We start from the raw sequence: 57,671 nt of genomic DNA, 5'->3' as shown, positions 1-57,671 counted from the left end.
CGTTTGGCGGGTTCAATTTCATGGAGTTCTATGAAGGCAACCGCGTCATCGTCAACCCCTTACGCGTGAAGGACTGGGTATGGTCTGAGCTCGAGGCCTCGTTGGTGCTGTATTTCACAGGCGTTTCGCGCGCTTCGGCCGATATCATCGATCAGCAATCGCGCAACGTAACGGAGGGCAAGCAGTCGTCCATCGAGGCGATGCACAGCCTTAAGCAAGAAGCCGTGCAGATGAAAGAGTGCGTGCTCAAGGGCGACTTGCGTCGTTTGGCGCAAACGCTTCAAGCGGGTTGGGAGGCGAAGAAAAACATGGCATCGTCGATTAGCAATCCGCTTATCGACGATGTCGAGAAGCTCGCTTTCGCCAACGGCGCGCACGCTGCTAAAGTTTCCGGTGCCGGCGGTGGTGGCTTCATGATGTTTATGTGCAGCCCGGAGAAACGCATCGGTTTGACGAGAGCTTTGGCTTCACAGGGTGGAAGGCTGCTCGATTTTCATTTTACCCAGCAAGGAGCCACGTCATGGCGGATCGCTTGAAGATCACCCTCGAGGCCGAGTTCAGCAAGTCCATCGATGTGCTGACGGCCATGTCCAATGACAGCCAATTGCACGCACAGATTGGCAAGGCGCTCACGATGTGCGTGAACGCGCTACGCAGCAGCAACAAGCTGCTGTTTGCCGGAAACGGAGGCAGTGCCGCTGACGCGCAGCATTGGGCTGGCGAGCTTGTCAGTCGCTTCAATTTCGATCGACCCGGCCTGCCGGGCATTGCGCTGAGCACGGACACCAGCATTCTTACGGCGATCGGCAACGATTACGGCTACGACTACGTGTTCGCGCGCCAGGTCGAAGCGCTGGGGCGGCAGGGGGATGTGCTGTTGGCGATTTCCACGTCGGGAAATTCCAAGAATATCGTCCGTGCCATCCAGGCAGCGCGTGCTGCGGGCATTGCCGTGATCGGGTTTACTGGAAAGAGTGGCGGGGCGATGGGCGAGTCGTGCGACATCTGTTTCCGCATTCCCTCCACCGAAACGCCAAAAATACAAGAAGGCCATGAATTCCTCGGTCACTTGTTGTGTGGCCTCATCGAGCAAGAGATATTCGGCGATGCCAAAGTGTGAGGAGGCCATCGTTCTGGCGGGTGGCTTGGGTACGCGCCTGCGCGATGTTGTGGTCGATCTTCCCAAGCCGTTGGCGCCGGTTGCCGGACGTCCGTTTTTGGCCTATCTGCTGGATCAGCTAGCTCGAGAAGGTATGCGGCGCGTAATTCTTGCTACGGGCCATATGGCCGAAAAGATCGAGCAAGCGATTGGCGACAATTGGCAAGGCATGGACATTGTCTACTCTCGGGAAACCGAGCCGCTCGGCACAGGCGGCGCGATTCGTCTAGCCGCGCAACGACTTCAAGGCGATTGTGCCTATTTGACCAATGGCGACACGTTCGTCCGAGCAAATCTTGGCGAGCTTGAGGAACGCACCCGTGCCTGCGGCCTTTCCATGGGTATGGTCTTGGCGTCCGTGCCCGACGTTGCGCGTTACGGCGCCGTGGAAACCAACGCAGGGCACGTTGTTGCGTTTCGTGAGAAAGGAAGCAGCGGAGCCGGATACATCAACGCAGGCACCTACTTTCTTGCACGCGAAGCGATCGCAGGCCTTCCCAAAGAGAAAAGCTATTCTTTCGAAACGGAAGTGCTTCGCCCCGAAGCAATGGCTGGAAGAGTGGCTGCTTTCGGTGAATCGTCTCACTTCATCGATATAGGTGTGCCGGACGATTATCAGCGCGCGCAGCAAATGTTTCTGGGGTTGACATGACCGCTAGCGGCTGTCCGCGGTTGTTCGAGCTTGAGGCCAAACCCGCGCTACCACGTCACGATCGGAAAAAGGCCTTATTTCTCGATCGCGATGGCGTGATCAACGTCAATCACGGCTATGTTCATACACCAGGGCAAACCGACTGGGTGGACGGCATTTTCCAGTTGTGTCGCATCGCGCAGAACGCCGACTACCAACTTGTCGTGGTCACCAACCAGGCGGGCATTGCGCGCGGTTACTACACAGAAGCTGCCTATCTCACCTACACGCGATGGATGCACGGCCAATTTGCGGAGCGAGGTATCCGGCTGCTTGCGACCTATTACTGTCCCCATCACCCCGAAGGTCTAGGAGAATGGCGGCTAAATTGCGAATGCAGGAAACCGCAGCCCGGCATGATTTTGGCTGCAGCCGATCGCTATGACATCGACTTATCCGCCTCAGTGATGGTGGGGGACAATGTCAGTGATCTGCAAGCTTCGCAAGCTGCCGGCGTGGGAGCCTATGTGATGATAGATGAGGCGATGGCAGATAAGTCTCGTGTCTTCCCTGGAGCGCAGCCCAGGTAGTTGAATCAGTAGCCTGATCGAACGTCGGAATCGACGAACAGGTATGCCAACGTTCAACGCTTAGACGTCAAAACACACAGATTTCGCCTGACGTAACAGTCGATATATCTGGCGCACGCAATATCCGCTACCATGCGTTTAGTCGTTGCGAGCCGCCTAACGGTGCGCAAAAGTGAGAATTCACTCCGCTGTAACACTGACAACGATAATGGAGAAATTCCGGCGCGCGCGTTCACTGCGGCCAGGATGGCTCGAAATGCAATGCACAGCCGACGTCATGCATACGAAGGGGTTCTAATAGTGTCCTGCCCGGTTTGCTCCAGTAATTCCTTGACTGCGTACCGCGTCGTTTCTGATGTTCAGTATTTCGAATGCAGAAAGTGCGGAAGTTTGTCGGCCGATCCGCAATTCCTGGCGGATGTCGAGGCGGGAAAGCTGGGCAACTACACGGATGGGTACTGGGAAGAAGAGCTGAAAGCCGCGCGCGAGCGATCATTCGGCGCTTCACTGAACCGCGTTGCGGAAACGTTTTTGTACAGCCGTATTCCGATCACTCGTTACGTCGATATCGGTTCGGGGCCTGGCTATCTGCTCGACGCTCTGTCGGTTGTCATGCCGTCCTCCAAGTCCATGTTTCACGCTGTCGAACTCTTTCCGCCGGCGGAGCAATTCCGAACGACACATCCCAACTACATTGTTGGCTCGCTTGATAGCGTGCCCTTCGAGTTCGAGGCGGGTTCGTGCATTGAGGTCATCGAACACCTCACGCCGTCCATCTTGCGAAAGCTTCTGCAGCAATTGGCTTCGCGTTCGGTTCCTGGCGCCATTTACTATTTCAATAGCTCGCAGCCCGAGCATGTAAAGCAATACGACCCCGGTTATCTCGATCCGTATGCTCGCGGTCATATCGTCTCGTATTCGCTTAAGGGGCTAGCTCCGATCTTCAGCGAGTTCGGCTTTACCATTCATCCTCTTCATGGGCGGACATGGGCGTTTCTCGCCGAATTTAGTCGTACCAAAGAATGCACGGCCGACGAACTGCTAACTCGTATTTGGACGGCGGTACCGCAAAATATCGAGCGATTGAAGGACCCGCAATTTGGGCCATTGATGTATACGCTGGGCGTCGAAAGTGCGAGATGTTATCTCGAGCATGCCATTGCATCGCAACGGACGAATTGGGCATTGAGCTTAGTGAATAAGCTTGCCGGCTAAGCACGACCATAGCGCGTCTGACGTGCGCAATCTCCGGGAATGCGGCTTGCGCCTTTTGTCCTTTTGAAATATCACACGGGCGCGTTGCTTCCTTCACAACGTTGAAGCAACCCGACGTGCTTCCCCAGTAGCGATCCGAGCCGAAGCATCGACGGATACATGCCGTCGGTGTCCGTCATGCGACGGACGCAGATGCATGGCGAACACCTTGCTTTGATGGTGATCGGCATAGCTTTGACAGCGATGCGCAAGCTCCCGGGCGTTCGTCTGTCTCCCGCCGTATAAGAAATGGCCCCCCATCGGCGAAAAGACGACCCTGGGATATCCAAGAGCGACCTCTTTTTCGTTGAAAACAGCGGGCTTTGCGGGGCCTTTAAAAAAACTGTAACCTTACGATAGGCTGACGCGTGCAGCTTGATTTTGCGACACGGAATGTGGGGCCGTTGACTGCGCAGAACAGAAAGGCGGCGGAATTCGACACGTCGCCCGGGGTTATCAAATGTTAAAAGGCGATGCCAAGTGTAATAGCGATCCGATCTTCGTGGTCGGTTCGCCGCGATCGGGTACGAGCATCCTGACCTGGTGCCTCGGGCAGCATGCCAACATCCTTCCCCAAGAGGAATCGGGCTGGCTTGGCGAGTTTGCGGTCAATGTTGGAGTTCAATATCGAACCGGAAACCTGCATGGTCATCGATCGCAACTTTCTGCGCTTGGCATGGACCGCGAGGTTTTCTTTAGGACATTCGGCGACAGCATCAATGCGATGATTCTTGGCTGTCGTGCTCGGCAGGAGCGGATATCCAGGGATTGCAGCAAATACGACCCATCTCAGATCAATCCCGCATTTGCTTTGTCGCAGTCAGCCGACGATCCGAAGGTGCGTTGGGTCGATGGCACGCCGGAGTATTCCTATTACATCGCAGGCTTGAGAAAGTTATTTCCCAACGCGAAATTCGTGCACATCGTTCGAGACGTCCGTGCTGTCGTGAACTCCATGCTCAATTTCAACATGGGCAGTGGCGGGAAGCTGGTGGATACGGAACAGCAAGCCTACGAGTATTGGCTTGGAACGGTGCAAGCTTGCATCCGCGCTGAGCGTGCATACGGTACGCAAGTCGTGCATAGGCTGCGTTACGACGATCTGGTGCGCAATCCGGAGCAAGCGATGCGGCGCGTGCTGGATTTTTTGGGCGAGCCCTACATGGAGGCTTGTTTGCAGCCGCTTACAAGTCGAATCAACAGCTCATGCGTCGCGACCGACTTCGATGCGCATGATCCTCAAACCGATATTGGTGTTATCAACGAGGCGCTTCGGCTAAGCGAGCAATTGCAGCAAACGGATACGCAATTTACGCGTTCTGCGAGCGCGCAAGCCGAGGTCGAGGGACAATTCGGCGAGCGTGTCGCTTTCGTAGCCGGGCTCGACGCCGACTATGCGTCAGGGCAGCGCAAAGTCACCACATTGACGAATCGATTGAACTGGTGCGGTGCCGCCATAGCGTTCAATTTTTTGATGGCCGCTGCAGTACTTGCGACGCCGTGGCTAGAGGGGCAGCGGGCAATATCCGGCTACGGCATCCTATGGTTTTGCACGTCGTGCATTGGTGTGTGGATTTATATTGGGATTCGGCGCGCGGGTTTACAGGATTACGCGATCAGATTGCTGCGCAAATTCGGATTATTCGCTCATTCCGAACAAGGCGGCATGAAGGAGCAAGCGGGCCACGTACTGACGCATCGCCTCGATACGAGAAAAATGTAGATATCTGCGTACGATAGCGAAGAGAGCTTGCCTCTTCAGGCGGAACGCCTTCCTGCCGGGCGCCTCGTTCGTACGCTGCGATATGGCGTTAACGAACCCATAAATAAAAGATCCGGGCCTACCGACTATGCGCTCATGGCTTACCATGGCGTGTGTCCTGGGCAGCTTCGGAATGCGACAGACCGGGTGCTGTGGATGGTCAGGCAACATGGCACAATGCGGGATCACCGTTATCCGACCCAATCGATGAGCACGGAGCTTTCCCACCTTGATGCGCTCGAGTCCGAGAGCATCCATATATTTCGTGAAGTCGCGGCCTGTTTTCAGCGGCCTGTCATGCTTTATTCCATTGGCAAGGATTCGTCGGTACTGCTGCACTTGTTGCGCAAAGCATTTTATCCGGCACGCCCTCCGATTCCGCTATTGCATGTAGACACCACCTGGAAATTCCGCGAAATGATCGCGTTTCGCGACCAGGTGGCTGCAGCGGGCGATGTGCAATTGCTCGTCCATATCAATGAAGAGGGCGTTCGACAAGGTATTTCGCCGCTCGTGCATGGCGCGACTGTGCATACGGACATCATGAAAACCGCAGCGCTAAAACAAGCCTTGGATAAATTTGGTTTCGACGCCGCGATTGGCGGTGCGCGCCGGGACGAAGAAAAGTCGCGCGCAAAAGAGCGTGTGTTTTCGTTTCGCAATGCGCAGCATCGATGGGATCCGAAACGTCAGCGTCCTGAATTTTGGAATCTCTACAACACGAACATCCACAAGGGCGAAAGCGTTCGCGTATTTCCTTTGTCCAACTGGACGGAAATGGATGTGTGGCATTACATACGGCGCGAAAATATTCCGGTTGTGCCCCTGTATTTCGCGAAAGAGCGACCAGTCGTGGCGCGCGATGGCGCATTGATCATGGTCGACGACGAACGCTTTGTGTTGCGCGACGGCGAAAAGGTCGAGACGCGCATGGTGCGCTTCCGTACGTTGGGCTGCTATCCGCTCACTGGCGCCGTTGCATCGACGGCTTCAACGCTCGATGAAATTATCGACGAAATGGTTCACTCCCGCAGTTCCGAGCGCCAAGGAAGAGTCATCGATCATGATCCTTCTGCATCGATGGAACGCAAAAAGCAGGAAGGGTATTTCTGATGGTTGCCGACAATACTTCGGCCAGCGGCCTGCTGCGATTCATCACATGTGGAAGCGTTGACGACGGCAAGAGCACGCTGCTTGGCCGATTGCTATACGACGCAGGCATGTTGCCGGACGACCAGATGGAAGCGTTGCGGAAGGACAGTCGTCGTCGCTATCCGGATAGCGATGCGCTCGACTTTTCGCTGCTGATGGATGGTCTAGACGCCGAACGGCAGCAGGGCATTACCATCGATGTCGCGTACCGCTATTTTCATACGAGCCGGCGCCATTTCAGGGTGGCCGATTGTCCCGGACATGAGCAGTACACGCGCAACATGGCGACCGGTGCATCGAACGCCGATTTGGCGGTGATGCTGGTCGATGCGCGTAAAGGGCTTTTGCAACAGACGAGACGACATACCTATATCTGCGCCTTGCTCGGTATCCGCAAGATCATCCTGGCCGTCAATAAAATGGATCTTGTCGATTATCGTCGCGATGTCTATGCCTCCATTGAGGCGGATTACTTGGCGCTTGCCGAGCAATTGGGAGTTGAGGAAGTTCAAGCGTTGCCGATTGCTGCGTTAACCGGCGACAACATCGGTACGCGCTCTGCGCGCATGCCGTGGTACGAGGGCGCGTCGCTGCTTGAGCTGTTGGAGGCTGCCACGGTAGAACCGCAGCAACCCACCGATTTTCGTATGCCGGTTCAGTGGGTCAATCGTCCCGACCAGCACTTTCGCGGTTACGCCGGCACGATATGCGGTGGACGAATCAGGGTTGGCGACACGGTGATGATTCAACCCGGGACGCACAATGCGCAAGTGGCGCGAATCGTGACTGCCAATGGCGACCTTGCGGAGGCGCAGGCGGGCCAGGCGATTACGCTGACACTGGACCGCGAGGTAGACATCAGTCGCGGCGATCTTATTGCCGACGCGGCGCATCCGGCGCCGGAGGCCGATCAATTTGCTGCGCATGTGTTGTGGCTGGGCGATGAGCCCTTGCTTCCGAATCGGGGTTACTGGTTGAAGGTGGGGGCTCGCACGGTCAATGCGCGCGTCACATCGATCAAGCACAAGATTGACGTCAATACGCAAGCCAAGCTGGCTGCACATCGACTTGAGCTCAACGAGGTCGGTTATTGCAATATCGACCTGGACCATCCGATCGCATTCGAGTCTTACGCGACGAATCATGCGCTGGGCGGCTTCATTCTGGTCGACCGACAAACGCATGCGACAGTCGCCTGCGGCATGCTCGACTTTGCGTTGCGTCGCTCGACCAACGTGCACTGGCAACACTTGGATGTGGACAAAAAGACGCGTGCATGGAGCAAGGGACAGCAGCCGCGGTGCGTGTGGTTCACCGGTTTGTCGGGCGCCGGCAAGTCGACCGTCGCCAATCAGGTTGAGCGACGCTTGAGCGCCATGGGTCACCATACTTACCTGCTGGACGGCGACAATCTTCGTCACGGCTTGAATCGCGATCTGGGATTTACGCCTGAGGCGCGTGTGGAAAACGTGCGGCGTGTCGCCGAGGTCGCTCACCTCATGGTTGATGCGGGCCTTATTGTTTTGGTGTGCGTCATTTCGCCATTCCGCGGTGAGCGCGAGTTTGCTCGTGGCTTGTTCGGCGATGGCGAATTTGTCGAGGTCTTTGTCGATACGCCCTTGGAAGAATGCGAACGTCGCGATCCGAAGGGTCTGTATCGAAAAGCGCGGGCTGGTGAGATCACCAACTTCACCGGCATCGACTCGCCTTATGAAGCGCCCAATACGCCTGAAGTACACTTGCGCACCAAGGACGCGAAACTTGACGCCATGGTGGAGCAGCTGGTGACCTATTTATCGCCATCTGCCGAACATCGCCATTAATCGAACGTGTGTTGATCGGTGCGCACACGGAAATAATCCGCTTTCCTTTCCATTTGGAGTGACTATGGAGCCGTCTTCGTTGCCTTTTCTGGTATTCGGGGCGCCTCAAATAGAAGAGGCTGAGATCGACGAAGTCGTTGCTTGCCTCCGCTCCGGATGGCTGGGCACCGGGCCGCGGGTCGCGCAATTCGAGCGGGATTTCGCGGCCTTTCGTGCGGTGTCTCCGATGCAAGTCGCAGCCGTCAACTCCTGCACGGCGGCGCTGCACGTCAGCATGCTTGCTGCCGGCATCGAGGCGGGTGCGGAGGTGATCACCACGCCATTGACGTTTTGCGCCACCGTCAACGCCATCTTGCACGCGGGGTTGCAACCGGTATTGGCCGATGTCGATCCGCAAACACAAAATATCGATCCGGCTGCCATCGAGGCTGCTATCACGCCACGTACGCGCGCCATTCTGCCCGTGCACTTTGCCGGGCGTCCGTGCGATATGGGTGCAATCATGGCGATTGCGAGCAAGCACAATCTGGTGGTTATCGAAGATTGCGCACACTCCGTAGAGGCCACGTACCGCGGTCAGCCGGTCGGCACGTTCGGTGATTTCGGTTGCTACAGCTTTTACGTCACCAAAAATGTCGTGACCGGCGAAGGCGGCATGATTGTCGGCCGCAGCGAAGACCAAGTGGCGCGCGCGCGCATTCTGGCCTTGCACGGCATGAGCAAGGATGCCTGGCATCGATTTGGCGATAGCGGCTACAAGCACTACCAAGTGGTGGAATGCGGTTTCAAGTACAACATGATGGATATTCAGGCCGCGCTTGGCCTGCATCAGTTGGCGCGGGTGGAACGCAATTGGCGCCGGCGCGATACGATCTGGAAACAGTATGACGAAGCCTTTGCCGCGTTGCCGATCACGCTGCCTATGCCTTCGTCGGCCGAAATCCGTCATGGCCGACACCTGTACACCGTGATGATCGAGCCAGAACGCTGCGGTATCACGCGGGATGGTTTCTTGGAAACGATGACGGCCGCCGGCATTGGCACGGGAGTTCATTACATGTCCATTCCCGAGCATCCCTATTATCAGCAACGCTTCGGCTGGAGTCCTGAGCAATGGCCGAATGCTATGAAACTTGGACGTGCGACGGTGAGTCTCCCGTTGTCGCCAGGCATGTCCGATCAGGACGTCGCGCGGCTCATCGATACGGTGAGAGCAACGCTTTCTTTTGCGTAAAGCATGGGTGACGACAAAGTAGACATTGCCTCACATCAGCGATTGGCGCGCTTCGGGCATAAAGCCTTCCGAGCGGCGCAAAATGATGATTGCGCGGTTGGCGCCGATGTCGGACGTTTCTCCGCCTGCACGCCAGCCTCGCGATGCCGAAACACAATCGACTCCGTTATTGACGATTGGCTGTCGTCCGAGCCGTTCGTGCTTTCAATACGGTCTGCGCGATGATCGTGAATGGGCGAAAAAGGAGATATTGAGGATTTTGCGGTTTGATTGAGGCTTTCGGCTTGAACGGGTCGTTGAAGTCAATCACCTTTATTGTGGAAATATAGAAGTTAGGGCGTGTTTTGAATGAGTTACGATGGTAGGTCAGGTGTGTTGGAAACGGTAATGCGAGGGATGGCATGGTGTTACCGTTTCTAGACGGAATAATCGGAGAGATGGTATAGATGGACGCTTTAGTCAAATATTGCGGATGGAATCATGCTGGCCGGTAAGCGAGTAGCTGTGGTAATGCCTGCATACAATGCGGCAAAGACGCTGTCTCAAACGGTGGCAGAAATTCCGCGTGAAATCGTCGACGACATTATCCTGACCGACGATGCAAGCCGGGACGATACGGTCGAGGTCGCAAAATCTCTCGGGCTGCACACGTTGCGGCACGAAGCCAATCGCGGGTACGGCGGTAATCAGAAGACGTGCTACGCGGCAGCGCTGGAACGCGGCGCCGACATCGTGATCATGCTCCACCCCGACTACCAGTATTCTCCGCGTCTGGTGGCCGCCATGGCCTCCATGATCGCTTCTGGACATTATGAAGTGGTGCTGGCGTCCCGAATTCTCGGCAAGGGAGCACTGGCCGGCGGAATGCCGATGTACAAATACATCGCCAACCGAATGCTTACGTTTGTCGAAAATGTTTTGCTGGGGCAGAAATTGAGCGAATACCACACCGGGTATCGCGCATGGAGCAAAACGGTTCTGGAAAGGCTACCGTTGCTATCGTGCTCGGACGATTTTGTATTCGACAATCAGATGATCGCGCAGGCTGTCCATTTCGGTTTTCCGATTGGTGAAATCTCCTGTCCGACCAAGTATTTCGATGAGGCTTCATCGATCAATTTTCGCCGCAGCGTTACGTATGGTTTTGGCGTGCTTGGGACCGCCCTGCAGTATCGGCTAAACAAGATGAAGCTTGCCAAGTCGGATCTCTTTGCGGACCTTGATGGAAGGCGCGTCGTTTCCCGCGTTGCGCCTCCTGCGAACTGATCGGATGGTGCGCGTCTAATGGGTCGGAACTTCAAGCTCGTATGCCTTGCTGTCGTCGCATGCATCATGGCCGTGCTGCTGCTAACAGGCGTATTGTCCGGTCGGTCCGCGTTTGGCGCGAGCGGGGCGCTGCAACTCCAGCGTTTCCTGGATTCGATTTCCAGGGCAGGGATGAGCGGTTTCCTTGTAGTGCTCGTGGTTTTGGTGCTGATCGCATTCACCGGATTTCTGCCAGCTTCGCTGATCGGTGTGGTGAGCGGATCGCTCTACGGTCTTTTCGACGGCTTTCTCGTTTCCGCGCTCGCAACTCTGGCGGGAGCTTGGGTTTCGTTTTTGGTCAGTCGAGGCCTCTTTCGAGAATCGTTCGAGCGCATGTTTATTCGGCGAGCGCGACTGCGGCGGTTTGGCGACGAGATCGTTAAAGGGGGGTGGCGATTCGTATGCCTGCTGCGCATGTCGCCTATTATGCCTTTCGCACTCACCAGCTATGCCTTGGGGTTATCGGGTATCAGCGCACGCAATTATTTGCTGGGCACCGTTGCGTCGCTTCCAGCACTGTTTGGCTATGTTTGCATGGGTTCGTTCGCGCGACACAGCATCAATGCCAAATCTATCAACGTTGGCTACTTGCAGTGGGTCATTTTGGGGCTGGGCGTCGCGGCTACAATTTTCCTGACTTTGTATGTGAAGCGCGTCTACTCGCGAGCAAACGCAGTGAGCTGATAGATACATGGCGAGGTTGGTGCCGTCAGTCTCGCCGCGCCTCACGTCAAGTTACGGATGCGACGTGATGGTTGTGCGTCGATCTCGCTTCATCCCGCGTGTGTGCAACAGATTACGTCTGTCCAGATCGCGTTTCGATCTTGCTCTTGCCCTTCCGTTGATATGGCCGTAGTGCGAGTGGCGGAATTCGTGAAATGCTTGGAAGATTAGGCAATGGCGCGCACGAAGGCATGCGGCGTTTCATCTCTTGGGAGTGGTTGGTTATGAAGTTGATGGGTATGCCCGAAAGGAAAGCGCACGTCGATTGGACCGGCTTCGCCGCGTGGACGATTTTCTTTGTCATCTTCCTCAACGTACTGATCTTCACCATCCATTGTGTCAATCCCGTCCTAATGTCGGACGACTGGTACTTTCTGGATGTATTCGTCCGCAAAGGCATCGTAGGCAATCTGCACTTCGCGGATTTTTTCGTAAAACGCATGGGCATTGATCACTCGGAGCCATTCATCAAAATGGTTCTTTTGTGGTGCCTTCGCGAATTCGACCTGGATATTTCGGTTGAGGCGTTGGTAGGGGTGTTTGTTGCGCTAGGCTGCGTCTTGCTTTTCCGCGCCATGATTATGAACGGCGTGAAAAATGAAGCGGGATGGACCCGTCATATGGCATGGATTTCTATCGCCGCCATCATTTTCTCGTTGAACGGCATTGAGATCTGGGCCTGGCCGCTTAATTCGGCGCAGTATTCCAGTTTTCTGCCGCTTCCCGTGTTTATGTGGACGGTTTGGCGATCCTATTGCAGAAGGGAATATTTGCTGCTCGCCGTCGTGACCTTGCTGATGGCATTCATAAGCGACGACAACGCCGTCATCGGCATTTTGGCCACGCTGATGACTTTGGCTTTTTATGCGCTGTCTCGCGGCGTCGCCGAAAAGGGCGTTCTCCTGCGCATCGTTGTGGTGGTTTTGGTTTGTGCATCCGTAGTCAGAATCGGCTATTCCTATGCTCCGCAAGTTTATGGCGCGCCGGATGCGCCGCTGGCCGACAAGCTGCATGCCTTGTTCAATCAAGTAAGAAAAGGCGAGTGGCCTGGATGGTTTGTCACGCCTCTGACCTGGGCCGTGGCGTCGCGACTGTTTACGCCGGGCGGCCAAGGTCATCTGGTAGAGATTGTCGAATTTGGCATTCTCGTCGCAGTGATTTTCATCCATGGCTGGTTCTGGTTTAGAGCCGTTCGCTACGAATGGAATCTTTTGGTGTTTGTTTCCATTGCTCTAATGCTAGTCACATACGGTTGGATCGCGGGAATACTTCTGTATCGCGTTCCTGCACTGGGAGCGGATTATTTCAGACAGGATAGATATATACGTCTGTATCAGTTTGAGCTGGTGGCGTTTGTCTTGATGTGGATCGGCTCGGTTTCGAGCAGCTCGCCCGGTCCAGCCAAAGAGAGGCTTGTTCGATGGGGAAAAACCGCCTGCCTGGGCTTTTTAGTGCTGCAAATACCCATGTCCGTCAGTGCGTGGATGATTGTTCCCGGTAGGCAGCACTACGATCAGGATTTGGCACGGCAGATTTATCGGCTTGCGGCGAATCCCAGCGATTCACAGGTGCTCAGCCATTGCAATCCGCAGCTACCCATTTGTGGATGGGGGCTCGAAAAAAGGCAAGATTTACTGCGCTTGCTTCAAGAAAATCACCTGAATATTTTTTCGCCGAAGGTTGTGCTCGCACATCCTTATTTGCTGAATGCGACATCTTCAATGGGTCCAGCCGATCGGGCGCAATTGCTTTCGGCGCTCCAGGCCACCGATGCCGGCAAATCTGCCGGAAAAGCACGCGGCTCCATGTGGTCGTTTTTTGGCGTCGGTCGCGACATGTGGCCAAGGAGTGGGATAGGTGTCAATGATGTTCGTCGCAGCCACGTGCCTTTGATGCTCACCGGGTGCTGGGCACCCAATGGGCGGGGGCATCAATCAGAGAGCTGGTGCGGACCGGAGGTCTCACTGGTTTTGCGCAAGCCCGCGGAAACGTCCGGCCTGGTTATCGAAGGATTGCTCCCTTGGGATCTCTATGCCAAGGATGGACGAACTTCGCCCGTGACGCTCTTGGTCACAGTCAATGATGTGCCAGTAGCGAAAAAAACGATCGGCGCCGAAGAAGGCTTTGCCATCAATGTGCCGGAGCAGGAACTGCCCGCACTCACATTTCCCTCGGAGCCGATGTACGTCAGGATTTCCGCAGACGGCTCGTTTGTACGGAGTCGCGTTCTCCGAGTGCAGGATCCACGCGAGCTTTCGATGAAGCTTTCTAACGTGTCCTTTTTGACTTCAGCCGAAGATGCTCAATAACTGTTGCGCTGCGCTTGTCGGTTTCGTGTCGTAGTCGTCAGGCGGAAACGACGACCACGCCGATGACGATAAGCAAGCCGCCCGCGAGATTGCGCCAGCCGATGGGTTCATGCAGCAGAAAATGCCCGAGCAGTGGAACGACAATGAAGGCCAACGCCATAAATGGGTACGCAACGCTGAGCGAAATCGTACGCAAGACCCAAATCCACAACAGGGTCGATACGCCGAGCAGTAGAACGCCCGCGATCAGATAGATATTGATGCAATAGCCGGCCAACCAGATGCCGATGGCATCGGGATTTTTCAAGTTCAAGGCCGCCATTTTCAACAGCATTTGCCCAAGGGAAATGCCGCACACCGACAGCAATACCTGCACCAAGCGGGTGAAATCCATGACTGCTTCCAGATGATCCGAGACAGGCTCGTCAGAACAAGCCGAACGTTTGAAATTAGACCGCGTCGGTCAATGCCTCGACATGATCGCGGACCGATGCCTGAGCAACCGAAAAATAGTTCAGAATTCTCTCGGCCATCTCGTGATTGTAGAGTTGATCTGGTAGTTCCATGCCTTCGTAGTAGACGTTGCCCGTGCGAATATGTGCGCCAGTGCGGGCCACGATGGCCTCGAAATGTTCGAAATACTTGATCTCGATATCGTTGACGGAGATGAGCTTCTCGCCGTCAAGTTCATCCCAGAAATCGACCAAGTAAAAAAGCTTGTTTGGATCCTGACTGCTTTTTTCTACGTGGAAAAGCGGCTTGCCGCATAACGTCGCTGCTTCGAGTGCACGAGCGGCTGCATCACGCTCCGCTTCGGAGTGGAAAAACACGTGAGCGTCGTTCGTCATCAACTGCTCTACGCTGCGAAACTGGATACCGACTGCGGAAAGGAAGTGCTGCGGATTGATCTGTCGATAGCAAACGCAGGGTTTTTCGCCAACGATATTCCGTTGCGTCAGTGCGTTCATGACGATGATAGCTTCGTCTTTCTCTCGGGCTGCAAAGATCATCCCGAGCACGCGATCGATGGCTCGAAGGCCGAAAATCGAGTCCTTCGACAATTTGTCCTTGTCCCATCGATGGTGTTGCAAATGGGCGATGCTATTGAGAAAGACCAAAGAGAATTGCGGCGTGTAGCGCTTTTTATATTTTACGAAGAACTCAGCGGAAAACAGGTCGAACAGCGAAAACAAGAGCGCATTGTTTATGCCATTGCGAAGTACTCCGCCAAGCACGAATGGAATCTGCTTGAAGAGTTTCAGCACGGCGCCGGAGCCGAGAATGAATTTGACCAGACGACCTGTGCAGGCGAGGAATTGCTGCTTGGATACGTCGAGGTAATTTTTCGAGTAGTAGCGGGGCAGCGAGAGCAAGTCGTTCAGCTCGTCGGGATAGGCCACTTCCGAAAACGTCCACGGATCCGGCAGGAAAAAATCGCAGTGCCTCGCACCCTCGCGTGTGGCGTTCATGGCGCCCCAGATACCGGAGCTGATACCCGCATCGCTCAGAGTCTCCCAGACCTGGCTTACCGACAGCGCCGAGGGCGTATCGCCAAGGTGAATAATCCCATGCACCGATGAGGGTACGCCGGTGTGAACGGAAACCCATTGCACCCACGGATCGAGCCCTCTGTGCTCCACCATGTCATCGGTCGTTGTTGTTGCCGATCGCATCGACAGTAGGCGGTCGATGTTCTTTAGCTGCAGCTCCTTCGCACCTCTGGTGAGCAAGTCCACCGAAAACTCGTTAAGCCCGATCAATGTCAGGCGCTTGGAGGGCAACTGGGTATTCATCTGCATACTCTCTATTCAATCGGCCCCATCGCCCATGCGCTGGGCTAATTCAGGGAATCGGAGAGGTCAGCGCTGACCGCTCCCGCTGGAGCACGTTGGCCATATCGAATGCCAGAAACGCGAAAACAAGCTGTAATTCATAATGATGGAAAGGGTGGTCTGAAATTGCAAGTCCGGAGGGGCGAATTCAGCGACGGCGGACTTAGATTCAGTAGCCAGCAGGCCTGGAAATACTCGGGCGCGTAGCGCTTTAGCGTATCATTGCGGCCATTAATCAAGGGTCCAGTGATGGGTGTGGTCGTCGCCTGATAGGGGATGGTGTGAGCCTGTCGATGGCGGGACAGCGGCATGGACAGGCTGGTCACGATAAGGAAGGGGTAATGGTTCCTATTGCAAGTACGCGTCGGTGGATGCCATGGACGGAAAAAGGGGTAGCGATCGCCGGCTTTTTTCTGTTGGTGATTGGACTATGTACCACTGATGTCTTTGCACAGCTTGAATCGCAGACCGTTTGGCATGACCTGATCATTGCAGGTTCCATGTTCGCCATAGGCTGCCTGCTCCGGTTGATCTGCCGAACCTCCGTAGCCACAGGCATCGCCCTTGCGATTGTCCTTTTACTGGCGCGAACCTTGGGTCTCACTGCTGTTGTCGCGGCCCTTCTGTTGCTCTGCGCTTCGCTGGTCGTCGGCGAGAAAATACAAGCGCGAACCGGATCGCAGGGATACGTTGTTTCCATGTTGTGCGGCGTGGCTGTCATGACCGGTGTTACGGGATGGTTGCTCCCGTTTAGCGTCCACGGATTTCTGACATATCTCGTCGTGTTGGGCGCCATTTGCTATGTCGGAAGACGTCGCATATTCGACGCGTTTCGCCGCGGCCGGCGCCATTGGAACTTGGCGATATGCGCGGCTCCGGCGCAGGCGGCATTCGCCATGTTCATTATTGCCGTCGCCGCGACTGCGCTGGTGTTGCCGACGATTCAATACGATGACATTGCCTACCACATGCTTCTTCCGACCCAGCTGCTTTCGTTGGGTCGGTACAAGATGGATGTAGCCTCGCAAGGGTGGGCGCTTGCTCCTTGGGCCAGCGATATTTTCCAAGGTTACGTGGCTGTATTGGCCGGACGGGTTGAGCGTGGTTCGGCAGATGCCTGTTGGTTCTTGATGACGCTTCTCGGCCTATGGCAGCTGGGACGGATTATTGGCTTGCGTGCGGGCCTGAGATGGCTCGCGTTGGCCGCTTATGCGTCGATTCCGTTGGTCGTCTATTTGAACGCATCGATGCAGGCCGAAAACGCCATTGCGGCGGCTACCGTCGCGCTCGTGGTGATCGCCGCGAAAGGCCTTCGTTACAACAAGGATGGCGTTATTTTGCCGCTTGTCATCGTCAGCGGTCTTGTCGTCGCATTGAAGGCGACGCAAGCGTTGCTTGTACTGCCGTTCGCGCTGGTGTTGCTGGTTAAATATAAACCGGCGCGTTTCACAAGGCTTGTTATTCCCAGGCTTCCCCTGGGCTTCGCGGTATGCGGGTCAAGTTATTTTTATGCCTGGTTTGTCACCGGCAATCCGGTGTACCCGATATTCAACGGTATTTTCAAATCGCCATTCGGGCCTGCGGTCAATTTCCAAGATCGGCGTTGGAACCAGGGGCTTCATTGGGACTCGCTTTGGCAGATCACCTTTCATACCGACAAGTTTCAGGAAGTGTATCCAGGTGCGCTTGGATTCACATTGCTGGCGTTAAGCGGGTGCGTACTTATTTCTGTTTTTCGGCCGCGGCTTCGTTGGATAAGCCTTTCTCTGCTCTTTTGCATGGTCGGAATGTTTTTGGGGACACAATACGTTCGATACATTTTGCCAGCCATGGCGCCGTTGTTTCCGGTCGCGCTGATGGTTTGGCAAGGGCTGAACTTTCAAAAAATCGGAGCGTTCGCTCTCGTCGCCTTGGCTCTTCTCAACACGATATTCACCCCTTCGTGCAATTACCTTTTTAACGGCGATATCGCTTGGCAAGTGCTGGGAGGGATAAACGAGGCGCAAGGTGACGTTCGCGAGGGGATCGAAAAACGGATAGCTCCCGAGCTTCTGGTGCAGCGTTATCTGCAATCGCGTTACGGTCAAAATTACTTTGTGTATTTGGCGGATCCCGGGCGTCCATTTCTTGGTCCGTTTGAAGGGCGCGCCGTTACCTTGACTTGGTACGATTCATCGTTTGCGAATGCGGCAGCGAACGCCGACGCGGATGCCTCCGGCGCCAGCTGGGTCGAACTGTTCGCGAGGACCGGCATCGATCACGTCATAACCCAAGACGCCACCAGCGAGCCGCTTCGCCATGCTTTGTTGCAATTGCACGCCAGCAAGGAGTACGAGGTCGGTCAGATGGTGCTTTGGCGCCTTTGTGCTGGGCAGTGCAATGCGGATTTCTTTCCTCTTCTTGAGGCACGCGACATTGGGGGGAAGATGAAGAGACAGCTGATTTATCGGTAATTGGCCATGCGGTTTCGGAGCGATTGGGTAAGGTTCCTTCTGCCCGTTGAATTTCCCAGTGTCCAAATATTGAATCTACAAGCGATTGGATGTGCTATGAGCGACGTTGCCGGTGAATTGGGGCAAATGCATGAATAATTCAGTGGATGGAGCGGAACCGAAAATTGCGGTCGTCATTCCGTGCTACCGCGTAGGTAAGCTGGTGCTCGATTTGATACCGCGCATTGGCTCCGAAGTCGGCTGGATTTTTATTGTGGACGATGCCTGCCCGGTCAATACGGGCGACTTGGTACTTGCCGAGTGTAAGGATTCGCGCGTTCACGTCATCAAGCATGCGCAGAACCAGGGCGTTGGCGGTGCCACCATCACGGGGTATAAGGCGGCGGCGCAGACCGCCGCGATCGCGGTGGTAAAGCTCGATGGAGATGGTCAAATGGATCCCGCATTGATCGGAAGGCTATCGCGCCCGATCGTCGCCGGGCGATCCGACTATGTGAAAGGCAATCGTTTTCATCGCATTCGCGACGTATCTTCGATGCCATGGGTACGCCTGTTCGGTAATGCTGGATTGTCGTTCCTTACCAAGCTATCCAGTGGCTATTGGCAACTCTTCGATCCTACCAACGGATTTACCGCGATCCATCGCGATGTCCTGCAGGAGCTCGAACTCGACAACATCGCAAAGCGATATTTCTTCGAGTCCGACATGCTCTACAACCTCAATCAGGTGCGTGCCGTGGTAACGGAAATGCCCATGTGGGCCGTTTATGGCGACGAGCCTTCCAGCTTGAATCCGGCCAAGGTAATGCTGCCGTTTTTGAAGGGAAATCTTAGAAATTTTGGCCGGCGCCTGGTGTATAGCTACTTCATTAGAAATTTTTCGCTGGCTTCCCTTGAGTTGCTCTTCTCCATTCCTCTGATCCTGTTTTCGATTTTCTACGGAGGCTGGCATTGGGTGGAGGGGCGTATTAGCGGTCTTCCCACTGTGCCGGGCATTGTTATGACAGCGGCATTGCCATTGATCATCGGCGTGCAATTGTTCTTGTCGTGGCTCAACTACGATGTCGCCAATCAACCGACGCAGCCGATCCATCCCTTTATCAACGAAGGTGATGACGTATGAGAGCGGCGGCGCTGACATCGTTTGTGATGGTTGTAGCCATCGTCTGTGGAGGCTGCTCGCGGATGTCGCAAAGCACCAGCGAATTGTATGTACCGGGTAACGGTTTGCTGGATGGTCGCGGCGACGGTTACGCATTGAAGGATGCGAGCCTGACGGCTACCCCAGTCGGCATCGATATGTGCGAGAACCCGGGTGGTCGAAGCGCCATCGCGATGAATTGGGATGTGTCGGGGCGTGGTGTTCAGAGCGTCGACATCTGGGTTGATGATGGGCATGGGCGCCCGAAAAAGTGGATGTCGGGATCGTCGAAAGGTTCGGCCACCACGGGCAATTGGGTTGGCGACCACACGACATTTCGTATGACTGACGCGTCGACGGGAAGGACCCTCGCCATGCGGCGTGTCTACGTGGTCAAGTGTTTGGCGAAAAACGCCTGAACCTTGTTCGAAAGAATGGCTGGAAAACGACAAAGGGGCCATTTGGCCCCTTTGTCGTTTCAGTTCGTGCGTGAGTTTGGTTTAGCCTAGGGCCTGCTCAAGCTCCGGGATGATCTTGAACAGATCACCCACCAAACCGATATCCGCCACCTCGAAAATAGGCGCTTCGCCATCTTTGTTGATAGCAACGATGGTGCCGGCATCTTTGATACCCGTCAGATGCTGGATGGCGCCAGAAATACCGATGGCCATATACAGTTCCGGCGCGATGATCTTGCCGGTCTGGCCTACTTGCAGTTCGTTGGGAACATAACCCGCATCGACGGCGGCACGCGATGCGCCCACGGCTGCGCCGATCTTGTCGGCGAATTTGTAGATGATCTCGAAGTTTTCTTTCGAGCCGACGCCGCGACCGCCGGAAACCACCTTGTTGGCGCTTTGCAGATCGGGGCGATCGCTCTTACCTTGCTTCAGTTCCACGAAGCGTGTGTGGGTCGGTAGTGCGACGTCCAGGCTCAGCGGTTCCACGGGAGCAGCGTTCGCGCCGCTGGCGGCGGCGGGCCAGGATGCGGTGCGGATGGTGGCGACGATCGCATGCGCAGCGTCGGCTTCCACGGTGATGATGGCGTTGCCAGCGTAGATGGGGCGCTTGAACGTGTGGCTGTCTTCCACGCTCATTACGTCGCTGACTTGAGCCACGCCGAGCAGGGCGGCGACGCGCGGAGCGACATCTTTTCCGAACGTGGTGGAAGGCACGAATACGTGGCTATAGCCGCTTGCCGCCTTCGCAATTTGCGGAGCGAGCACGGCGGCGAGCGGATGCGCATTTTCAGCGCGCGCGACCGTGAGTACGCGGCTTACGCCATCGATCTTCGCGGCTTCGGCGGCAATGGCATCCGCCTTGTCGCTAAGCACGAGTACGTCGATGGCGTCGGGTTTGACAGCCGCTGCTGCGCTCACAGCGCGCGCGGTGGAGGGGTTCAGTTTGCCGTCCAGATGTTCGGCGATAACCAGGATCTTGCTCATGGGTGTCTCCTTGGTCCGGTCGGCTGCTTAAAGCAGGCCTTTCTGCTTCAGCGCGGCGACGAGTTCGGCCGCGTCCTTCACCATCACGCCCTTGCTGCGCTTGGCGGGCGCCGCATAGTGCGTGGTCTTCAACTGATCGTGCGTGTCCACGCCAAGCGACGCGAATTCAATGGTGTCGATGGGTTTGGATTTGGCTTTCATGATGTCCGGCAGTTTGATGAAGCGCGGTTCGTTCAAGCGCAGATCGGTCGTGATCACCGCCGGCAATTCGGCTTCGATAACTTCCAGGCCGGCGTCGACTTCGCGCGTTACCGTCGCTTTGCCGTTGGCGATCTCCACTTTGCTGGCGAACGTCGCCTGCGGACGGTCCCACAGCGCAGCCAGCATCTGGCCCGTCTGATTGGCATCGTCGTCGATGGCTTGTTTGCCCAGGATCACCAAGCCGGGTTGTTCCTTCTCGACCAGCTTCAGAAACGCGCGCGCGGCGGTCAGCGGTTGCACCGCATCCGGCGTCACTACGTGGATGGCGCGATTAGCGCCCATCGCCAGGCCGTTGCGCAAATGTGCGGTCAGATCGGCAGGGCCGATGCCCACGACGACCACTTCCTCGACCACGCCCTTTTCACGCAGGCGCAAGGCCTCTTCCAAGGCGATATCGTCAAAAGGATTGGCGGAAAGCTTCACGCCATCGGTCACCACGCCGGTGCCATCGGGTTTGACCTGGATGCGGACGTTGTAGTCCACCACGCGCTTGTAGCCGACCAGAACTTTCATTTTAGATCCTTCAACCGTGCGCCTTGAGGGGCGCGGAGGGGGTGAGCAAACGCCCATTCTAACCGATGGTCCATCCGGGCACGAATGGACGCGGTCAAGGGGTATTCCCCGGGGATGCTAGGCCGGCTGGCGCGCGGATAGCGCCTGGCGCAGGGCCTCGCGGGCGACATCGAAGGAGAAGTGCTGGCGAATGTTGTCCACGCCCCCGTTGGACAGGCGCAACCACAGCGGCTCATCGTCGTACAGCTTGAGCACCGCGGATGCGAAGGTCGACGAATCATCGGCGACGAGTATGTTTTCGCCGTCCTGCAATCGCATGCCTTCCGCGGCGATGCTGGTTGCAACCACGGGCAGGCCATAGCTCATCGCCATATTGACCTTGCCCTTGACGCCAGCGCCGTAGCGAAGCGGCGCCAAGGCGATACGGCACCCGTCCATCCATGGCGTCAGTTCGTCGACTTTGCCGTGGATTTGAACGCCCGGCTTTGCCAAATGGATTCGAGCCGATTCGGGGATGTCGCCGATAAGATGCAACGTTATATCCGGTCGTGCCGCGTGAATGAGCGGAAAGATATCGCCGACGAGCCAGTTGACTGCATCGACATTGGGCGGATGCCCAAAGCCGCCGACGAACACAACATCCTTGCGTTGAGCGAACGCAACACGTCGGCCGAACACTTCGTGCACGTTGGAAACGAGTTCCACCGTCGCATCGGGAGCTTCTTTGGCGAGCAGCTCTTTCTCGACCGGGCTGACAACTAGTGTGATGTCACTGGCGCGTATCAATTCCAACTCGCGGCGACGCGACGATTGCGCTTGGCGAATCAAGGCGCGATTGCCGGTCAGTTGCGCCGCACGTTGTTCGCGCAGGAAATGCAAATCGACGGTGTCGAAAACGATCTTGGCTTGCGGCGCCATTCGCCGAATCAAACCGAGGTTGGGTGCGGCCACGTAATGCCGTGACAACATCACGGCTTGCAAGGTCTGTTTTTCTTTTGAAAGCCAGCGAACGAGCGACGGTGACCAGGGTTTACAGAGCGTCTGCACACCGATACGTCCCAGCTGAGCGATTTCCTCGTCGCTGGCAAGGCGATTGTCGGCCATGAAGGTCACACGCCATCCCAGTTCGCGCAGCAAGCGCATGATGTTGATCATGCGCAGCGAGCCGGAGTCGCGCGAGGCATCTGGCGCTAGCGCATCGATGACAAGCATATGAGGACGATCATCATGATGGACGACCGATTCGATAGCCGATCCCGCGGTTGGTTGTCGCTTCAGTGCGTCAATCCATTTTTCCGCAAATTTTGTTTTGTTGATGCGTTGATATTGCTTGACGCCGGATTGGAGATCGGTGCCCGAGCTGATGCCCTCGAAGTGCACGACCACGCTTTCTGGCTGATACATGACACGCTTGCCTGCGGCGCGCACGGCGAAAGCAAGATCGGTGTCTTCGTAGTAGGCGGGGGTGTATCGGCTGTCGAAACCATTCACCTGGCGAAACAGTGCCGATTCGATCATGAGCGATGCGCCGGACACGTAATCCGCGTCGCGGCGAAAGCGAAAACGCGGATCGTCCGGCGACTCGAAGCGACCGTAGTTCCAGCCATCGGCGTTTGAAAAAACAATGCCTCCCGCTTCCTGCAGGCGACCATCGGGATAAACCAACCGACTGCCGACGAGGCCGCAATCGGGCTCATCCGCAAAACATTCCAACAACCGATCGAGCCAGCCTGGCGTGACTTGCGTGTCGTTGTTCAAAAACAACAGATGCGATCCGCGCGCTGCCTCGGCGCCGGCATTGCAGCTGCCGATAAAGCCAAGGTTGCGAGGGTTGCTCAGCAGCCGTAAGCCCGCGATCTCGCTTAGCGTCGATGCTGTCGCATCTGGAGAAGCGTCGTTCACCACAATGACTTCGAATGGCGCATTCGCGCCATAACGTGCGATGGATCGAAGGCAGGCAAGCGTGTAGTCAAGCTTTCCGTGCACCGGAATGATGACGGAGACGCGTGGCGCGTCGCTCGTGGGCAGCGCAAAAGGCCACGGAGAATTTTCCATCGGCTCCAATGACAACGCCGGCAACGTTGAAGCGCGTGGCCGGAATTCTTGCGCGATGCGCGTCATCGTGCCCCGCAAGCCACGTTGAGCAACGCTGCTCGTGGTGCGAGTCATCAAGAAATACAGACGCCGAATGCGCCAGGTCAACGAACTGCTCAAAGCCACCTCCGAGTGGCGCTACGGCTGGATTACAGATTCTGGTAATTCGGGCCCGATCCGCCTTCCGGCGTCACCCAGTTGATGATTTGGTACGGGTCTTTGATGTCGCAGGTTTTGCAGTGCACGCAGTTGGCGGCATTGATCTGCAAACGCTTGCCCGATTCATCGTTGACGATTTCGTAAACGTTGGCAGGGCAGAAACGCGTGCAAGGATTGCCGTATTCCTGCGCGCATTTCGTCACGCATACCGACGTATCGGAAACGTGCAGATGAATCGGCTGATCTTCGTCGTGTTCGGTGGCGGCGAAGTACACGCCGGCCAAGCGATCGCGTGGTGGCAGTTCGCGTTGCACGTAGTCGCGTTTGGGTTCTTCGAACTGGCCGAGTTTGTGCAGCGAATTCCAGTCGGGTTTGTTCTTCAGCGTCCAGGGCGATTTGCCGGCGGTGATGGTTTCCCAGGCCGCGTTGAACATGCCGCGCCACAAACCCTTCTTGAAACCAGGCTTGACGTTGCGCACTTTCTTCAATTCGGCCATCACGTCGGAGTCGCGCAGTTTTGCGTCGAAGCCGGCGGGCTTGAGATCGTTCGCAGCGAGATGTTCGGCGGCGAGCATGCCGCTCTTGATCGCCTGGTGCGTGCCTTTGATCTTGGGCACGTTGAGCAGGCCGGCGGTGTCGCCGATCAACAGCGCGCCGGGCATCTCGACGTTGGGCAGCGATTGATAACCGCCGGTGACGATGGCGCGCGCGCCGGCGGAGAGAATGGTGCCGCCTTCAAGCAGCGGTTTGATCAGCGGATGATTCTTCCACTGCTGGAAGGCTTCCCACGGCTGATAATTCGGATCGCTGTAGTCCAGTCCGCTGACGTAACCCAGCGCGATGCGATCTTTGTCCAAGTGATAAAGGAACGCGCCGCCATAGGTGTGCGTGTCAGCCGGCCAGCCAAAGCTGTGGAATATTTTTCCGGGCGTTACGCGCCCCGCGGGCACCTGCCAGAGTTCCTTGATGCCGATCGAATAGCCTTGCGGATCGCTGCTTTTGTCGAGCGAGAAACGCTTGATGAGTTGCTTGGTGAGGCTGCCGCGCGCGCCTTCGGCGAGCACGGTGACCTTGGCTTTGATATCGATGCCTTGCGTGTAACCGGGCTTGTGCGAACCGTCTTTGGCCACGCCCATGTCGCCGATGCGCACGCCCGCCACGGAGCCGTCTTCGTTATAAATAGTGTCGGCGGCGGCGAAGCCGGGGAAGACGTCCACGCCCAACGCTTCGGCCTGCGGCGCCAACCACGCGCACAGCGCGCCCAACGATACGATCACGTTGCCACGGTTGTGCATGCCTGGCGGCACCGGCAGCTTGCGTCCGCCGGTTTTGTTCAGCAGCCAGAATTCGTCTTCGGTCGCAGGCACGCAGATCGGCGGCGGATTGTCGCGCCAGCCGGGCAGCAGGGCGTCCAGCGGCTGCGGTTCGATCACGGCGCCAGAGAGAATCTGCGCGCCGATGGTGGATGCCTTTTCGATCACGCACACCGTCACGTCCGGCTTGAGCTGTTTCAGACGGATCGCGAACGAGAGGCCGGCCGGGCCCGCACCGACGACGATCACGTCATATTCCATCGTCTCGCGTTCGGTCATGGGGTTGGGCTCCGGTGGGGTGGTGGGTGTGAAGAGGCCGCATGGTGGTTCTGGGGGCGGTCCGGACGGTATTCTCCGGGTTCGCCTACTGCGCGGCAAACTTGTGTGTACGTGGACCGGCGACCGTAGGGGAAATAACCGCATTTAACCCGCGCCGGAGCGTGCATGAGTTCTCTACCGCCGATTGCCGATATCGACCTGCGCCGCGCCACGCTCTGCCAGATATTGCACTGGTTGGCCGCCGGTCGAACGCAGCCGGGGAAGCTGGCTGAGGTCTATCTCGGCGCCATCGATCGCATCAATCCGCAGATCAATGCGTATGTCGACGTCAGTCCGGTGTTGTTCACCGAGCAGGCGCGCATGGCCGAACTGCGACGGCGCGATGGCGTGATCGGTCGGTTGGACGGCGTGCCGATTGCGATCAAAGATAACTTCGACATCGCTGGCTGGCCTACGCGCTCGGGCATGCCAAGTTCCGAGCAGCCCGCCGAACAAGACGCGCATGTGGTGGCGCGCTTGCGCGCGTCGGGCGCGGTGCTCGCCGGCAAAACCAATATGGATGAAGGCGCGCTCGGCGCCGTGACCAACAATCCGCATACCGGGCCGACGCACAATCCGTTTCGTAACGGTTATACGGCGGGTGGATCGTCGGGCGGCGCGGCGGCGGCTGTCGCTTCGGGTCTTGCGGTGGCGGCGATCGGTTCGGACAGCTTGGGTTCGATTCGCATCCCGGCCAGCTATTGCGGCGTGTTTGCATTGAAGCCCACGCAAGGCGAAATTTCAGCGCGCGGCATGGCGCCGGCGGCGCGTCGTCTGGATGCCGTCGGCTTGATTGCGCGCGGTGTCGACGATCTCACCGTGTTGCTGCAAGTGTTGGCCGGCTACGACGCGGAAGATGCGCGGTCGCGCCGTCGTCGCGTCGCGTTGTCGCTGCCGGATTGGGAGCCGGGCAAATTGCGCTGCGGTGTGTTGCCCAATCTTGCTGCGCTCGGCGTACAACAGGATGTGATCGATGTCTTCGAGGCTGCGCTGCAAAAGCTCGATCGCGAACTGGGCGAATGCCGCACCGTCGATTTCGACGATTGGCATTTCGCGCGTGCGCGTCGTGCCGGTTTGCTGTTGATGGAATCGGAAATGCTCGGCACGTTCAGCGCGCAACTTGCCAACACGCAACATCCGGTGTCGTCGTCGTTTCGTCGCATGCTCGACTACGCCGCGCGCAAAACGGCCGCCGATTACGCCGAGGCCGATCGCGTGCTCGACGCGGCCACGTTGAAGATGCGCAGACTCTTCGCACAGATCGATGTGCTGGTGATGCCCACCACCCCGCAAGGCGCGTTCCCGCTCGACGGACCGGTGCCCGATACGCAGGCCGATCTCACCAGCTTCGCGAACCTTGCGGGATGTCCAGCGGTAAGCATTCCGATGGGCACGCTGCCCAATGGACTGCCGATCGGCATGCAGTTGGTGGGCGCACGCGGTTCGGATTTGCGCTTGCTTGAGTTGGCGGCCGTCTGGTCGGCCACGCTGGACGTCACACCCGATTACCCCATCATCCCTTGACGCGGGCTTGACGAACCCGTGACTTGACAACGTTTTGTTACGGTACGCCGGGTAAAGTTGGGAAAAACGTCCACATATCCCCTTATGACCGCGTATACGCAACAACTCACGTTTTTTCGCGAATGGATCAAGCATCCGCTGGAAATGGCCTCGGTGCTGCCGTCTGGCCGTCCCTTGGCGCGCATGATGGTGGCCGCGATGCCTGCGCAGGCGGACTGTGTGATCGAACTGGGCGCCGGTACCGGCGTGATCACGGAAGCGCTATTGCAGCACGGCGTTTCGGCCGCGCAATTGTTGGTGCTGGAGATGAATGCCACCTTGCACGGCATCCTGCGTCGACGGTTTCCGCAGGCGCATGTGCTTTGCGCGGATGCGCGACACGTCAACGAACTTGCGCGACGCACCGGCGTGCTGGCGCCGGAAGGCGCGGACGCCATTCTCAGCAGTCTCGGTTTGCTGAACATGCCGCCGGAGCTTCAGCACGATATCCTTTCCGCCGCGTTCGCCGTGCTTCGACCCGGCGGCGTTTTCGTGCAATACACCTACGGTTGGCGCAGCCCGCTGGATGAGCGTGTGTGTCGGCAACTGCGGTTGCGTTGCAACCGTGTGGGCATGGTATGGCGCAATCTGCCGCCGGCGCAGGTGTACACCTATAGGCGCGACGATGGCTGATTGGATCGGCGATACCTGGCAGCGCTTGCCGCTGCTCGATGCCGATGTACGCTACGCGGCGACGTGGCTCGATCATGACGAAGCCGATGCGTTGCTCGCGCGTTTATGGGAAGAAATCCCCTGGGAACAACATCGTCTGCGCATCTTCGGGCGCGACGTGGACGCGCCGCGACTGAGTTGTTGGATCGGCGATCCCGACGCGACGTATTCGTATTCGCGCACGCGCTTCGAACCCAGGCCTTGGACGCCGTCGTTGCATGCGCTGCGTGGACGTTTGGAGAACGCCTGCGGCGCGCGTTTTAACAGCGTGCTGGCCAATCTTTATCGCGGCGGCCAGGACTCGATGGGCTGGCATAGCGACGACGAGCCCGAACTCGGATCGCAGCCGGTAATCGCCTCGTTGAGCCTCGGTGCGGAGCGACGCTTCCGCTTCCGTCGTCGTGTCCCCCGTGGACACCGTGTCGACCCGGTCGGCTTGCCGCTATCGCACGGCAGCCTGCTTTGCATGGCCGGCGATACGCAGCGTCACTACCAGCACGATGTGCCGAAAAACGCCGTCGTGATCGGGATGCGCATGAATCTGACCTTCCGATTGATCCGTCCATGACGCCCTGCAACTTGGATTGATGCGCTGCGGCGGAGATAATGCGGGGTCCCTTCGTCTCCCCCTTACTTTCGCAGGCCTGCAATGACCCAGAAGACCGTACTCAACGCTACCCATCGCGAACTCGGTGCGCGCATGGTCGATTTCGGTGGCTGGGACATGCCGATCAGCTACGGCTCGCAGATCGAAGAGCATCATGCCGTGCGCCGCGATGCGGGCATGTTCGACGTGTCGCATATGACGGTGGTCGACCTGCACGGCGCACGCACGCGCGACTTCCTGCGTCACCTGCTGGCCAACAGCGTCGACAAGCTCAAGGTGCAGGGCAAGGCGTTGTATTCGTGCATGCTTAACGAGCAGGGCGGGGTGATCGACGACCTCATCGTCTATTTCCTCGGTGACGAATTTTTCCGGCTGGTGGTCAACGCCGCCACGCGCGACAAAGATCTGGCGTGGATCGAGCAGCAGGCAAAAGCGTTCAACGTCGCTGTGCAGGAGCGTCCCGACTTCGCCATGATCGCCGTGCAAGGTCCCAACGCGCGCGCCAAGCTCATCGCGCTGTTGCACGAAGTGGATCGGGCGCGCATCGAAAAGCTCGGCCGTTTTGCCGCCGCCGCCGCGCAAGGTCCGCACGGCGTGCCGTTGTTCGTGGCGCGCACCGGTTACACGGGCGAAGACGGTTTCGAGATCATCGTGCCCGAAGACCAGGCTGTCGCCTTGTGGAATGCATTGTCGGCCGCCGGCGTCGCGCCGTGCGGATTGGGTGCGCGCGACACGCTGCGCCTGGAAGCCGGCATGAATCTCTATGGCCAGGACATGGACGAAAACGTGACGCCGTGGGAGGCCGCGCTGGCCTGGACCATCGCGCTCGACGAAGGACGCGACTTCATTGGCCGCAAGGCGCTGGAAGCGCAAAAAGCGCATGGCGTGCCGCACGCGATGGTCGGATTGGTGCTGGATGACAAAGGCGTACTGCGTCACGGTCAGAAAGTGCTGACCCCGCAAGGCGACGGCGAAATTCTTTCCGGCGGCTTCGCACCGACGCTGAATAAGTCGGTGGCCTTCGCGCGCATTCCGTCGGGCGTGACCGGGGATGTGCGCGTCGATATTCGTGGACGTGAAGTGCCGGTGCGCATCGTGAAGTTTCCGTTTGTGCGCGACGGCAAAGCCTGCGAAGGTATCTAACCATCGGGTGCTGGGACACACGGCGTACGCCTAGGGTGTCCCATCGCACGACGTACGCAGTTAGAATTTGTTTCTCCAACCTTTGATCGACATTAACGACTGGACCCGACCATGAGCGCGAGCGAGATTCCCGGCGATCTGAAATTCCTCAAGTCCCACGAGTGGGCCCGTGTCGAAGACAATGGGTTGATTCGCGTGGGTATCTCCAACCATGCGCAAGAGCAGCTCGGCGACCTGGTGTACGTCGAATTGCCGGAAATCGGCGCCAGCGTGCAGGCCGGCACCAGCGCCGCGACGGTGGAATCGGTCAAGGCCGCTTCCGACATCTATTCGCCGGTATCCGGCGAGGTGGTTGAGGTCAACGAGATCCTCAGCGACAAGCCCGAAACCATCAACGAAGACGCTTACGGCGACGGTTGGTTGTTCGTGGTAAAGGCCAGCGATCGCGCCGAACTGAACGAACTGCTCGACGCCGATGCCTATGCCGAACTGATCGAAAACGAAGATCACTGACGCTCGATCCGCTCGCTTTGGATAACGGCCGCCTTGGCGGCCGTTATCGTATCGACGGTTCTCGCACCGAGCGAAAAACAAAAAATCGACGTCGCGTGCACCAAGAAAAAAATGGATGACGGACGTCGCTCGGATGCGCATCGATCGTCTGTTGAAGTTGGTCGGCGGCGCGTCGCTCAGGTGTGCATCGAGGGTGTTCGGGGTGTTCGGGACGACTTTTGGCGTCCGTCGCGGCACGTTCCGGTCTAAATTCGTTCATGCTCCGAATGACCCCTATCAGGCGGTCGGAGCGAGCGGTTGCGCGGCGTTGCGATGCGCATTGCATTACGCATATGCGTGTATCAAGGCGAATGAGAAAAATCGCTGTTTTTAGCTTGTTTTTGGCCTTTTTTAAAAATCAACGAAACCGATTCCTTGAATGCATTTAGTCGTATCGGCAATGAAATTTGCAATGAAAAAATCTCCTCGCGGACCCGTGTCATCGGTGGGGCTTCAGGTCGAAGAGATTGATTTCATGGCAAAAATCAATTGACAGTTGAAATGTTCAGGAATAGCTTTCGCACCATATAACGGGGAACGGTAACAATGGTGGCATCGAAATTCATCAAGCCATACATAGAGCACGGCGAAAAATCCGGCGCGGTGAGAAAGATCACTGTATCGATCCCAATGCACGTATTGCGACTCTTGTCGGACCTCCGCACTTACCGACAGGTCAACAATTTGAGGCACGCCACGAACAGCGATTTGCTGGTTGAGGCGTTCCTCCACGCTTTTACTGGGCAACCACTGCCAACTGATGAGGAGCTAAGACGAACTATGGCCACTGCCAAGAAAACTGCTAGGAAATCGGCTAAGAAAGCTGCCAAGAAATCCACCCGTAAAGCCGCCGCTAAGCGGCCGGTCGCCAAGAAGGCCACCGCTAAGAAGCGCACCGTGCGCAAGACTGCCAAGAAGGCAGCAAAGCGCGTAGGCGCGAAGAAGGCCAGCGCCAAGCGCGTTGGTGCAAAGAAAACCGCCAAGAAGGCAACGCGTAAGCGCACTGCCAAGAAGGCTGCTGCTGCCAAGGTTGTGAAGGCTACCAAGACCTCCAAGGCCAAGAAGTAAGCATAACAATTAGACGTTCTATCGATTTGTCTCCCTGCGGTGCCCAGCGCGGGGAGGTGCTTCGAAAAGCGTTTCGTCCCGGCCATGTGCCGGGACGCTTCATTTTGGGGGCTGCATTTTTCGTCCTTCATTTTCCGCCCCGGAAAATGAGCATAGGTACGGGCTCTCTCGCTCCGGAATAAGAGAATGAGTGCGACCTTTTAGTGAGCCCCCGCCGGCACCGGCGACCCGCCCGCTCAGGCCTCAAACTTCCGTGAACCACCCCACATTTGCCGTGTCGACCCAATCGCGATACCTTTGATCCATCCGCGCCGCGGCGAACCTTGGGGGAAAGCCGCTCCTGGATAACAGGGGGGAAGCGCGGGTATCTGATGCCACGCAGTTAGTGAGAAATCATGGATACCCGAAATAACATGCGTTATGCGCGCTCGCGTGCGCGCGGGGCGATTAAGCCCGTCACCATCGCGATTCTTGTCGTCGTTGGAATCTTGGCCGTTCTGTCATGGTTCCTCATCATCAAGCCGCATGAGGACATGGTGAGCGTCGATCAGGGCGGACATCCGTCCACGCCCGTCGCCGTTAGCCAACAGGCGGCGCCGGTCAATGTGGAGGCGATGAGCCTTAACGATCTTCTGACCGAAGCCCGCAGCGCGATGAACCAGCAGCGCGTGATTGCGCCGGCCGGCAACAACGCCTTCGAGTTCTATCTCAAGGTGTTGCAGAAGCAACCAGGCAATCAGGTCGCGGCGGACGCGCTGCGCGAAACGTTCCCGTTTGCGGCGAGCAACGTGGAGCAGGCGATCAACCAGCGCCAATTCAGCGAAGCCGATCGCGAGATCGACTTGCTGTCGAAGGTCGATCCCACCAACTACACGTTGACGATCTTGCGCTCCAAGCTCGACGCGCAGCGCAAGACGCTCGACGAGCAGCAGCAGAAGCAGCTCGACCAACAGCATCAGGCGGAACTTGCGGCGCAGAAGGCGGCGGCCGATAAGGCTGCGTCTGACAAGGCGCTCGCCGACAAGGCGGCGTCCGACAAGGCGGCGCAGCAGCAAGCCGCTCAGGTTGCGCAGCAGGAGAAGATCAAGCAAGACGAAGCCAGAAAAGCTGCCGCAACCTCCGATGTGGCCGCCACGACCCCCGCTGCTGGCGGCGGCGGTGGTGAAACGCGCGATGCAATACCGATCTCCACCATTCGTCCGCGCTATCCGACCGCCGCGCTTCGCAACAACCAGGAAGGTTGGGTGGATGTGCAGTACATGGTGAATTCGGACGGCAGCGTGTCCAACATCACGGTGGTCAGCGCCGAACCGCGGCACGTGTTCGACAGCGCCGCCATCGATGCGATCCGCCGCGCGAAGTTCTCGCCCGCGATGCGCGACGGCGCCGCGATCGCCGCGCAGCAGCAGAAGCGTATCGAGTTCAAGCTGAGCAGTTCGCAGTAAGCGTTCTGCCGATACTGGAAGAGACGAAGAGGCGGACCCTAGGGTTTCGCCTCTTCGCTTTTAGGCGGTCCGCGCAAGCACGCGAAAGGTCGGATCAGCTTCCGCGATGACGATGCCGGCGCGGCGATGCGTGGTTGGCGGGAGGATCGCTTTCCACACCGGCCCAGTCCACGTGCGGCAGACCGAGCATGGCGTCGAATACCATCGGCATCAGGTCGGTGCCAACGGAGCCGGAGGAGTTCCACATCGACACCATGCCGACGTGATACTTCGGAAAGAACGCGATCATCGTGCGATAACCCTCGACCGCGCCGGCGTGGAAGATCATCGTCTCGCCGCCATAGGTGAACACGCGCCAGCCGAGACCGTAGCTGGCGGAGGTCAGGCGCGCATGCCGCCACGGCGTGCCGTGCGTTTCGGCCGGCGTCGGTACGCCTGGCGCGTGCAGCACATCGAGCAGCGGTTGCGACAGCACATCGGGGCGTCCACCCATCTGCGCGATCAACCATTGCTCCATATCGCGCAGACTCGCGTTGACGCCTGCCGCCGGCGCGACGCGGTAATACGCTTCCTTCGGATCGAACGGTTCCCAGGCGTGCGCGCCGCGCTGACGATGCGGCCGCGCCCAGCTCTTGCTGCTTTCCAGCGCTTCGCGTCCGTAACTGGCGGTGGTCATGCCGAGCGGAAAAAAGATCCGCTTGTCGACTTGGTGATAGAAGAAGTCGCCGGTTTCGGCATAGATCAAATCGCCGATCAAACTGAAGGCGACGTTCTGGTAGCCGTAGCATTCGCCTACGTTGCAGGTGAGCGTCACCTCGTCGAGTTTGCGCACGAGTTCCTCATAAGGAACATTGTCTTCCAGCATCTGATCGTACGTGTTGTGCGGAAGCCCAATGCGCTGCCCGAGAATGTCCCTGACCGTCGCCTGGCTGGACGCCTGCGCATTCTTCAATTGGAAGAACGGTAGCGCGTCGGCGAGTTTGGTGTCCCAGGTGAAGCGCCCATCGTCGATCAGCAAGCCCGTAACGGCGGTGGCGAACGCCTTGGAGAGCGAGGCAAGCCGAAACACGGTTGCCGGAGTGATCGGTTCTTGCGTCGATGTATCCGCATAGCCGAGGGTGCGTTCGAAAACTACTTTGTTGTCTTGCACGACCGCGGTCGCCATGCCGGCGACTTCATTGCGTTGCGCGACCACGTCCAACCAATGCGAGTACGCATCCAGCGCCGCCTTGACGCGTTCGGGCGGAAGTGTGGAAGTGGCGTTCAAATCGGTCGCATCTTGCCGCAGCGGATGGACGTCCGCCGACGGTTGCGTACTCGTCGAGGTTGCCGGCGTCGCGAAAGCGGACGTCAGTGTCGCAGTGATGCCGAGCAAACCGGCGATCAACGGGGAAAACGTACGGATCATACTGCTCCGCTTCTATCGGGCGTGGCGCCACGCCTGGGTTCATGGGCTGGGGTAGGCCGTCCATGGATGTGCCCGAATTGTCCTGTACTTCGGACGAGGTCACAACGCTGTGATGCGGGCAACGGGCGTTGCCGCGTGGTTAATCAAAGACCGGCCTCAACCGTGAATGTTCCGCCATGCACGCGTCACGCAAGCATGAGGGCGGCTGCGCGTTCAGCGATCATGATGGTGGGTGCGTTGGTATTGCCGCTGGTCAAGGCAGGCATCACCGAGGCGTCCACCACGCGTAAACCGTCCACGCCCTGAACGCGCAATTCGCTATCGACGACCGCCTGCGCGTCCCGACCCATGCGGCAGGTGCCGACCGGGTGGTAAATGGTTTCGGCCTTGCGACGGATAAAGGCCTCCCACTCGGCATCGCTCGCGGGGTTGGATTCGGGAAAAACCGCACGGCCGCGATACGGATCAAATGTCGATTGGGCGAATATCTCGCGCGACAGTTTCGCCGCTTCGATCATGCGCGCGAGATCGTGACCTTCCGGATCGCTCAGGTAACCAGCGTGAATCGCGATGGGCGAAGAAGGATCGGCCGATCGCAACCGCAACCGCCCACGACTGCGCGGATGCAGATAACAGGCATGCAGCGTGTAACCGACACCGCGAAGCCGATGACGGCCGTGATCGTCCAACAAGGCCGGCACGAAATGAAATTGCATATCGCAGCGCGCATCCGTCGCCAAGCGGCTGCGCACGAAGCCGCCCGACTCGGCGATGTTGGAACTGCCGGGTCCATCGCGATGGCGCAGAAAACGCCATCCCACAGCAAGTTCGTTGAGCTTGTCGTAAGTGACGTTTCGCGTGCAATGGACGAGCGTGCAAATATCCAGATGGTCTTGCAGTCCCTCGCCGACGCCCGGTAGATGCGCGACCGGCGAGATGCCGTGTTCGCGCAGATGATTGGCGGGGCCGATGCCCGAAAGCATCAACAGTTGCGGCGAATTGATCGCACCGGCGGCGAGTATGACGTTGCCGGCGCGAACGATTTCGCTCCCCTGTGCGTGACGCAGTTGCACGCCCGTCACGCGTCCGTGTTCGATGACGATCTGTTCCACCAACGCACGAGTGCGGACCTGCAGATTGGTTCTTTCGCGTACTGGATGAAGGTAGGCCGCCGCTGCGGAACAGCGCGCGCCGTCGCGTTGCGTCACTTGGTAGAAGCCGAATCCGGCTTGTGTGGGGCCGTTGAAATCGGCGTTGCGTTCGAAACCTGCGCCGACCGCGGCGTCGATCAAGGCGGCGGAAAGTTCATTGCGGTAGCGCAGATCTGACACGTACAGCGGGCCGTCGACCGCATGCAGCGCACTCGCGCCGCGTGTGTTGTTTTCGCTGTGCAGAAACCACGGCAATACGTGCGACCAGGACCAGCGTTCGTCGTCGGTAGCCTGTGCCCAGGCGTCGTAGTCGGCAGGTACGCCGCGCACATAGCACATCGCATTGATCGAACTGGAGCCGCCCAGCGTTTTGCCGCGTGGCCACCAAAGGCGACGGTTGAGCAAATGCGGTTCCGGCTCGGTTTCGTAATTCCAGTTCAGCCGTCGATTCTTGGCCAGGTGCGCAAGGCCCGCCGGCATGTGGATAAACGGGTGCCAATCGGCGCCGCCGGCTTCCAGCAGCAACACGCGTTGGCTTGCGCGAGCGCTCAAGCGATTGGCCAATACGCATCCGGCCGAACCGGCGCCGACGATCACGTAGTCGTACTCCATGCCATCCCCCTTTCTCGCGATCTTGCGTCAGCGGAGCATGCTAGTCTTGCGCGGCCTTCCGCTGGAACCCACCCAGTGCCATCGTTGTCCCCCGATACTGCCCGTCACGACGACACGCCGATGGTGTCGGCGCTCGCATTTTTCTTTGTGATGACCGCGTACTACATCATCCGTCCGGTGCGCGATCAGTTGGGCGGCGCCGTGGGATCCTCGCAACTGCCGTTGTTCTATGCCGTGACGTTTCTGGCCATGCTGGTGCTGACGCCGATCTTCGGCGCGCTGGTGGCGCGTTTTACAAGACGATCGCTGCTTGGCTGGAGCTACAGTTTTTTCATTCTGTGCCTGCTCGCCTTGATTCCTGCATTTCTCGCGCAGGATCGCATCGGCGCACGCACGCTGGGCGTGGTGTTCTTCGTCTGGGTCAGCGTATTCAACCTGTTTGTGGTGTCGCTGTTCTGGAGCTTCATGGCGGATGTTTTCGACAGCCGGCGTGCGCGCGAAGTGTTCTCGCTGATCGCCCTAGGAGGCATGGCCGGTGCGCTGGTCGGCCCCATGCTGACTCGTCTGCTGGTGGGTTTGATTGGCGTCGCGCCGCTGCTGCTGGTGTCGGCGGTCATGCTCGCCGCATCGCTGTGGCTGCTGCTGCGGATATCGGTGCAGCGTGCGCAACATGGCGAAGGCGAACAAGCCGTCGGCGGTTCGCTGTGGGCCGGCGTTCGAGAGCTTTGGTCGAAGCCGTTCCTGCGCTGGATGGCAATTCTGATGCTGCTAGGCGACGGCGTGGGCACGCTCGCTTATGCGCTGGTCGCCGACTACGCCAAAGCGCACCTGAGCGCTGCAGGTGCGCGTACGGCGTTCTACGCGAATATCGACTGGGCGACGAATCTGCTTGGCGTGCTGCTTCAACTTACGTGGACGCGCTGGCTGCTGATGCGTCGCGGCACGATGTGGGCGTTGGTGTTGCCGCAAGTGGTGAACCTCGGCCTTCTGATCGTGGTGGTGTTCGGCGGCCATGGTCAGTTGAACGTGTTCGGTTACGGCATTCCCCTGCTGGCGATGATGATGGTCGGTACGCGCGGTTTCATGTACGGCATGACCAAGCCGGCCAGCGATGCGCTGTACACCCGCGTGCCGCGCGAAACGCGCTACAAGGGTAAGAATTTCGTCGAGACGGCAGTGTGGCGATTCGGCGATGTGGTGTTCACCAGCGGCATCAGCGCGCTGGTCAAGCTGGGCGTCGGCGTGGGCAGCATCGCGCTGATCGGCGTCGGTGCGTCGTCATTGGCCACGTGGATCGCCGGCAAAGCCGCCACGTCGCCGGATCTGGCTCCCGAAAAGGGAGCCAGTTCGACGCAAACGCCCGGCGAAGCAGTGCGCTCTTAAGTAATTAGCTGGTGATGTAACGCTGCAATTGTTCGATCTGCTCGGCCTGCGCGCTAATCACTTCCTTCACCAGATCGCCGATCGAGATCACGCCCATCACGCGCGTGCCGTGCAGCACCGGCAAATGTCGCACGCGGCTGTCGGTGCATAGGCGCATGCAATCGAACACATCGGTATCCGGCGTAACGGAAAGCACCGGACTGCTCATGATGTCCGACACAGGCGTTTGCGCCGACGATCGACCTTGCAGAATGACTTTACGCGCGTAGTCGCGTTCGGAAACGATACCGACCAGTTGCTCGCCACGCATCACCAGCAACGCGCCGACCCCTCGCTCGGCCATGTGTTTGATCGCGTCCAGCACCGGCGCTTCCGGCGCGACGGCGAAGATGTCGTTGCCTTTCCTGTCCAGCAAATGCTTGACCTGACGCATCCAGACCTCCCCGACGGCCGTGGCAGTGGCCGTGTAAGGGCCAGTTTAGCGCTCAGGCGTTTCCCGGGTGTGAAACGTTTCGTGCGACGCGGGCAGGTGCTCTTCTTCGATGAAATACAGCGGCCGCTGTTTGGTTTCGTTGTAATTGCGACCCAGGTATTCGCCGATCACGCCGAGCGCCAGCAGCTGAACGCCGCCGAGGAAAAGCACCACCACCATCAAGCTCGGATAGCCCGGTACGGGATCGCCGTGCAGCAGGGCTTTGAGCAATACCTTCAAACCGAACAGGAACGCCAGTATCGCGGCTGCAAGGCCGGTCCACGTGGCGAGTTTCAGTGGCGCGCTGGAAAACGAGGTAATGCCTTCGATGGCCAATTGGGTGAGGCGCCAGTAATTCCATTTCGTTTTGCCGGCCAAGCGCGGGTCGCGCATATAGCTGATCGAGGTCTGACGATAGCCGATCCAGGCAAACAGGCCCTTCATAAAACGCTGGCGTTCGCGCAGTTGCGCCAACGCGGCGAGCGCGCGACGCGAGAGCAGGCGGAAGTCACCGGTGTCGCGCGGCACGGCGACATCCGACATCATTTCCATCGTGCGATAGAACGCGGCCGCGGTGAAACGTTTGAAGCCGGTTTCGCCTGCGCGTGCGCTGCGTGTGGCATAGACCACGTCGAAGCCGGCTTGCCATTGTTGCACCAACTGCGGAATCAGTTCGGGCGGATCCTGCAGATCCGCGTCGATCACCACGGCGGCATCGGCATCGACATGGTCGAGACCCGCCGTCAAAGCCGCTTCCTTGCCGAAATTTCGCGACAGCTTCAACGTGCCCACGCGCGGATCGGATGCAGCGAGCGATTGCATGATCGACCAGGTGTCGTCGCGGCTGCCGTCGTCGACGTACAGCACATCGCACGACAGCGGCAGCTGGTCCAATACGCCGGACAAGCGCGCGTGGAAGGCGGCAAGCACGGCCGATTCGTTGTAAGCGGGTACGACTACCGTAAGTCGCGGCATGCCAGAAGGTCCGATGCGGCAAGAATCAGGAAAGTGTTTGAAGTGTAAGCGGTACGCGAGCGCTTGTGCTTCAGCGCCGTCGCGACGTTCGAACATCGCGTGGGGGCTGTCGGCTTTGCAGGTAGCCCGGGCCGCCGAGCTGGCTCATTTGCTGCTCGATCCACGCGGCTCGCTCCATCACGTAGCCGCTGGGGCGTTCCACATGAAAGCGGTCCGGGTTGGGTAGCACCGCGGCCAGTCGCGCGGCCTGTGCGGGGCTCAGCTGCGCCGGCGACTCGCGGAAGAACGTTTCGCTCGCCGCGCCAACGCCGTAAACGCCATCGCCGAATTGCGCGATGTTGAGGTACACCTCAAGGATGCGCTGCTTGGGCCATGTGATTTCCAGCAACACCGTGAAATACGCTTCCAGCCCTTTGCGCACGAAACTACGGCCGTTCCACAAAAACAGATTCTTCGCCGTTTGCTGACTGATCGTGCTGGCGCCGCGCAGACGTTTGCCGTCGTCGGCCGCATCGATCGCCGTCTCGATGGAGCCGAAATCGAAGCCGTGGTGGAACGGGAATTTCTGGTCCTCGCCGGCCACCATGGCGATCGGCGCCCACGGCGAAATCCGCGACCAAGGCACCCAGTGATGACGCAGCTGGAAATCTTTTTCGCCGTGAATCAGCGCATCCACATGCCGTTCCATGATCACCGCCGACGTCCAGGGCGGCACGAAACGCAAGACCAGCACCACGAACCAGCTCAAGGCCAGCCATGACAGGATCATGATGCCGAGATAACGCAGCAGACGGCGGAAAGGCGGAAGATGCGGCATGGGCGGCACGGTTGAAAAATTCCTCGCAGTATAAGTGCCGGCCGGCGTCAGCTATTGTTCCTCCCAGGGCGAGCCCCCATGTCTCGTCCCTTGGCTTGGTATGAGGTCGTACACGTGGAAACCGTGCTTGTTGAAGATGTGCTCCACCGTTTTCTGCTTGAACGCGCCGGCGTCCGGGGCGTCATCGTGCGGTTGGGACCGGCCTGGCGCGAGGTCGCCGGGCGCGCCGAATATCCGGAACCGCTGCGGGATCTGCTTGGCGAGGCGCTGGCCGCCAGCGCGCTGCTGACCGGCAACATCAAATTCGACGGTTCCTTGTCGATCGAGCTCAAGAGCGCCGGCGCTCTGCGTTTGCTGTTCGCCGAATGCAGCGATAGCGGCCGTCTGCGCGGCCTTGCGCGCTGGAATGCGGCGCTGCCCGATCCCTTGCATCTGAGCGAACTGCCGGAAGCGATCATGGCCATCACCATCGGCCAAGCCGATCGCGGCCAGCGATATCAGGGCCTGATCGATCTGGGGCATCCCGATTTGGCCGGTGCGCTGGAGAATTATTTTCTGCAGTCCGAACAATTGCCCGCGCGTTTGGTGCTCGCCGCCGACGGTCAGCATGCGGTTGGGCTGATGCTGCAGAAGTTGCCGGGCGAAGGCGGTCACGATGCCGCGGAAGATGAAGATGCGTGGACACGCATCGAACATCTCACTGCGACTTTGGGTCGCGAGGAACTGCTCAGCACGGCGCCGGAAGACTTGCTCTATCGCCTCTATCACGAAGAAACCGTGCGTTTGTTCGAGCCGCGTCCGCTGGCCTTCGGCTGCAGCTGCTCGCGCGAGCGGGTGGAAGCGATGTTGCGTACGCTTGGCCGCGAAGAAATCGAAGCAACGCTGGAAGCGCAGCACGGCCTGATCGAAGTGACGTGCGAATTTTGCGCGCGCACGTATTCGTTCGATCGCGTCGATGCGCAGCATGTGTTGAGTGGCGGCGTCGCCGCGTCGCCGACGGTGCAGTAAGCGAACGACGCGTCGAAATCAGTCGGCGGAAATCGCGGTGCCCAGCCACACTTCCGCCGGCTGCGGCCTGGCGAACAGGAAACCCTGACCGAAGCGACATCCGATGTGGCGCAGCGCCTGACGCTGCGCTTCGTCTTCGATGCCCTCGGCGATCACCTGCATTTGCAGCGAATCGGCCAACACCTGGATGGCGCGCACGACGGGCACGCTGGCGCTGTTGGCCGTGGCGAGTTCGACGATAAACGAGCGGTCGATCTTCAGCGTTTCGATCGGGTACTGATGCAAATAGCTCAGTGACGAATAACCCGTGCCGAAGTCGTCCAGCGCAATGCTCACGCCGTGCTGGCGCAAGTTGTCCAGCATGCGCTTCACCTGCGCGGGATTTTCCAGCAGGGTGCGTTCGGTCACTTCGATGCGCAGCGAACGCGGATTCACGCGATGGGTGCGCATCAGATTGAGCAGGCGCTCATCCAAATCGATTTGACGGAAATGCCGGCCCGATACGTTGAGGCTGACGAAACCGCTGGAGCCTGCCAGCATGCTCGCTTGCGAGGCGATTTGTTCGAAGATCTGCCAGTCGATGCTTTCGGCGCTGCCGTTTTCTTCCGCCACGGCAAGAAAGTCGCCGGGACACAGGAAACCGCGTTCCGGATGACGCCAGCGCAATAGCGCTTCATATCCGACCGTGCGGCCGTCTTCGAGCGACACGATCGGCTGATAGAACGGTACGAATTCGTTACGCGTCAGCGCGCGGCGCAAGTCGCCTTCCATTTCCAATAGCGACAAGACTTCGCGACGCAGGCGATCGTCGAAAATAGCCGCGCGGTGGCGGCCTTCGTCTTTGGCGCGATACATCGCGGCATCCGCGTCGCGCAGCAGTTCTTCCGGTTGCTGATAATGCGCGCCGGGCAATGCGATACCGATCGATGCGGAAGTAAAAATTTCTTTCACGCCGAGACGGAACGGCACGTGCAGCTCGGCGATAATGCGGTCGGCGATTACCTTCGCTTTGCTCGCATCGCTGATGCCTTCCAGCAACACTGCGAATTCGTCGCCACCCAAGCGCGCCACCAAATCGCGTGTTTTCAGGCACGCGCGAATACGGCTGCCGGCCTGGAACAGCAGATCGTCGCCGATCAAGTGGCCCACGGAATCGTTGATCACCTTGAAGCGATCGAGGTCGATAAACAGCACCGCGAACAGTTTTCCGGGTTCGGCGTGATAAGCCTGCAAGGCTTGTCCAAGCCGCTGCAGCAGCAACGTGCGATTGGGCAAACCCGTCAACGAATCATGCAGGGTTTCATACATCAACCTGCGTTCGACACGTTCGCGTTCCGCAATCTGTTCGCGCAAATCGCGGTTGGCGAGCGCGAGCGCACGCGTGCGTTCGGTGACGCGCCGCTCCAAATTGAGGTACGCCTGCTTCAGCGTTTCGCTGGTTTGCTTGCGCTGCAACGCATTGGCGATGTGATAGCTGACGAAGGTCAGCAGTTCTTGGTCGCGCGCATCGTAAATATGTTTGGGCGAGTAACTCTGCACCGCAAGCACGCCCATCACGCGGTCGTCCCACACTAACGGAACGCCGAGCCAGCATACGGATTTCGCGCCTTTTTGCGCGCATTCTCCGGCGGCGGCGAGTTGATCGAAAGTCTGCCGGTCGGCGAGCAAGGGCTTGCCGTGTTTAAGTACGTATTCGGTGGCGCCGTTGTCGACCGGGCGCGAAACGCGCGGCGGTTCGATTTCGTCCACGGAATACGGGAACGTAATGTTCTGACCGTTCTCGTCGAGCAGCGCGATATAAAAGTTGCGCGCGTAGAGCAAGCCGCCGACCACGCGATGCACGGCGGCGTAGAAGTTTTGTTGGCTTTCCGGCGCGCTCGCCAGTTCCGCGATGCGGAACAACGCCGATTGCAGACGCTCGCCGCGTTGACGCTGCAACACCTGCTGGCGCAACACGCGATTGGTCGCGCGTAGCGCGGCCGTGCGATCGGCGACACGTCGTTCCAGTTCCGCATGCGCTTCGCGTCGTTCCAACGCGGTTTGCATGTGTTGGGCGACGTAGTTGAGAAGGTCGCGATCGTTGTGTGTGTAATGCGTGTCGGACCGATAGCTTTGCACGACGATGCCGCCGACCGCCTGGTTGCCGCGCAACAACGGAACGCCTAGCCAGTGTTCGCAGGCGGGGCCGACCAGCGCAAAGCGTCCTTCGAGCTGCCGCGACAGTTCTTCCACCGAACCCATGATGGGCTGCGCGTTTTGCAGCAGGTTCCACGACAAGCTGTAGCGCATGTCCTGCAGCGGATAGGTTTCGTCGGGCGCGGGCGGCTTTTCGTCGGCCGTGTCCACGTAATACGGAAACCGCACGCTGTCGCTGGCTGGGTCGTACAAAAAGATGAAGAAGTTCTCGGCGTACATCAGCATGCCGACGATGGCGTGCAGCGACTGCATCATCTCCGTCATGTTGTGCGCGGTGGCGGCCAGTTCGGCGATGGCGTAGAGGGCGCGTTGCAGTCGCTCGGCCATGGCAAGGCGCGAAATGGATTCGTACAGGCGCCCGGTTTCGTGCAGTTGTCGCACACGGATGCCCGCGATTCGCCCTAGCCAGACGACCAGCGCATGCGTCTCTTCGCTCACCGAAGAGAGGTCTCCTTCCAGTACCAGAGTATGGAGGGTCTGGGGATCGATGGCGAGATTGAGCAGACCCTGACCCACAGGCGCACTCTCTGCCTCTGGTGGGACCCAACGAAGAGACCCTTTGACGCCCAAATGGGCCAGCGCCGTCTCACAGACTTCCAAGACGCTGACCGCGTCTCCCGCCCGGAAAAGCCGCTCCAGAACGTCGCGCAGCTCGGCCGGGACGTTCCCGCCTAGTCTTTTTGCGAAACTCCGGCTGTCAGGCACTGAACTCATGATCAGTGGGCGGGTCCATCTTTGATATGTCGGATGACTATATATCGTGAAGATACCGTCATGTGGCCGCTGCCCATGGCTTTCTTTGCCTGATTTAGCTGAATAGCCACTCCATGCATCCCTCGTGCCAGCAAGTGGTTGTTCGACCGCGCGTTTTGCCCCACCAGAGCACAGAAAACGCGACCGGGTCGGGGTGTTAGTAAAAAGTAAAACAAGGTATACTTAACACCGGGAATCCGTACTCTTTAACGAGCGCGGATCGGGATTCTGACGCCTCATTCGAATTTTCATGCGCCGACTGCTGCTGACATTGCCGCTACTCTGCATGCCGCTTATCGCGGCAGGGCAGACGTCGCCCAATGATCAGATCGGCAACGCCGCGTGGTTTCAGCAACCGAATTCCAAAAACAATCAGCAGCCAGCGCCAGGGTCGTTGCTGGTGCAGTCGCAAAGCGCTACGACGGCGGGCGCGCAGAACAACGATACGTCGTTGTCGTTCAACCCGCTGTCCGGTGGCACGGTCAATGCCAGCTCCGTGCAAGTCGGCGTAACGCCGAATGTTACGGCGCAGGCGGGCGTTACGCAGCGCTCGTGGGTGTCGCAGCCGCGCATCATCAGCAGCGAAGTCGGCGCCACCTATAACAGCGGTCGTTACAGCCTTGGTGTGAGCGTGGCGCAGGATCAGTCGCCGAACGCCACACCGCTGCCGCGCGTGTTGCCGGGCGCCGTGCCGGGCGTCAACGGCCTCACCGATTTCGACAACAGCACGCAAGTTAATGCGCGTGGTCGTTATGCATTGAACGGCAACAGCGGCGTGTTGCTCGGCGCAAGCATGGGACGCATCCATTTGCTGCCTGGCAACCTGATGGGTCTTAGCACGCTGGATCAGCGAGCACTGAGTTTCGGTGTCGAACACGGTTCGGTAAGCGGCAATATCGTCGGTCGCACCATGCAGCCCGAACCGGGCATGGGCGTGCCGGGTACGCTCAACGCCGATCGTCGTTGGAACAGCATCGACCTGGGCGTAACGTGGCGTCTGCCGTGGCAGGGTTCGTTGAGTTTCGGCGCGCAGAATCTCTGGTCGTCGGGCAATGCCACCAGCACGCCCGCAGGTCCGCCGGAACCGGATCAATCGCGTACGCCGTACGTGCAATATCACCAAGATCTGTAAATTGCGTTTTCGTGCCGCATAAAAAAACGCCTCCGCTTTGCCGGAGGCGTTTTGCTTTGCGCGAACCGCAACGTCGTTGTTGTCGATCTCGCATCAATCCTGTTTGCGAATACGCACGTCGCCGCTAAACGTTTCGATGTGGATCTTGCCGTCGCCGTTGCCGGCCTCCGTATCGAGCGTGCTGCCAGGACCGTGTTCCGGGCGTTTCGGCGTGCCGAAGTCGGTGCGCAAATCACCGCTGAAGGTGCTTGCGTGCAGACTGCTGCTGAGCGAGGCGGGAAATTGCAGTTGAAGATCGCCGCTCATGCTGTCGATGCTCATATTGCCGCCCGGGGCCAGTCCGCCAGTGAGCTGCACGTCGCCAGAAACGGTGCTCAGGTTGAATTGCTGCCATGGGCCGCCGCCCACTTGAACGTGTCCTGATACCGTTTGCACATCGACGGTGTTGCCGAGCGAAGGCGCAAGAATGTCGCCGCTCACCGTTTGCAATTTCGCTTGTTCGGCGCGTCCGGAGAAAGCGACGTTGCCACTGACGGATACGATATTGAGCATCGGCGTTTTCGCATTGATGCGCACACGACCGCTGACCGAGTTCACCTGCACATCGCCCCCGTTGATGCCATCGAGATTCGCTGGCGCGCTGACGACATTTACTTTGACCGACGCGCCGCGCGGTACGTTGACGTCCAACGTTGTGGGGCCCATCGATTTGTCGCCGCCCCAGTTGAACCAACCGTCATGTCCCGGCGCTTCCACGTTGATGGTGAGGTTGTTTTCGCTTCCTTGAATGGTGAGCGGCGAAGCGCCATCGCCGAGCTGACCGCTTACATGTACTTCATTGCGGTCCCAGGCAGTCACGGTGACTTCGCCTTTGACGTTGCTGATGTTGATGTGCGCGGTGGGCGCGGCGGGGTGGCTCGTGTCGATCGGGGTGTCGGCAAAAGCCTGCCCCCCTGGAAGCAGGCAGATTACGAGCGGCAGATAGCGGGCGCTTTTCATTGTTGTTATGTCCTCTGTTTTCAGCCGGCTTGTTTCTCAAGTTCGCGCAGTTGGTTTTGCTGCGCGGTGGTTCGCTGCAGCAAACGCTGCAACGCAGGTGAATTCGGAGCTTGCTCTAAGGCCTGTTGCAATTCCATGCGTGTCGCATCCAGTTGCAGCGCGGCGCCAGCCAGGCGCGGATCGTTCGGTTTCCACGGTTCGTTGTTCGGAGCGGTAGCGTTGGTGGCGACGGACGTTGCGCTCTGCGGAACGACGCGCATATGCCATACGATACCGGCGGCAAGCACCACCACGGCGGCCATGCTCGCGGCCATCGCCCATGCGCGACGATGCCGCGCGCGCGGTGTTTGCGTCGGCGTGATGACCTCGCGCGACGATGCGTCGTCGAGCTTCGCATCGATACGCGTCCACAGATCGTTCCGCGGAGCGACCGGTTGGTTCAAATCGCGCATTTGGCGCAGCCATTCGAATTCGTTCATCGCACTTCTCCAAGAACCTTGCGCAACAACCCGCGTGCCCGATGCAGTTGCGCTTTCGACGATCCCACTGCCATCTCCAATTCGCCGGCGATTTCTTCATGGCGCCAGCCTTCCACATCGTGCAGCACCAGCACTGCGCGCGCCCGTGGCGGTAGTTTGCCGATCGCGCGTTCGAGCTCATCGCGTTCGGCAGCGCAGAACGGTGTTTCGCCTTGCTCGGGTACGTTGTCCTCGTCGATAAAGCCGACGGGATCGGCGCCCCGCGAACGGATATCCATCAGTGCCACATTGACGGCTAGACGGTAAAGCCACGTGCCGAACGAGCTCTGTTCGCGGAAGCTGTCGAGCTTCTGCCAGGCCCGTACGAACGCATCCTGCGTAAGGTCTTCGGCGCGCGCATGATCGTAACCGGACAACCTCAACATGGCGCCATGAATGCGGTTTACATGCTGACGGTACAGGCGCTGGAACGCATGACGGTCGCCTCCGGCGGCCGCGCGTACGTCATCCATATCGTTGTTTCCCGCAGCGAGCGCAGGTGGCATGGCGCTTCCGTTAGCGATGCAAGCAGCATTCATCTTGCCAGCTTGGATGCGGCTGGGGCCGTAAAGGTTTATGTCGCGGCACCTTTTTCATGTCCGCGCGGCCGAGCCTGGGTTGGCCGGGCTGAGAGGGGGCCGTCCGTGGCCACCCTGATGTTTCCAAGAAAAATCAGGCGTTCGCCGCCTTGCGCGGCGTATCCAGAGCCTGGGCGATGCGCCGCTGCTCCTCGCGAAGCGGGGAGGGCAGGCGGGCGCCGAAGCTGTCGAGATACTCACCGATGGCGTGCAGCTCGGTCTGCCATCCCGGGATGTCGACTGCCAGCAATTCCGTGAGCGTTTCGCGCGACAGGTTCAGGCCGTCCAGCTTCAGTTCGCTGGTGGCCGGCAAGGTGCCGATCGGCGTATCGACGCCACGCGCCTTGCCGTTGACGCGCGCGATCATCCATTCCAGCACGCGCAGGTTTTCGCCAAAGCCCGGCCACATGAACTTGCCGTCTTTGCCCTTACGGAACCAGTTGACGTGGAAGATCTTCGGCAACTTCGCGCCGGGTTTGTCGAACGACAACCAATGCGTGAAATAGTCGCCGTAGTGGTAGCCGCAGAACGGCTTCATCGCCATCGAATCGCGACGCAAAACGCCAACCGCGCCCGTAGCGGCGGCCGTGGTTTCCGAACCCATCGCCGCACCCATCAGCACGCCGTGCGCCCAATCGCGTGCTTCCATCACCAGCGGAAGCAGCGACGGACGACGTCCGCCGAAAACGATCGCGCTGATCGGCACGCCTTGCGCCTCTTCGGCTTTGGGCGACCACGTCGGACATTGCTTTGCGCTCACCGTAAAACGCGAATTCGGATGCGCAGCGGGACCGTTCGCCGGATCGTAAGGACGACCTTGCCAATCGGTCACCGGCGTACCCGGCAAACCTTCCCACCACGGTTGGTTGTCGGCGGTGACGGCGACATTGGTGAAGATGGTATTGCGCGAAATCGACGCCAGCGCATTCGGATTGCTGCTGTCGCTAGTGCCCGGCGCAACGCCGAAGAAGCCCGCTTCCGGATTGATGGCGTAGAGGCGTCCGTCGTCGCCCGGATGCAACCAGCAAATGTCGTCGCCCACGGTCCACACGCGCCAACCGTCTTTGCGATAGCCCTCCGGCGGAATCAGCATCGCCAAGTTGGTTTTGCCGCATGCGGAAGGAAACGCCGCCGCAACGTAATGCGTTTGGCCCTGCGGATTTTCGATGCCGACGATCAGCATGTGCTCGGCCAGCCAACCTTCGCGTTGCGCCTGGAAACTGGCGATGCGCAACGCATGACATTTCTTGCCCAGCAACGCGTTGCCGCCGTAACCGGAGCCGTACGATTTGATCGTGAGTTCTTCCGGAAAATGCATGATGAAGCGGCGTTCCGGATCCAGCTCGCCGGTGGAGTGCAGACCTTTTACGAAGCGGCCTTCGCGCTCGATGCGCGCCAACGCTGCCGCACCCATGCGCGTCATGGTGCGCATATTGGCCACCACGTAAGGGCTGTCGGTAATTTCAACGCCGCAACGCGAAAGCGGCGAATCGATCGGCCCCATGCAGTACGGAATCACGTACATGGTTCGGCCTTCCATACATCCATCGAACAACGCATCGATCTTGGCGTGCGCATCGGCCGGCGCCATCCAATGATTGTTCGGACCTGCATCGACCTCGTCCTTCGTGCACACGAAGGTGAGGTGCTCCACGCGCGCCACGTCGGACGGGTTGGAACGGTGCAGGTAGCAGCCCGGATGGGTCTGCTGATTCAGTTCGATCAAATCCCCGCTCTGCAGCATCTGCTGCACGAGTGCGTCGTACTCGGCGTCCGAGCCATCGCACCAGTGGATGGTCGCGGGGCGGGTCGTTGCCGCCACGTCATTAACCCATCGCTCGAGCGTATCCAGCTTGCTCTTCATGCTCCCCTCACTTTTGGTATACCCAGAAAAGGAAGACAAGACGGTATGTTACGTGTACTGGCATTGCAAGGTTGCGCGCAGCAAAGCGGGTGCTGGCTTGGGCTTGCGAAGGGATGGCGGGCGGCGATGGCCGCCCGCGAGAATCAGGCCGGGATCAGCGTGGCGATCATGTGCTCGACGTAGGCCTCGAACTCTTCGTGGCTCAAACGTGGCAGACCCAGCGTGAAATTGAGTTGCAGGAAGCCGACATAAGCAGCGTAGGTAAGGCGGGCGCGATTGAGCGCTTCGACCGGCTCCAGTCCTGCTTCGGTATAAGCGGTGTGAAGGAACTCGGTGCGGCGCTTGGACACGCGCGCCATCACCGGGACCACCAGCGGGTGATCCAGCGCTTTCAACAGCGCGGCGTAAACGCGATGCGGATGCAATTCGTGCGCGACGCGGCGGAACAGCTCGGGCAAGCGTTCGCGCGGGTCGGGGATCGCTTCGATCTGGCTGATGATTTCACGCTCGCCGTATTGTTCCCAACGTTCCAGTGCCGCTTGAAGCAAGGCTTCGCGCGTGCGGAAGTGCCAATAGAAGCTGCCCTTGGTAACGCCAAGCTGACGAGCGAGCGCTTCGACAGCCAGCGCGCCGACGCCTTGTTCGGCGATCAGGTTGAGGGCGGCGTCTTCCCAGTCTTCGGCGGAAAGGCGCGTACGTTCGGGTTTCTGGCGGACATTCATTTCCGTATGGTAGCCGATGCCGGTCGGAAACTGTGGCCGATCTTGCGGGCAAGATGGCGGGGGATGGTGGATTTTCAGGCGGGTTGACGCCACCTGGGCACGCCATCCATACTCATGCGTATGGATTCCGTTTCCGTCAATCAGACTTCGCACGCCACCGCCGACGGGCTATCGCTGGCCCTCGATGTGCGACATGCGTCCGGCAAGCCGACGCTGCTGTTCGCGCATGGGTTTGGCCAGACCCGTGGCGCATGGAATGCGGCCGCAACTGCCTTGGCGACTTATGGATGCCGCTGCGTCACTTTCGACAGCCGCGGTCACGGCGAAAGCGGTCGCGCGCAAGACGGCGAGTACCACATGCAGCATTTCGTCGACGATCTGCTCGCGTTGGCGCACGCGCAGCCCGAGCCGCCGATTCTGGTGGGCGCGTCCATGGGCGGATTGCTGGGCCTGGTGGTCGCCGGCGAGATGCGGCCGTCGCCGTTTCGCGCGCTTGTGTTGGTGGATATCACCCCGCGGTGGGAAACCGCGGGCGTCGAACGCATTCTGGCCTTTATGCAAGCGCATCCGGACGGTTTTGCGAATTACGCCGAAGCGGCGGATCAAATTGCGACGTATCTGCCCCAGCGCCGCGAACGCAAAAGCGAGGAGCAATTGCGCCCGTTGTTGCGCGAAGGCGCCGATGGACGTCTGCGCTGGCATTGGGACCCGGCGTTGCTGGCTGGCGGGCTGGTAAGCGAGAGCGAACGCTATCAGCCGCGATTGCTGACCGCCGCCGCGAAAGTCGATGTTCCGGTGTTGTTGCTGTCGGGCGAACGCAGCGACGTCGTCTCGCAACACACCGTCGAAGAATTTCTCGCGCTCGTACCGCACGCGCAACATGCGCAGGTGAAAGGCGCGACGCATATGTTGGCCGGGGATGCGAACGACGCATTCACGGCTGCGATTGCAGGCTTTATCGAAAGCCTGGGACCGGTCGCCGCCCCGGAGGGCGAGGCCAAGCAACCTGCCATGAGGTGTTGAGATGTCCGTACTACTCACTGTGTTGGCGGCGCTCATCGCGACCGGCGTCTGCGCATACCACCGCAGCAGCCTGCGTACGTGGGCGATCGCCACGATCGCAAGCACGCTGGTGGTAGGCGTATTAGCTGGTGCTCCCGTCACGATGATTCTCTTGCTTGTCATCGAGCTGGCGATCGCCGTGCCCTTGCTGATGCTCGATTTTCGCCGCCAGCAAATCAGCGCGCCGCTGCTGAAAATGTTTGCGAAAGTGACGCCGAAGTTGTCGGATACCGAGCAGACTGCGTTGGAGGCGGGCACCGTGGGTTTCGAAGGCGAGCTGTTTTCCGGCAAGCCTGATTGGCACGAACTGCTCAAGCAGCCGAAGCCCGAGTTGAGCGTGGAAGAAAAAGCCTTCCTCGACGGGCCGGTCGAACAACTCTGCGGCATGCTCGACGATTGGCAGATCACGCACGAACTGGCCGATCTTCCGCCGGAAGTGTGGGACTTCATCAAGAAACACAAATTCTTCGGGATGATCATTCCGAAGCAATACGGCGGCCTCGGTTTTTCCGCGCTCGCGCATTCGGCGGTGTTGCAGAAACTCGCCACGATGTCGGCGACCGTGGCATCCACCGTTGCCGTACCCAACTCGCTAGGCCCTGCCGAATTACTGCTGCATTACGGCAGCGACGAACAAAAGAATTTCTATTTGCCGCGCTTGGCCGTCGGCGAAGAAATTCCGTGCTTCGCGTTGACCGGCCCGTACGCGGGTTCGGATGCGACGTCGATTCCGGATTACGGAGTGGTGTGCAAGCAAACGGTCGATGGCGTCGAAACCATCGGCATGCGTTTGAATTTCGACAAGCGCTACATCACGCTGGCGCCGATCGCCACGGTCGTCGGTCTCGCTTTCCGTTTGTACGATCCCGAACATTTGCTGGGCGACAAAGACGATCTCGGCATTACGCTCGCGCTACTACCGCGCAGCACGCCGGGTCTGGAAATCGGCCGTCGTCACTTCCCGCTCAATATTCCGTTCCAGAACGGACCGGTGCGCGGCAAAGATATTTTCGCGCCGTTGTCGACGCTAATTGGCGGCCAACACATGGCCGGTCACGGCTGGCGCATGCTGGTGGAATGCTTGTCGGTCGGTCGCGCGATTTCGCTGCCGTCCAACGCGACCGGTGGCGTGCGCATGGCGGTGGCCGCCACGGGCGCGTACGCGCGCATGCGTAAACAGTTCGGTCTCGCCGTCGCGCGTTTCGAAGGTGTGGAAGAAGCGCTGGCGCGTATCGGCGGTCTGACGTATGCCACCGCAGCGTTGTCGCGCGCGACGGCCGCTGCGGTGGATCGCGGCGAAAAGCCCGCGGTGCCGTCCGCCATCGCCAAATATCACGCCACCGAATGGGGCCGTGCGATTGCCGGCGATGCGATGGATGTGCATGGCGGCAAGGCCGTGCAGCTCGGTCCGAAAAATTACGCGGGCCGCGCGTGGCAGGGCGTGCCGATCGCCATTACCGTGGAAGGCGCGAACATCATGACGCGCAGCCTGATGATCTTCGGTCAAGGCGCCATTCGCTGCCATCCGTACGTGCTGAAGGAAATGCAGGCGTTGTCGATCGAGGATAAGAGCGAGCGCTTGAAGGCGTTCGATCGCGCGCTGTTCGGACATATCGGTTTCGGCATCTCCAACGCGGTGCGCAGTTTTGTGCTTGGCCTTACCGGCGCACGTATCGGCGAATCGGCGGGCGACGCGTATGTGCGTCGCTACTATCGCAAACTCAATCGCTACTCCGCGGCGCTTGCGCTTTGCGCGGACACCTTTATGGGCGTGTTGGGCGGCAAGCTGAAGTTCAAGGAAAAGCTCTCCGCACGGCTGGGCGATGTGCTGAGCTATCTCTATATCGCCAGCGCGATGTTGAAGCGTTACGAAGACACCGGCCGTCCGGAAGCGGATCGTCCGCTGCTTGCGTGGGCGTTCCACGAGTGCATGTGGCGCACGCAAATGGCACTGGATGGGGCGATTCGCAACTTCCCGGTCCGTCCGGTTTCCTGGCTGTTGCGCGTGCTGGTGTTTCCGTTCGGTCGTCGCGAAGTGCCGCCGTCGGATCGCTTGGGCCGCCGCGTCGCGGCGATCATCACTGCACCAGGCGAAGCGCGCGATCGCTTGCTTGAGTGGGCTTATCTCACGCCGACGCCCAATAACACCGTGGGCCGCATGAACGAGTTGCTGCCCGATGTGATCGCGGCCGAACCGGTCGAGCGCAAATTCGGCAAGGCGCTGAAGGCAGGTCAATTTACATCGCACGATTATCTGGATCAGCTCGACGAAGCACTCAAGGCTGGCGTGATTGATGCCAGCGAAGCGGCGTTGCTGAAGCGCGTACGCGAGGGTGTCTTCGAATTCATCTCGGTCGATGATTTCGATCCGGCGGAATTGCGTTCGGCGATCACGCGCAAAGATCACAAGAAGCTGGCCGACGCAGCCTGATCGTTACGCAGCTTTTATTTCGTACTGGCGGCGACGAAAGTCGCCGTCAACGGGGGAGATCATGAGCGCTTCGCTGCTGTCGCTGTATCAACGCATCACAACATGGCCGGCCGGCCATTGGTTGTTTTCGCGCGCGGTTTGTTTGCGTGCGCCATATTTTGCCACCATTGCACCGCGCTTCGTCGCGCTGGAACCGGGACGCTGCGAGGTGCGCATCGCCGATCGCCGGCGCGTGCACAACCACCTCGGAACCGTTCACGCCATCGCGTTGTGCAATCTCGCCGAACTGAGTGCCGGCGTGATGGCCGAAGCAACGATGCCGCCCGGCGCGCGTTGGATTCCCAAAGGCATGACGGTGGAATACCTCAGCAAAGCTGTCGGCACCATGCATGCCGTCGCGACGCCGGAAACACCCATCGGCGCGGTAGATCGCGGGCAGGAGTGGCCGGTTCTCGTTGAAGTCACGGATCCGGCCGGGGTGCCCGTATTTCAAGCGCGCATCACGATGTGGGTGTCGCCTCGAAAGCAGGCGTGACGCGACGTCGCGACCAGGCCGGCTTCACGATGGTTCCGCGTCGCACCGCAATCCACAGCAGCACGGCGGAAACCGCTACGCATACACACGTCGCGACCACGGAAGCTTCCGCGCCGAATGAGCCGCCGCTCAACCAGTCCGGTCCGGTGCGCGACGATACCAACCAGCCCTTGTCGGTCGTGCCGGATACCGGAATACCGAATATCGCGCCTTGTGTGATATTCCAGGCGGCATGCAAGCCGATGCATGCCCACAGCGTTCGCGTCACGTGATAAACCAGCGCCAGGAGAATGCCGGCCTCGATGGCGATGGCTGCCGAACTCCACAGCGTGGCGCCTGGATTGAAAATATGCGCCGCACCGAAAAAGATCGCTGAGATCGCCAGCGCCCACCAAGTGCCAAGTCCTTCCTCGACCGCGCGGAACAGCACGCCACGCGTCACGATTTCCTCGCCGATGCCGGCGGCGATGCCTGCGATCAGAATCGAGCGCGCCCAGTCCACCGACGCGTTGGTGCCGAGTACGTGGTAACTGCCGAACAGCCACAGCAGACCCACCACCGTGCTGAATATCAAGAAGCCGCCGATAAAGCCTGCGACGCCGTAGGTCGGAATCGCGCGCAAGGAAAGTTCGCGCAACGGACGTCGTTCAATCAACAACACCAGCGCCGCATAAGCGATGACTGTCGCCAAAAGTTCGATCGACAAGCCGGCCAGCGCGTGCTGCAACGGGCTCGCCGTCTTGCTTGTCCAACCAAGCCCCGCGACGCCTGCATGAACAATGAAGCCGACGCAGAACGTCAACGCAGCGAAGATGACGATGCGCGCTAGCGGCGAAAAAACCAGCCAGCGCTTCCACGCCGGCGCGGTTGCCGGTGTCTGAAAGGCAAGGTATTCCGACATGATTGTCCCCTTTGGTAAGCGAGCAAAACGTTAGGCGGTGACCGCTCTTTCGAGCAGTGCCACACGTCACGTCTTAGATTTAAAGGCGCCGCATTCGTATCGACTACAGCGACGCCAAGACACATCCGTTCTTGCCGTGGTCTTTGACTTGATATAGCGCGCGATCGGCGGCTTGAATCAACGCTTCGTCCGATTCGGTTTTTTCGCTCCACAGCGAAATGCCGATGCTAGCGCTGACATGCGCCAAGATGGCGCCATGTTCGCCTTGAAGGGGATAAGGCTGCGCGAGCACATCGCAGATATCCTGACAACGCTGCATCAATGGGGCGATATCGCTGGCATCTTGAAAAATGAGCGCGAATTCGTCGCCACCCAGACGCGCCACGGTGTCGTTCGTGCGCACGTGATGGCTCAGTCGTCCGGAGATGGCTTGTAGCAATGCATCGCCGGCTGGATGACCGTATGTATCGTTCACTGCCTTGAAGCCGTCGATATCGATCAGCGCCAACGCGAAAGGCAAGCCATAATTCACGCCGCGCTGGATCGCCGCGCGCAGGCGGTCGTGAAACAGCACGCGATTTGGCAAGCCTGTGAGCATGTCGTGCGTGGCTTGGTGGCGTACTTTCGCTTCGATGCGCTGACGCTCGGCGATTTCCGATTGCAGCTGTTGATTGCGCGTGGAAAGTTCTTCCAAGGCTTGTTGCAGCTGCATGCGTGCGCTGTGCAATTCGAGGAACACGCGCACTTTCGATTGCAGAATGACGTCGTTGATGGGCTTGGCGATGTAATCCACAGCGCCCGAACGATAGCCTTTCAAGCGATTGATATCATCTGCATAAGCGGCCGTCACGAAAATCACCGGCGTATCGCGCAACTGTTCGGCTTCGCCAAGTATCGCGGCGACTTCGAAGCCGTCCATGTCCGGCATATTTACGTCGAGCAAGATCAAGGCGAATTGCTGATCCAGGCATCGTGACAACGCTTCGTTGCCGCTGCTGGCTTCCACCAGCTCGGCGCCGCAATCGGCAAGCAAGCGACGCATCGCCACGAGATTGGCGTGCGTATCGTCGACGACCAAAATTTTTGGAATAGATGTAGTCATGCCAGACAAAGCCGATTGAGCAATGGGGCGATATCGGAAAGGGGAACACAGTAGTCCGCGCCGGCGACATCCAGCGCAGCCTGCGGCATGGCGGCCGCCGCCGCGTCCTGCGGTGTTTGCACGACAGCGACCCCGCCAAATTCTCGAATGCGCTGCAACCCGGCAGCGCCGTCGGCATTGGCGCCGGTGAGAATCACGCCGATCAGGGATTCGCGCCACGCTTCGGCGGCTGCGTTGAACAAGACGTCGATGGACGGCCGCGCGTGATTCACGCGAGGATCGGCGGACACGGCGAAATGCAAATCGCTTTCCACCAGCAGATGGTAACCCGACGGTGCGATATGCACGACGCCTGGTCGAATCTCGCTACGCTCCACCGCTTCGATCACGGGAAGCGTGGCGCTGCGCTTCAACACTTCGCATAACATGTCCACCGTATCGGAACGACTGTGGCAGCACACCACGATAGCTTGCCTCAAACTTGCATCGAGGCCGCCAATGACGACCTTGAGCGCGTCTACGCCGCCGGCAGAGCAGCCGATCGCGATGGCTGCCTTCGCATTCATGGGTGACCACCGTCTGCGTGACTGGCGACGCGGTAAATACGCAGCGACTCCATAAAGGGCGCAAAGTCTTGCGCTGCGGTGGCCAGGCTCATGTTCTCGCGCAATCCCATGCAAAGAAAACCGCCACGCACGAGGCTGTCGCGAAACAGCGACAGCGCACGGTCCTGCAAAGGGTTGGAAAAATAAATCAACACGTTGCGGCAAAGGATGAGGTGCGCTTCGCAAAATACGCCATCGGTAGCCAAGTTGTGCACGGCGAAGGTCACATTCCTGCATAGCCGATGATTGAGTTTCAGGAGCTTGTAGCCCACGCTGCAGTAATCGGCCAGGGATCGCGTGCCGCCGGCGGCCTGATAATTGCGCGACCATTGCTGGGCTTCCTGCACCGAATAGATGCCGTCGCTGGCTTTTTGCAAGGCGCGTTCGCTGAGATCGGTGGCGAAAATCTGCGTGCGATCGTAAAGCCCGGTTTCTTCCAGCAGGATCGCAAGCGAATACACCTCTTCGCCGTGCGCACAACCCGCTTGCCAAATATTGATATGCGGGTAAGAGGCCAGCATCGGCAGAATTTTTTCGCGCAACGCGCGAAACACGGTCGGGTCGCGGAACATGTCCGACGCCGGCACCGTTAGGGTTTCCAATACGTTGGGCAGCAATTGCGGTTCGTGCATCACGCGTTCGATCAAGCCGCTGATGGTTTTGCATTCGAGCTGGTTGGCGAGTTGGCGTACGCGACGTTTGAACGAAGCAGGGGAGTATTGGCTGAAGTCGTAACCGTGGCGTTTGTCCAACGCGCGCACGAACAACTCCACCTCAATGCTGTCCAGCTCCGATGCGTCCACGACCGTCTGCTCCATGTATCAGTCGCGCAACCACATGCGCATCATTGATGCTAGCTTGTCCAGGTCGATCGGCTTGGACAAGTAATCGCTGGCGCCTGCTTCCAGGCAGCGCTCGCGATCGCCGCGCATCGCTTTCGCCGTCAGCGCGATGATCGGCAACTTTTCGAATTTGGATTGAGCCCGGACGGCCTGCGTGGCTTCGTAGCCGTCCATGCCCGGCATCATGATGTCCATCAGCACCAGTTCGATGTTTGGCGTTTCGTCGAGCGCATGCAGGGCTTTGTGCCCATCCTGCGCGACGCTCACTTGCATGCCCCAATCGCGAAGCACTTTCGATAGCGCGAACAAGTTGCGCATATCGTCGTCCACCAATAACACGTGGCGACCGCGCAAACCGTCGTGATCGGAAGCGGCCGAGGACGCGCCGTGCCGGCTGTCGCGAATGCTGTGCAGGAACAGGCTTACTTCGTCCATCAATCGTTCTGGCGAACGTGCGCCCTTGATGACGATGCTGTCGGTGTACTGGCGAATGCGCAGGTTTTCTTCTCGACTCAGTTCGCGTCCGGAATACACCACGACCGGCGGAATGCTGCCGCCCGCGGCAAGTTTTTCCAGCATGTCCGTGCCCGACATGCCGGGAAGGCCCAGATCCAGCACGATGCAGTCGTATCCGATATCGGCGATTTTCTGCAGCGCTTCTTCGCCGGACCCGGCCTCGTCGATCTCCACGTCATCGTGTTTGAGCAAGGTGCGCACGGCGCTGCGCGCGTGGGCGTCGTCGTCCACCACCAGCAGGTGCCGCGTACGGCCTTCTGCAAAGTGCAGGAGTCGTTCGAACGCTTCATTGATCGCTTCGCGCGTAACCGGTTTGGTGAGGAACCCTACGGCGCCGAGTTCGCGCCCGCGACCCGCATCGTCGGTGGCGGTGAGAAAGTGCACGGGAATATGCCGGGTGGCGGAATCGGCCTTGAGGCGTTCGATCACCGTCCAGCCGTCCATGCCCGGCAGCATCACATCGAGCAGAATGCCCACCGGGTGATAACGACGCGCCAGCTCCAGACCGCCTTCGCCATTGGGAGCGTGCAGCATGCGATGCCCTTTTTGCCGCACGATGTCGGCAAGA

50 protein-coding genes (2 of these 50 only partly in view) are annotated in these 57,671 nt (G+C 59.0%); 28 read left to right on the top strand and 22 right to left on the bottom strand.

What is annotated here, in order from left to right:
- The 12 genes from L0U79_RS18845 to L0U79_RS18790 all read left to right on the top strand — a co-directional run.
- Window positions 1-536: the 3' portion of a dehydrogenase gene (locus tag L0U79_RS18845; RefSeq protein WP_233843753.1), read on the top strand. The gene continues 400 nt to the left of window position 1, outside the view; the window shows 536 of its 936 coding nt (coding positions 401-936); its start codon lies beyond the left edge, outside the window; its stop codon occupies window positions 534-536.
- The gene (locus L0U79_RS18840; protein WP_304488657.1) at window positions 521-1,120 is read left to right on the top strand and encodes a D-sedoheptulose 7-phosphate isomerase; all 600 of its coding nucleotides are present in this window, start codon (window positions 521-523) and stop codon (window positions 1,118-1,120) included. Before L0U79_RS18845 ends, L0U79_RS18840 begins: the two co-directional genes overlap by 16 nt.
- A complete protein-coding gene (locus L0U79_RS18835; RefSeq protein WP_233843752.1) occupies window positions 1,053-1,811 on the top strand; it encodes a nucleotidyltransferase family protein in 759 nt (252 codons plus the stop codon). The genes L0U79_RS18840 and L0U79_RS18835 overlap by 68 nt, the downstream gene beginning before the upstream one ends.
- A complete protein-coding gene (gmhB, locus tag L0U79_RS18830) occupies window positions 1,808-2,380 on the top strand; it encodes a D-glycero-beta-D-manno-heptose 1,7-bisphosphate 7-phosphatase (protein WP_233843751.1) in 573 nt (190 codons plus the stop codon). The genes L0U79_RS18835 and gmhB overlap by 4 nt, the downstream gene beginning before the upstream one ends.
- Window positions 2,381-2,770: 390 nt before the next feature.
- Entirely contained in the window at window positions 2,771-3,595 is an 825-nt protein-coding gene (locus L0U79_RS18825; protein ID WP_233843750.1) for a class I SAM-dependent methyltransferase, read from the top strand.
- A 499-nt stretch (window positions 3,596-4,094) separates the two neighbouring features.
- Entirely contained in the window at window positions 4,095-5,357 is a 1,263-nt protein-coding gene (locus L0U79_RS18820; protein ID WP_233843749.1) for a sulfotransferase, read from the top strand.
- 246 nt (window positions 5,358-5,603) lie between these two features.
- Window positions 5,604-6,509: a sulfate adenylyltransferase subunit CysD gene (gene cysD / locus L0U79_RS18815; RefSeq protein ID WP_233843952.1), complete on the top strand. Its 906-nt coding sequence runs from the start codon at window positions 5,604-5,606 to the stop codon at window positions 6,507-6,509.
- Window positions 6,509-8,371 carry a sulfate adenylyltransferase subunit CysN gene (gene cysN / locus L0U79_RS18810; protein ID WP_233843748.1) on the top strand — a complete coding sequence of 621 codons (1,863 nt, stop codon included), beginning with the start codon at window positions 6,509-6,511 and terminating at the stop codon, window positions 8,369-8,371. Before cysD ends, cysN begins: the two co-directional genes overlap by 1 nt.
- 64 nt (window positions 8,372-8,435) lie before the next feature.
- Complete coding sequence (locus L0U79_RS18805) at window positions 8,436-9,605, top strand: DegT/DnrJ/EryC1/StrS aminotransferase family protein (RefSeq protein WP_233843747.1); 1,170 nt, start codon at window positions 8,436-8,438, stop codon at window positions 9,603-9,605.
- 480 nt (window positions 9,606-10,085) lie between these two features.
- Window positions 10,086-10,871: a glycosyltransferase family 2 protein gene (locus L0U79_RS18800; RefSeq protein ID WP_233843746.1), complete on the top strand. Its 786-nt coding sequence runs from the start codon at window positions 10,086-10,088 to the stop codon at window positions 10,869-10,871.
- Between the two features lie 66 nt (window positions 10,872-10,937).
- Complete coding sequence (locus L0U79_RS18795; protein ID WP_233843745.1) at window positions 10,938-11,594, top strand: VTT domain-containing protein; 657 nt, start codon at window positions 10,938-10,940, stop codon at window positions 11,592-11,594.
- Between the two features lie 263 nt (window positions 11,595-11,857).
- Window positions 11,858-13,942 carry a hypothetical protein gene (locus L0U79_RS18790; RefSeq protein ID WP_233843744.1) on the top strand — a complete coding sequence of 695 codons (2,085 nt, stop codon included), beginning with the start codon at window positions 11,858-11,860 and terminating at the stop codon, window positions 13,940-13,942.
- A gap of 37 nt (window positions 13,943-13,979) precedes the next feature.
- Here L0U79_RS18790 and L0U79_RS18785 read toward each other — a convergent pair whose 3' ends face one another.
- Both L0U79_RS18785 and L0U79_RS18780 read right to left on the bottom strand, forming a co-directional pair.
- Window positions 13,980-14,336: an EamA family transporter gene (locus L0U79_RS18785; RefSeq protein WP_233843743.1), complete on the bottom strand. Its 357-nt coding sequence runs from the start codon at window positions 14,334-14,336 to the stop codon at window positions 13,980-13,982.
- A 55-nt stretch (window positions 14,337-14,391) separates the two neighbouring features.
- The gene (locus tag L0U79_RS18780) at window positions 14,392-15,735 is read right to left on the bottom strand and encodes an alkaline phosphatase family protein (protein ID WP_233843742.1); all 1,344 of its coding nucleotides are present in this window, start codon (window positions 15,733-15,735) and stop codon (window positions 14,392-14,394) included.
- Between the two features lie 320 nt (window positions 15,736-16,055).
- On the opposite strand from L0U79_RS18780, the gene L0U79_RS18775 reads away from it, so the two are divergent.
- From L0U79_RS18775 to L0U79_RS18765, 3 genes are all read left to right on the top strand, one after another.
- On the top strand, window positions 16,056-18,227 hold the full coding sequence (locus tag L0U79_RS18775) for a hypothetical protein (RefSeq protein WP_233843741.1): 2,172 nt from the start codon (window positions 16,056-16,058) through the stop codon (window positions 18,225-18,227).
- 112 nt (window positions 18,228-18,339) lie between these two features.
- Window positions 18,340-19,350, top strand: a complete 1,011-nt coding sequence (locus tag L0U79_RS18770; RefSeq protein ID WP_233843951.1) for a glycosyltransferase — start codon at window positions 18,340-18,342, stop codon at window positions 19,348-19,350.
- 62 nt (window positions 19,351-19,412) lie between these two features.
- The gene (locus L0U79_RS18765; RefSeq protein ID WP_233843740.1) at window positions 19,413-19,787 is read left to right on the top strand and encodes a hypothetical protein; all 375 of its coding nucleotides are present in this window, start codon (window positions 19,413-19,415) and stop codon (window positions 19,785-19,787) included.
- Window positions 19,788-19,868: 81 nt separating this feature from the next.
- On the opposite strand, the gene L0U79_RS18760 is transcribed toward L0U79_RS18765, so the two are convergent.
- From L0U79_RS18760 to L0U79_RS18745, 4 genes are all read right to left on the bottom strand, one after another.
- Complete coding sequence (locus tag L0U79_RS18760; protein ID WP_233843739.1) at window positions 19,869-20,813, bottom strand: FAD-binding protein; 945 nt, start codon at window positions 20,811-20,813, stop codon at window positions 19,869-19,871.
- Between the two features lie 27 nt (window positions 20,814-20,840).
- Window positions 20,841-21,587, bottom strand: coding sequence for an electron transfer flavoprotein subunit beta/FixA family protein (locus L0U79_RS18755; RefSeq protein ID WP_233843738.1), 747 nt, complete (start codon window positions 21,585-21,587; stop codon window positions 20,841-20,843).
- Between the two features lie 117 nt (window positions 21,588-21,704).
- A complete protein-coding gene (locus tag L0U79_RS18750) occupies window positions 21,705-23,801 on the bottom strand; it encodes a glycosyltransferase (protein WP_233843737.1) in 2,097 nt (698 codons plus the stop codon).
- Window positions 23,802-23,830: 29 nt separating this feature from the next.
- Entirely contained in the window at window positions 23,831-25,432 is a 1,602-nt protein-coding gene (locus tag L0U79_RS18745; protein ID WP_233843736.1) for an electron transfer flavoprotein-ubiquinone oxidoreductase, read from the bottom strand.
- Window positions 25,433-25,597: 165 nt separating this feature from the next.
- Between L0U79_RS18745 and L0U79_RS18740 the strand changes: the two genes are divergently transcribed.
- The 7 genes from L0U79_RS18740 (at window position 25,598) to L0U79_RS18710 (ending at window position 32,521) form a co-directional block, all read left to right on the top strand.
- Window positions 25,598-26,995 (top strand): amidase, encoded by a 1,398-nt coding sequence (locus tag L0U79_RS18740; RefSeq protein WP_233843735.1) that lies wholly within the window; start codon window positions 25,598-25,600, stop codon window positions 26,993-26,995.
- A gap of 84 nt (window positions 26,996-27,079) precedes the next feature.
- A complete protein-coding gene (locus L0U79_RS18735) occupies window positions 27,080-27,667 on the top strand; it encodes a methyltransferase domain-containing protein (RefSeq protein ID WP_233843734.1) in 588 nt (195 codons plus the stop codon).
- Window positions 27,660-28,274 carry an alpha-ketoglutarate-dependent dioxygenase AlkB gene (locus L0U79_RS18730; RefSeq protein WP_233843733.1) on the top strand — a complete coding sequence of 205 codons (615 nt, stop codon included), beginning with the start codon at window positions 27,660-27,662 and terminating at the stop codon, window positions 28,272-28,274. The genes L0U79_RS18735 and L0U79_RS18730 overlap by 8 nt, the downstream gene beginning before the upstream one ends.
- 81 nt (window positions 28,275-28,355) lie before the next feature.
- Window positions 28,356-29,456 (top strand): glycine cleavage system aminomethyltransferase GcvT, encoded by a 1,101-nt coding sequence (gene gcvT, locus L0U79_RS18725; RefSeq protein WP_233843732.1) that lies wholly within the window; start codon window positions 28,356-28,358, stop codon window positions 29,454-29,456.
- 111 nt (window positions 29,457-29,567) lie between these two features.
- Entirely contained in the window at window positions 29,568-29,969 is a 402-nt protein-coding gene (gene gcvH / locus L0U79_RS18720; RefSeq protein ID WP_233843731.1) for a glycine cleavage system protein GcvH, read from the top strand.
- 585 nt (window positions 29,970-30,554) lie between these two features.
- Complete coding sequence (gene metJ / locus L0U79_RS19335; RefSeq protein WP_345778446.1) at window positions 30,555-31,076, top strand: met regulon transcriptional regulator MetJ; 522 nt, start codon at window positions 30,555-30,557, stop codon at window positions 31,074-31,076.
- A gap of 395 nt (window positions 31,077-31,471) precedes the next feature.
- The gene (locus L0U79_RS18710) at window positions 31,472-32,521 is read left to right on the top strand and encodes an energy transducer TonB (RefSeq protein WP_233843730.1); all 1,050 of its coding nucleotides are present in this window, start codon (window positions 31,472-31,474) and stop codon (window positions 32,519-32,521) included.
- Between the two features lie 94 nt (window positions 32,522-32,615).
- On the opposite strand, the gene L0U79_RS18705 is transcribed toward L0U79_RS18710, so the two are convergent.
- Together L0U79_RS18705 and L0U79_RS18700 are read right to left on the bottom strand one after the other, a co-directional pair.
- A complete protein-coding gene (locus tag L0U79_RS18705) occupies window positions 32,616-33,929 on the bottom strand; it encodes a serine hydrolase domain-containing protein (protein ID WP_233843729.1) in 1,314 nt (437 codons plus the stop codon).
- 185 nt (window positions 33,930-34,114) lie between these two features.
- On the bottom strand, window positions 34,115-35,692 hold the full coding sequence (locus tag L0U79_RS18700; RefSeq protein ID WP_233843728.1) for a choline dehydrogenase: 1,578 nt from the start codon (window positions 35,690-35,692) through the stop codon (window positions 34,115-34,117).
- A gap of 120 nt (window positions 35,693-35,812) precedes the next feature.
- Here L0U79_RS18700 and L0U79_RS18695 point away from each other — a divergent pair, with 120 nt between their 5' ends.
- On the top strand, window positions 35,813-37,075 hold the full coding sequence (locus L0U79_RS18695; protein ID WP_233843950.1) for an MFS transporter: 1,263 nt from the start codon (window positions 35,813-35,815) through the stop codon (window positions 37,073-37,075).
- Window positions 37,076-37,079: 4 nt separating this feature from the next.
- Here the strand turns inward: L0U79_RS18695 and L0U79_RS18690 are convergent, their stop codons facing one another.
- The 3 genes from L0U79_RS18690 to mtgA form a co-directional block, all read right to left on the bottom strand.
- Window positions 37,080-37,508, bottom strand: coding sequence for a CBS domain-containing protein (locus L0U79_RS18690; RefSeq protein ID WP_233843727.1), 429 nt, complete (start codon window positions 37,506-37,508; stop codon window positions 37,080-37,082).
- A gap of 45 nt (window positions 37,509-37,553) precedes the next feature.
- A complete protein-coding gene (locus L0U79_RS18685; RefSeq protein ID WP_233843726.1) occupies window positions 37,554-38,522 on the bottom strand; it encodes a glycosyltransferase family 2 protein in 969 nt (322 codons plus the stop codon).
- Window positions 38,523-38,592: 70 nt separating this feature from the next.
- Window positions 38,593-39,339, bottom strand: coding sequence for a monofunctional biosynthetic peptidoglycan transglycosylase (gene mtgA / locus L0U79_RS18680; protein WP_233843725.1), 747 nt, complete (start codon window positions 39,337-39,339; stop codon window positions 38,593-38,595).
- A 114-nt stretch (window positions 39,340-39,453) separates the two neighbouring features.
- On the opposite strand from mtgA, the gene L0U79_RS18675 reads away from it, so the two are divergent.
- Complete coding sequence (locus L0U79_RS18675) at window positions 39,454-40,347, top strand: Hsp33 family molecular chaperone HslO (protein WP_233843949.1); 894 nt, start codon at window positions 39,454-39,456, stop codon at window positions 40,345-40,347.
- Window positions 40,348-40,365: 18 nt separating this feature from the next.
- Here L0U79_RS18675 and L0U79_RS18670 read toward each other — a convergent pair whose 3' ends face one another.
- Window positions 40,366-43,194 (bottom strand): EAL domain-containing protein, encoded by a 2,829-nt coding sequence (locus L0U79_RS18670; protein WP_233843948.1) that lies wholly within the window; start codon window positions 43,192-43,194, stop codon window positions 40,366-40,368.
- A 352-nt stretch (window positions 43,195-43,546) separates the two neighbouring features.
- On the opposite strand from L0U79_RS18670, the gene L0U79_RS18665 reads away from it, so the two are divergent.
- A complete protein-coding gene (locus L0U79_RS18665) occupies window positions 43,547-44,428 on the top strand; it encodes a hypothetical protein (RefSeq protein ID WP_233843724.1) in 882 nt (293 codons plus the stop codon).
- Window positions 44,429-44,521: 93 nt separating this feature from the next.
- Here the strand turns inward: L0U79_RS18665 and L0U79_RS18660 are convergent, their stop codons facing one another.
- The 5 genes from L0U79_RS18660 to L0U79_RS18640 all read right to left on the bottom strand — a co-directional run bounded on the left by L0U79_RS18660 (window position 44,522) and on the right by L0U79_RS18640 (window position 49,109).
- Complete coding sequence (locus tag L0U79_RS18660; protein WP_233843723.1) at window positions 44,522-45,427, bottom strand: DUF4097 family beta strand repeat-containing protein; 906 nt, start codon at window positions 45,425-45,427, stop codon at window positions 44,522-44,524.
- Between the two features lie 20 nt (window positions 45,428-45,447).
- Window positions 45,448-45,906, bottom strand: a complete 459-nt coding sequence (locus tag L0U79_RS18655; protein ID WP_233843722.1) for a hypothetical protein — start codon at window positions 45,904-45,906, stop codon at window positions 45,448-45,450.
- A complete protein-coding gene (locus L0U79_RS18650) occupies window positions 45,903-46,451 on the bottom strand; it encodes an RNA polymerase sigma factor (RefSeq protein ID WP_233843721.1) in 549 nt (182 codons plus the stop codon). The genes L0U79_RS18655 and L0U79_RS18650 overlap by 4 nt, the downstream gene beginning before the upstream one ends.
- A gap of 166 nt (window positions 46,452-46,617) precedes the next feature.
- A complete protein-coding gene (locus tag L0U79_RS18645; protein ID WP_233843720.1) occupies window positions 46,618-48,387 on the bottom strand; it encodes a phosphoenolpyruvate carboxykinase (GTP) in 1,770 nt (589 codons plus the stop codon).
- 143 nt (window positions 48,388-48,530) lie between these two features.
- Window positions 48,531-49,109, bottom strand: a complete 579-nt coding sequence (locus tag L0U79_RS18640) for a TetR/AcrR family transcriptional regulator (protein ID WP_233843719.1) — start codon at window positions 49,107-49,109, stop codon at window positions 48,531-48,533.
- 114 nt (window positions 49,110-49,223) lie between these two features.
- On the opposite strand from L0U79_RS18640, the gene L0U79_RS18635 reads away from it, so the two are divergent.
- The 3 genes from L0U79_RS18635 (at window position 49,224) to L0U79_RS18625 (ending at window position 53,137) form a co-directional block, all read left to right on the top strand.
- The gene (locus L0U79_RS18635) at window positions 49,224-50,132 is read left to right on the top strand and encodes an alpha/beta hydrolase (protein WP_233843718.1); all 909 of its coding nucleotides are present in this window, start codon (window positions 49,224-49,226) and stop codon (window positions 50,130-50,132) included.
- 1 nt (window position 50,133) lies between these two features.
- Window positions 50,134-52,602, top strand: coding sequence for an acyl-CoA dehydrogenase (locus L0U79_RS18630; RefSeq protein WP_233843717.1), 2,469 nt, complete (start codon window positions 50,134-50,136; stop codon window positions 52,600-52,602).
- 61 nt (window positions 52,603-52,663) lie between these two features.
- On the top strand, window positions 52,664-53,137 hold the full coding sequence (locus L0U79_RS18625) for a hotdog fold domain-containing protein (protein WP_233843716.1): 474 nt from the start codon (window positions 52,664-52,666) through the stop codon (window positions 53,135-53,137).
- On the opposite strand, the gene L0U79_RS18620 is transcribed toward L0U79_RS18625, so the two are convergent.
- From L0U79_RS18620 to L0U79_RS18600, 5 genes are all read right to left on the bottom strand, one after another.
- Window positions 53,103-54,038, bottom strand: a complete 936-nt coding sequence (locus L0U79_RS18620) for a type II CAAX endopeptidase family protein (RefSeq protein ID WP_255682817.1) — start codon at window positions 54,036-54,038, stop codon at window positions 53,103-53,105. The two genes, L0U79_RS18625 and L0U79_RS18620, sit on opposite strands and share 35 nt — an antisense overlap.
- A 103-nt stretch (window positions 54,039-54,141) precedes the next feature.
- Complete coding sequence (locus L0U79_RS18615; protein WP_233843715.1) at window positions 54,142-55,140, bottom strand: diguanylate cyclase; 999 nt, start codon at window positions 55,138-55,140, stop codon at window positions 54,142-54,144.
- Window positions 55,137-55,706 carry a chemotaxis protein CheB gene (locus tag L0U79_RS18610; RefSeq protein ID WP_233843714.1) on the bottom strand — a complete coding sequence of 190 codons (570 nt, stop codon included), beginning with the start codon at window positions 55,704-55,706 and terminating at the stop codon, window positions 55,137-55,139. Before L0U79_RS18610 ends, L0U79_RS18615 begins: the two co-directional genes overlap by 4 nt.
- Window positions 55,703-56,563 carry a protein-glutamate O-methyltransferase CheR gene (locus tag L0U79_RS18605; protein ID WP_233843713.1) on the bottom strand — a complete coding sequence of 287 codons (861 nt, stop codon included), beginning with the start codon at window positions 56,561-56,563 and terminating at the stop codon, window positions 55,703-55,705. Before L0U79_RS18605 ends, L0U79_RS18610 begins: the two co-directional genes overlap by 4 nt.
- Window positions 56,564-56,566: 3 nt before the next feature.
- A protein-coding gene (locus L0U79_RS18600; RefSeq protein ID WP_233843712.1) for a response regulator crosses the window boundary here: on the bottom strand, window positions 56,567-57,671 show its end. It continues 2,537 nt past the right edge of the window; 1,105 of the gene's 3,642 nt are visible here — the last part of the coding sequence; its start codon lies off the right edge, out of view; its stop codon occupies window positions 56,567-56,569.

Source organism: Dyella sp. 2HG41-7 (assembly GCF_021390675.1).
Lineage (GTDB): Bacteria > Pseudomonadota > Gammaproteobacteria > Xanthomonadales > Rhodanobacteraceae > Dyella_B.
The sequence above is the reverse complement of the archived record's forward strand: the minus strand, read 5'-3'. Positions and strand labels throughout refer to the sequence as shown.

Coding starts and splice junctions, on each gene's coding strand:
- L0U79_RS18840 (WP_304488657.1), top strand. CDS start 521: ATGGCGGATCGCTTGAAGATCACCCTCGAGGCCGAGTTCAGCAAGTCC.
- L0U79_RS18835 (WP_233843752.1), top strand. CDS start 1,053: ATGAATTCCTCGGTCACTTGTTGTGTGGCCTCATCGAGCAAGAGATAT.
- gmhB (WP_233843751.1), top strand. CDS start 1,808: ATGACCGCTAGCGGCTGTCCGCGGTTGTTCGAGCTTGAGGCCAAACCC.
- L0U79_RS18820 (WP_233843749.1), top strand. CDS start 4,095: ATGTTAAAAGGCGATGCCAAGTGTAATAGCGATCCGATCTTCGTGGTC.
- cysD (WP_233843952.1), top strand. CDS start 5,604: ATGAGCACGGAGCTTTCCCACCTTGATGCGCTCGAGTCCGAGAGCATC.
- cysN (WP_233843748.1), top strand. CDS start 6,509: ATGGTTGCCGACAATACTTCGGCCAGCGGCCTGCTGCGATTCATCACA.
- L0U79_RS18805 (WP_233843747.1), top strand. CDS start 8,436: ATGGAGCCGTCTTCGTTGCCTTTTCTGGTATTCGGGGCGCCTCAAATA.
- L0U79_RS18800 (WP_233843746.1), top strand. CDS start 10,086: ATGCTGGCCGGTAAGCGAGTAGCTGTGGTAATGCCTGCATACAATGCG.
- L0U79_RS18795 (WP_233843745.1), top strand. CDS start 10,938: ATGGCCGTGCTGCTGCTAACAGGCGTATTGTCCGGTCGGTCCGCGTTT.
- L0U79_RS18790 (WP_233843744.1), top strand. CDS start 11,858: ATGAAGTTGATGGGTATGCCCGAAAGGAAAGCGCACGTCGATTGGACC.
- L0U79_RS18785 (WP_233843743.1), bottom strand. CDS start 14,336: ATGGATTTCACCCGCTTGGTGCAGGTATTGCTGTCGGTGTGCGGCATT.
- L0U79_RS18780 (WP_233843742.1), bottom strand. CDS start 15,735: ATGAATACCCAGTTGCCCTCCAAGCGCCTGACATTGATCGGGCTTAAC.
- L0U79_RS18765 (WP_233843740.1), top strand. CDS start 19,413: ATGTCGCAAAGCACCAGCGAATTGTATGTACCGGGTAACGGTTTGCTG.
- L0U79_RS18760 (WP_233843739.1), bottom strand. CDS start 20,813: ATGAGCAAGATCCTGGTTATCGCCGAACATCTGGACGGCAAACTGAAC.
- L0U79_RS18755 (WP_233843738.1), bottom strand. CDS start 21,587: ATGAAAGTTCTGGTCGGCTACAAGCGCGTGGTGGACTACAACGTCCGC.
- L0U79_RS18745 (WP_233843736.1), bottom strand. CDS start 25,432: ATGACCGAACGCGAGACGATGGAATATGACGTGATCGTCGTCGGTGCG.
- L0U79_RS18740 (WP_233843735.1), top strand. CDS start 25,598: ATGAGTTCTCTACCGCCGATTGCCGATATCGACCTGCGCCGCGCCACG.
- L0U79_RS18735 (WP_233843734.1), top strand. CDS start 27,080: ATGACCGCGTATACGCAACAACTCACGTTTTTTCGCGAATGGATCAAG.
- L0U79_RS18730 (WP_233843733.1), top strand. CDS start 27,660: ATGGCTGATTGGATCGGCGATACCTGGCAGCGCTTGCCGCTGCTCGAT.
- gcvT (WP_233843732.1), top strand. CDS start 28,356: ATGACCCAGAAGACCGTACTCAACGCTACCCATCGCGAACTCGGTGCG.
- gcvH (WP_233843731.1), top strand. CDS start 29,568: ATGAGCGCGAGCGAGATTCCCGGCGATCTGAAATTCCTCAAGTCCCAC.
- metJ (WP_345778446.1), top strand. CDS start 30,555: ATGGTGGCATCGAAATTCATCAAGCCATACATAGAGCACGGCGAAAAA.
- L0U79_RS18710 (WP_233843730.1), top strand. CDS start 31,472: ATGGATACCCGAAATAACATGCGTTATGCGCGCTCGCGTGCGCGCGGG.
- L0U79_RS18705 (WP_233843729.1), bottom strand. CDS start 33,929: ATGATCCGTACGTTTTCCCCGTTGATCGCCGGTTTGCTCGGCATCACT.
- L0U79_RS18700 (WP_233843728.1), bottom strand. CDS start 35,692: ATGGAGTACGACTACGTGATCGTCGGCGCCGGTTCGGCCGGATGCGTA.
- L0U79_RS18695 (WP_233843950.1), top strand. CDS start 35,813: ATGGTGTCGGCGCTCGCATTTTTCTTTGTGATGACCGCGTACTACATC.
- L0U79_RS18690 (WP_233843727.1), bottom strand. CDS start 37,508: ATGCGTCAGGTCAAGCATTTGCTGGACAGGAAAGGCAACGACATCTTC.
- L0U79_RS18685 (WP_233843726.1), bottom strand. CDS start 38,522: ATGCCGCGACTTACGGTAGTCGTACCCGCTTACAACGAATCGGCCGTG.
- mtgA (WP_233843725.1), bottom strand. CDS start 39,339: ATGCCGCATCTTCCGCCTTTCCGCCGTCTGCTGCGTTATCTCGGCATC.
- L0U79_RS18665 (WP_233843724.1), top strand. CDS start 43,547: ATGCGCCGACTGCTGCTGACATTGCCGCTACTCTGCATGCCGCTTATC.
- L0U79_RS18660 (WP_233843723.1), bottom strand. CDS start 45,427: ATGAAAAGCGCCCGCTATCTGCCGCTCGTAATCTGCCTGCTTCCAGGG.
- L0U79_RS18655 (WP_233843722.1), bottom strand. CDS start 45,906: ATGAACGAATTCGAATGGCTGCGCCAAATGCGCGATTTGAACCAACCG.
- L0U79_RS18650 (WP_233843721.1), bottom strand. CDS start 46,451: ATGCCACCTGCGCTCGCTGCGGGAAACAACGATATGGATGACGTACGC.
- L0U79_RS18645 (WP_233843720.1), bottom strand. CDS start 48,387: ATGAAGAGCAAGCTGGATACGCTCGAGCGATGGGTTAATGACGTGGCG.
- L0U79_RS18640 (WP_233843719.1), bottom strand. CDS start 49,109: ATGAATGTCCGCCAGAAACCCGAACGTACGCGCCTTTCCGCCGAAGAC.
- L0U79_RS18635 (WP_233843718.1), top strand. CDS start 49,224: ATGCGTATGGATTCCGTTTCCGTCAATCAGACTTCGCACGCCACCGCC.
- L0U79_RS18630 (WP_233843717.1), top strand. CDS start 50,134: ATGTCCGTACTACTCACTGTGTTGGCGGCGCTCATCGCGACCGGCGTC.
- L0U79_RS18625 (WP_233843716.1), top strand. CDS start 52,664: ATGAGCGCTTCGCTGCTGTCGCTGTATCAACGCATCACAACATGGCCG.
- L0U79_RS18620 (WP_255682817.1), bottom strand. CDS start 54,038: ATGTCGGAATACCTTGCCTTTCAGACACCGGCAACCGCGCCGGCGTGG.
- L0U79_RS18615 (WP_233843715.1), bottom strand. CDS start 55,140: ATGACTACATCTATTCCAAAAATTTTGGTCGTCGACGATACGCACGCC.
- L0U79_RS18610 (WP_233843714.1), bottom strand. CDS start 55,706: ATGAATGCGAAGGCAGCCATCGCGATCGGCTGCTCTGCCGGCGGCGTA.
- L0U79_RS18605 (WP_233843713.1), bottom strand. CDS start 56,563: ATGGAGCAGACGGTCGTGGACGCATCGGAGCTGGACAGCATTGAGGTG.